Origin of the sequence: Acinetobacter tianfuensis (genome assembly GCF_003611465.1) — a bacterium.
Lineage (GTDB): Bacteria > Pseudomonadota > Gammaproteobacteria > Pseudomonadales > Moraxellaceae > Acinetobacter > Acinetobacter tianfuensis.
This window is the reverse complement of the sequence record NZ_RAXV01000031.1, coordinates 1-47,616: the sequence shown is the minus strand read 5'-3', so window position 1 is coordinate 47,616 and position 47,616 is coordinate 1. Positions and strand designations below refer to the sequence as shown.

Genomic DNA, 47,616 nt, shown 5'->3' with positions numbered 1-47,616 from the left:
ACAGCTCAAAAAAACCTAAATGTTCAGGGCGTTTTAAATGTATGACCAATCAAGCCTGAGCCAGACAGCAGATATGACTTTAAGACCGCTCACTCAAATGACTCAATCAATAAGGCGCAATTTTCGCAGTCTTGCACGAATGCCGCCAATTTTACGGTTATGACGCAGCGCAATGTCTTTAATTGGAAGCTTTTCATCCATAAAAGCATCGATTAGTTTTACTTCTTCGTCTTCAGTCCATTTCTGCCCAATCATGGAATCGGCCTCTGTCTCTACTGGCGAGGCATCTTCTTCAGCTTTTTCTATACTCACCTCAACAGAGCTTTCTTCTTGGCGGATCACATGCTGGGTTTGTTCAAATATCTCTTTAATATCCGCAAGAAAACCTTTGTTTTCACAGCCCAATATAAAGAGCTTATTTTGCGCGCGCGTCATGCCCACATAAGCCAATTTCCGCTCCGAGTCTAAGTCACGGTTTTCACCTGCGCGCGGCATATAATCAAGGCCTACAAAAAATACATGCGGAAATTCCAGCCCTTTAGAAGATTCCACATTCATGATCTTAATCGTATTTTTATTTAGATCCAGCGCTTTTTTCTCTGCGCTGCTAAAAACAAACTCGGCGATTTCATCTGCCGTATAATGTTCCAATTTTGCTTTTAATTCTGAAATAAAAATATCGTATTCAACGGACTTGGCCTGTAATACTGCGATATCCTTAGGCGCTGTACCAGATTTCAATAATTGACGAATTTTACGTGCAATTAAATCTGCCAAATGACGAACATCATTTTCATGATAAATACTTGGGTATTCGCCCGTATTGCATTCACCTGTATCTGGATCTAAAACACGATCATATTCATCATTATTTTGTAAACTTTCCCAAAGTTTAGGATTTAAAAATGTTTTAGCAATATCCAAAATTTCCTTAGTATTGCGGTAGCATTTATACAGCTCAACAGGCTTTTTACCCTGCACCTGCAGGCCCACCGAACGCCAGCTTGGCTTCTTGCGGTTAAAAATATTTTGAGCAGGGTCATAGCAGAACAAAATATTATTGGTTTCTGGCTTTACCAGTTTAGACAAACCAATAATCCACTCTTGAGCAAAGTCCTGTCCTTCATCAATTAAAATCGCATCATATTGTTCAGTTGCAGCTAAGTTAGCTTGTTCCAAATAATCTAATAAAATTTGCCCGACACGGCTGTTATAGTCCGTCTGTTTTTCATTGTTCAGCATCGACAAATTTGCACGCGTGATTTGCTTTACTAAACCATGAAAGTTCTGCACCTCAATCTTGCCGTTAAATTCATCACTAAACATTTGCCGTAAATGATTGCAAAGCGAGTTGTTATAACACACCACTAAAATTTTATAGTCAGGATGAATTTTCTTTAAATATTTAGCACGGCAAGCCAATACAAGTGTTTTGCCGCTTCCCGCTACACCTTTCAAAATACGGTGTCCATCACCAATATTCTTGGCAATAGACTCTTGCGATAGATCCAACGCCTTTATTTCTTGAGGTTCAGCCTTAAACAATTCATCTTGAGTGAATGTATTAACGCGAATTTCAGGAAAAATCATGTAGCGTAAAAATTTTTCTTCGACATAACTTAATGGAGAAAATGGAAAGGCAACATCAGAAAATGCATTGATTAGCTTTTGTTTAAACGTTTTATTTTCAGCGACTAAACGTAAATCATCTTTAAAAATAGTTTTATGCGCGGTCGTAATTGCTGGAAACGTCAGGCCTATAGCATGCGCTTCTTCTTGTTTTAACTCTGTATAAATCACACAGCTGCTGATTGGAAATTTAACATTACCCTGATAAGGCCCGCTTTGCTGCAAAAAGACTGCTGTCTTTTTAAACTGATTTAAAATATTCAGCATGCATTTTCGAACTTGAAGTTCAGGGTTTACAGCAGAAACCAATTTCGATCTATTGTTATTATAAAAATGCCCTGTAAAAACTTCAGGGTTTAATGTTTCAAATCGGTCTTTAGACCAATCCTTCACTTCTATGACCAATAAACCATGATTAGGCAGCCACACAATAAAATCGGTATAACGATTTAGCGCTTTTGGTTCATGCCAAATAATGACATTTTCATCTTGAAATACATGTTCTAATAATTGATAAACTTTACGCTCCCCGCTGCTGGCAGATTTTAATTGTTGTATCGTCGGGGGAATTAGCTCTGCCACTTTAGTTTCTTCTCTAAATCATAATAAGTTGATAATTCAGACAAATTATAATCCAGAATGTCAATTAGTCCACTTTTTCACATTATATTTCAATTCATTATTCTAATGTCTATGCTGCTGACCTTCACATAACATATTATTTCCCGCACAAAATAAAGCATGGAACAGCTTTATTTTGTTTATTTGACTTCACTTAACTAAAGCTCAATATGCGCGGTCAAACCCTAAAATCATATTTCAGCATACAATGCTCAATCTGACTGTTCCTGCAGCTCCTCAGACAAATAAACCATCATTTCCAAAGCAAAATACCCAACTGCTGCATCACAGTTATTTCCTTTATCTTTTGTCATTCCTGCCCTGCAGCCCCCTATACACTTAAGCGCTCAACAAACAGCACACCATTCAAATGATCCACCTCATGCTGCACAATACGGGCTGGAAAACCTGAAAACTCATGCTCCAATACAGTACCGTCAATGCTTTGGAAGCGTACACGAATTTTTTCAGCACGGAGAACCTGACCGCGCTCATCCGGTACACTGAGGCAGCCTTCCTCACCTAAAATTTGAGTTTCTGAATATGCTAAAATTTCTGGATTGACCATCACCACAGCATCCATTTCCGGCGCATCGGGATAACGCAAATTCGGCCGTGATGCCGCAATAATCACCCGCTTAGAAATATAGACTTGAGGCGCTGCAATTCCCACACCATTTCTTTCCAGCATGGTCGCATGCAGCGCATCCGCTAAAGCATGCAGCCAGATACTGCCGAACTCCTGCTCTGCCACTGGCGCTGCAATCAATGTCAGTACGGCTTCACCGCGCTGCGCAACAGGTAAAATGGTACTCATTCGCTCTTCCTTAACGTTAATCAATCAGATGCACGGCATTAAATTTATCTTCTGTTTTGAAACAGAAAAATACCCCGTTTCAGTATTTCCAGCATGTCCGTTTATAAATACATCATTTAAGCCTTCGTTTAAACCCGCAGATGATCCACTGTTTAGACTCCGCACCATAGGTTTAGGCTATTTGAGACCTCATTGTTTACTGAGCGCTGCGCTGAGGAACGATGGCTGCAGGCTATACTTGCAGCATCAAATATTACGCCTATGTTTCGGTATTTATGGACATAAAGCACAGCATTCCAGCATCAGTGTTCTCTTTACACTATTCAAAACAGCATAAAGTGATCTGTCTATTTAGATATTTTTTATATCGTTTAAAATATTTAATAATTAAAAGTTATAAGACATGGAATAAAGTTTGATTATTCATCAAATTTTGAGTTATTTACAATCTAAAACAAAGATTTAGCTATTTGTGAATATCCCCCATGGACGCACAGCGCAGTTTAAGCCGCGAAGATAAACGGACACTAGGCCTGTCCTCTCTTGGCGGCGCACTCGAATTTTATGATTTCGTCATTTATGTATTTTACGCAAAAATCATTTCTGAACTATTTTTCCCAAGCACACTCAGCCCATTTTGGGCCATGCTGAATACATATGGCATTTTCGCCGCAGGCTATTTCTTCCGCCCGCTGGGCGGCGTAGTGATGGCTCATTTTGGCGACTTAGTCGGACGCAAACGCTTATTTAGCCTATCTATTTTACTTATGGCGCTGCCAACCCTCATGATCGGCATCATGCCGACCTTTGAAAGCATTGGCTATGCTGCGCCATTGCTGCTGCTGCTCATGCGTGTAGTGCAAGGGATTGCCATTGGCGGTGAAATTCCTGCAGCATGGACATTTGTATCTGAACATGTGCCAGAAAAGAAAATCGGGATTGCAAATGGCCTGCTGACTGCTGGCCTGTCGCTTGGTATTTTGCTTGGCGCGCTGATGTCGCTGTTCATTTCACTGCAATTCAGCGAAACTGAAATTCATGATTGGGCTTGGCGTATTCCATTCATCCTTGGCGGGATCTTCGGTTTTGTAGCGCTGTATTTGCGCAGCTATTTAAAAGAAACCCCTGTGTTTAAAGCGATGCAAGAGAAAAAAGCTCTTGCTAAAGAACTGCCGGTAAAACAGGTGCTGGCAAAACATAAAACAGCTGTAGTGATTGGCATGCTGTTTACATGGTTCTTAACAGGCTGTGTTGTGGTGCTTATTTTAGCAATGCCGAACCTGCTCACTGGCGCATTTGGCTTTGAACGCGCAGATGCCTTTAAAATGCAAAGCGCTGCCATTGTAATGCAAATGATTGGCTGTATTTTTGCAGGCTTGCTGGCGGACCGGTTTGGTGCAGGCAAAGTCATGCTGTTCGGCTCTTTTGCTGTAGCTGCGCTGGCTGCTGTTTTCTATAACAGTCTTGGCCATGTTGAAGCTTCTGCTGTATTTATGCTGTATATGCTGCTGGGCTTAAGCTCAGGCACAGTCGGCATGGTGTCATACAGCATGGTAAAAATGTTCCCTGCGCAAATCCGTTTTTCCGGTATTTCGTTTTCATATAACTTGGCTTATGCCATTGCAGGCGGGATTACCCTGCCGCTGGTGCAGTGGCTCAGCGCTTACAGTAAAATTGGCGCGCTATACTATATTTGGGCAGTGTGCGTTGTGGCTTTCTTCACGGCAGCGGTATACCGCTCACGCTTTGAAAAACGTGCAGCCGATGCAAATAATCCGAGCTAAACGCGAAAAATCTGCAGCAATAAAAAGAGCGGTATACCCGCTCTTTTTTATGATGAAGCCGTTTTGCCTATTACACTAAGTTTTTACGCAGCTCATCTTCAATAATTTCAATTTCCAGCTGGCTGAAACGGCGGATTTCTCCTTCAGCATGGCGCTCCAGCATGCCGCCAATCAACGGTACTTTCACACTGACATTCCAATTCAAATGAAAACGCACATGCTCATCATCACCAGTGACACGGCGCTGACAGCTGGCTTTTAGCGGCAGATTCGGACTGAGTTTGACTTCAGACGTCATCGCCTGCAAATCACTGATATCTGTACGCTGCAAACGAAAAGCATCTTTGAGGAATTTCTTAGCCGCATCGGGCAATTTCACATCTAAATTATATGCACGCTTCAGCGTGTAAATATCGCCCGCTTTTTCAGATTCAATAATTTCCAAGTTATCCCCTGGAATACGTTTGCAAACAGCCTCATGCAAGTCGGTACGGGCCGCCAAACGTTTAAAATCCTGCAATGAAATACCTTGAATTGAAGCTTCTACAGTAAATTGATGCGCCATATTTTGTCCTATTTTTCATCTCATTTTTTATTGTATTTTTTACACGTCTATGACGGTAAAATTTATCCGTATTGAATCGTTTAGCGCAGCTTCTGTCATTGACTGGATTGACTTTTTTTCAAGGCAATCCAGTCTATGGATTGCCTGAGCATCAAAAATGACGCTTTTTCCCAAAGCGGTCGAGCCAGACGGCGTGTGTGCTTTCTGCATAATCAATCTGCATATACTGCGCATCAAACTGTACACGTATGCAAAACTGCTCTGCGCCGTCGTCCAGCCCAGAGACACTCAGCTGCGCTGCTTTTGGAAAATTTGCCAGCCACGGCGCAGCATAAACATCTGCAATGCTGTCAAAACACAAATACCGTTCCGCCGAGCTCAATACAGCCTGCGCTGCGCGGTCAAACTGCTTTTGCTGTTCCGTTAAAAAATCAATCAGCATGATATCCTCTAAAACAGATGGAAGCGAAAACTGCAATTGCTCTCATATTTAAATCATGCTGTGCTGCTGTTTTTGCACCTGCGCCCAGCGGTACCAGCCATAGCTGGCTAAGACCACAAAGGCCGCGTACAGTCCTGCCGTAAGCAGCAAATCTTTATAAATAAACATCCCGACATAAACAATATCGACCACGACCCACAGCACCCAAGTCGCAATATGTTTACGGCTGGTCCAATACGTTGCCAGCATGCTGAATGCTGCCAATTGCGCATCCAGCCAAGGCACAGCAGCATCGGTTAAAAACCTCAGTCCTGCGCCAAAAATAGCGCCTGCAATTGCAGTTAAAAACAGCTGCTGCGCCATAGTCTTCAGCGCCAGCTGCTCTATCCGAATCTCATGATCCTGCGCTTGACCTTGTTTCCATTGCCAAAAACCGTAAACCGCCAGCCCCATAAAAAACATTTGCAGAATGGTTTCACCGTATAGTTTATAGTCAAAGAAAATAAAGGCATATAACACACAAGCCAGCAAGTTGAATGGCCAGCACAGCATATGGCGGCGAACAGTCAAAGTCACAGCGATAACACTGATCAAAACCGCAATGATTTCCAGATTCGACATCTACTCTGCCTGCATAATTTTAAAACACTATTATGGAAAATTCTGCACCGACTGCAATTGCCGCTGCGGCCTTATTTATATGTTTTTTCCGATGCTCAGGCCAATAGCTGCTCGAAGCTGCTGAACGCAGCAGTATATAAGCCATATTTGACAACAATTTAGCCGCATTCCAAAATAGAACTCAATAATACTTCAAAGCAAATCAAAGAATTGGAAATGCCATGCAGCAAGCAGCTCAAGGATTCAAAACAGACATCGTCCATTTTACTGCCGAAGACGGCTATAGCTTATCAGGCACGCTTTATCGGCCTGAAAATCCGAAAGCCAGTATTATCATGTCCAGCGCAACAGGCGTACCGCAAGGTTTTTACCGCCGCTTTGCCGAATATGCTGCAGTTCGGGGCTTCCAAGTTCTGACTTTTGACTATCGAGGCATCAGCGCTTCTGCGCCTAAAAAACTCAAAGGTTTCCGTATGTCATATCTGGACTGGGGACACTATGATTTAAGCGCAGCCATTGATTATTTGACTGGTTTTACTCTGCCAATTTATATGACTGGCCACTCTTATGGCGGTCAGACTTTGGGCTTGACCCGCAACCACCATGCTGTACGCATGATGTATTGCTTTGGCACTGGCGCAGGCTGGCATGGCTATATGCCTTTCAAAGAAAAAATCAAAGTACAGGTCATTTGGAATATTGTTTTTCCGCCTATGGCTGCGGTCAGCGGCTATTTGCCTTGGAGCAAACTCAATATGGGCGCGGACCTGCCTGTAGATGTATACCGTCAATGGCGCAGATGGTGTAAAAATCCAGCTTATTTCTTTGCTGACCCAGAACAGCAGCACCTGATTGAGTTATACGCGCAAGTTAAAACCCCAATCCATGCTGTGGCTGCTTTGGATGATGACTGGGCGCTGCCCCGCTCAAGACAGGCATTTATGCAGCATTACACCCATGCGCCAATGCAATTTATAGACTTGAAGCCGCGTGATTTAGGACTCAAAGCCATTGGCCATATGGGATATTTCCGTAAAGGCGCAGAGCAGATTTGGCACCAGATGCTGCAAAGCTTTGAGCAGGATTTGGCCGCCTAAGCTCATTCTTCCGTAAAATAGCCATATAAAGCATATAAGCAAGCGCTGCGGTTCCTCCGCGGCGTTTGAATACATATTTAAGAGGCTTGTGAATAACAGATTTCTTTTTTATGTTCAGCCCCGAAGCGGTCTACATGGGTATAAAACATGCCATATTTCCCCATGTAATACTCTAAGGACTGATCGTAAAAGCTCCAGTAAATAGAATGCTCATCTAAATCCAAATGACGGATTTGAGTTTTTGATGTAACAGGCATCTTCTGCAGTATCTTTTCCTGCAGTTCAACGGCAGCTTCTGCACTTTTGACAATATGATCCTGCTGAAAAAACAGCGCGGCAATATCATCGAACAGCTGCTGCTCATATTCATCTACGATACAGCTTTCCAGCTCAATTTCACGTTCTGGCTGCTGCTCACTGACACTCGGCTTTTTCAGCGGCGCTTTAGCCTGATGAAATTTGGCCGCATACCGCTGCGTAATGACTATTTTTCTGACAGTCATCCACAGGGCCAATATCACTATGGCAAAACACAGCAGCAATAAAAATTTCAGCATGCTTTCCTTCCTGACCACGTCATAAAAGTGCAACTCTACCAATATAGCTTATTTTTTCATCAAAAACTAAATTTGGGCTGCAGCTGTATTTATTTCAGAGAACATGGTGCATGCCGTAACAATCACAGACAGGTAAAACTGCTGACGCATTACGTATTTTTATCATTCAGGCCAGATTTACTGTGCCTGCAGGAACAATCCCCCCAAGCAAAAAGCAATGCGCATAATCAGTTCAGCAATTGTCAACAGAACTGAATACAGCCGATTTATGCCTTAAAATAATTCATAGGCAATTTTAAATAAGTCACGCCATTGGCTTCAGGCTCTGGAAATTGACCTGCTTTCATATTGATCTGAATTGCGGGCAAAATCAGTTTGGGCATACTCAAACCTGCATCCCGCTGATTACGCATCTGTACAAAATCAGCTTTTTGCGTCCCTTCATGAATATGAATATTTTGCGTTTTTTGGGTCTGAATATCTGTTTGACAGACATATTCTTCACGCGCTGCCGGCAAATAGTCATGGCATAAAAATACCCGTGTTTGCTCTGGCAGCTGATACAAAGCTTGCACTGAATCAAATAGCATCTCGGCGCTGCCGCGGGGAAAATCACAGCGGGCTGTGCCATAATCAGGCATAAATAGAGTATCCCCGACAAAGACAGCATCACCAATGACATAGCTTAGGCAAGCTGGGGTATGCCCAGGGGTTGGAATGTTATACGCCTTTAATTGGCCAATTTGAAAAAATTCATGGTCATCAAATAAATAATCAAAGGGCTGCTGGGCATTAAATTGTTTGATATCCAAATTATAAATTGCACTGAAGGTTTCTTGCACCAATGCAATGTTATGACTCATAGCTATTTTTCCGCCCAGCTCTGCTTTTAAATATTGCGCAGCAGTCAAATGATCAGCATGCACGTGGGTTTCTAAAATCCACTCTACGCTGAGATGATGCAGTTTTATATAGGCAATCATTTGGTCAGCGTGCGCAGTTGAAGTCACCGCAGATGCGGCATCATAATCTAAAACACTGTCAATAATGGCGCAATGCCCCGTAACGGGGTCACTCACCACATAACTGAAAGTATTGCTTGCTTCATCAAAAAAATCTTTAACTGCCGCACGCTGCATCATGCTTAAACTCCTGACCATTTACGATGAATAAATGCACCCGCAATCATCGCCAAGATAAAATACAGCCCTTGATAATAACCTAGGCCGATTAAAGTAAAACTTGGCCCAGGGCAAATGCCTGCAAGCCCCCAGCCTACACCGAACATCAATGCGCCTGTGATGAGTTTCGGGTCAATTTTATTGCCGCTTGGCAAATCAATGGATTCGCCATAAACCGTTTTTGGCGCACTGCTGCGTACCGCTTTTTGAAATGGAATAAATGCGACTGCAATAGCACCCATCATCACAAAAGCCAAACTTGCATCCCAATTACCGAACAAATCTAAAAAGCCGATAATTTTTTGCGGATTCGACATGCCTGAAATCATTAAGCCGACTGAAAAGAGCGAACCAAAGGCAAAAGCTAAAAAGTTCTTCATCTTAGATCACTCCCATCACATGACGCACTGCATATACAGTCACAAAGCCAGCAAACATAAAGCTTATTGTCGCAATCATAGAGCGTTTTGATAAACGGCTAATCCCGCAAATTCCATGCCCGCTGGTACAGCCCGAACCTAAACGTGTCCCGAAACCGACCAGCAGACCTGCAATAATCATCATCAGCGGACTGGCATTCAGCACAACCTCAGGCTGTACAAATAAGCCATAAATAAACGGCGTGATGACCAGTCCAGCTAAGAACCATAGTGCAGGTGTTTTGAAAATGGTTTTAGGATTTAACACCTGACCAATCATACCGCTGATGCCTGCAATACGGCCATGAACATACAGGTAGCCCACTGCAGCGATACCCAATAGCGCACCGCCGATAAACGCACTCAAAAAATCATGCATAGGAAAACACCGCAGAATAATATTTAAATTCATATTATATAAATTTAAATATTATTCAAGCAGTATTGTGTTATGATGCCTGAAATTCCCGATCTCTTGCCCTTAAGGAGTTAAGGACCTCGTCATGAACAATGCAATCAGCAACTTAAAAATTGAGTTCTCTCAAGTCGATCAGGTTTCAAATTGCTTAAAAGTTTTGTCTAATCCTGACCGTTTAAAAATCTTATGCGTCTTGGTCAATACAGAGCTGAATGTACAGCAAATTGAAGACTGCACCGATATCCACCAGCCCTCTCTGTCACAGCAGCTGACCGTGCTGCGCAATCATAAAATTGTGGTCACACGCCGTGAAGGCAAACAAATTTTTTATCAGCTGGCAGATGAAAAAGTGCTGGCCATTATGCAAACTTTGTATCAGCTGTATTGTCAGGGCTAAGGCCTCACTTAATATGCATGCATCTGCTTAATAAATCCAAAACGAGGTCATCAGCAGAAAGCCTGTCAGGATGGTAAATAAATTTAACAGCACCGGATGCTGGGTTTGATAACCATCAATAAACTCATTCGGTGTCAAAGAGCGTAATCCGCGCCGATACTGCAGGATTGAACCTGTATTGACCAGCATGCCAAATACAATCACCGCAATACCGAGCCAATATCCAAAAACAATTTGGGTATGATACTTTTCAGGATCGGCCAACTGCGCCAATAAATTAGATTTTTCAATCACAAAACCAAAGGCTATTAGCGCTAGGCCGCTGCGGTTCCATGCCAATGCTGTGCGTTCCAGTGCAAATAATACCCGCGGATCTTCCAAATTTGACATCACTCACGCTCCTGTTTGTATTGGCCGAATTTTGAACTGCAATCAACACATTAGCATTCATTCAATCGGGCTAATACAGTCAGTCTGTCACCAAACTGCATCGCTTATTTTTCAAAGACAGCCTTTAAATCACTCGGCATGCCTTGTGCAGACTGAAAAGTTCCTGTGCTGTCACGCCATGCCATAGACGGGGTAGAGAAAAAGCCATATTTTTCCATTAAGCTTTGGTTTAAATCTATTTTTTCAGCAATAGCAGCAGGAATGCCTGCTGCCGGCTTTAAAGATTTTTTAGCTTTATTTAAATTAATGTCATAAAACATTGCTTCTGGGTCTTTCGACAGCAATAAACTGGCAACTTGAGCGCGGCTTTCTTCACGAATAATGCCAACTTGAATATGGCGAAGCTGAACCTTGCCTGACTCTACCCAAGGGCGCGCACTTTGCCAAAATTTATGACAATACGGACAGTTAGGATCTGAAAATACATAAACAATGCGTGGAGCATCTTTTTTGCCGTCCTGAATCCAAGTCGAATTTTCAAGCGTTTTCCAAACATCATCTAAAATCGCTTTTTTCATATGGGTTTCAATATACTGATTCGACAGGCTCTCTCCTTGCGCATTGTACAATTCGCCCTTGATATAATATTTTTGGTCTTTAGAGATAAAAACCGTATTTGAATATTGGTCTTCATGCCCGACCCAGCCAATGAGCCCCTCAGGTGCAGGAACTTGTTTGACAAATTCAAACCCTTCTTTTTCCAGTTTTTTCTGAATTTCATTGGCGCTGATACTGCCAGCGCAGCTGCTGATTAAAACGCCTAAAAATAAAGGCTTCAACATATGATTCATCAAAATTTCCTTCTTCATTACGGATAGTGTTTATTCAAATATTGCTGCAGCATCGCAGGCGTCAGCTCGCCCATATGCCGTTCAAGCAGCCGGCCTTGTGCATCAAAAAATAAGGTGCTCGGCAAACCAAACATGTTCATTGCTGCGGGCACTTCACCATGCGTATCCAGCAAGACATGCTGAAAATCAAATTGATGCCGCTTTAGGTAAGCACTGACAGCAGCGCTATCTTCGCCTTGGTTCAGCATGACGAATTGCACGTTGGGATGCTGGCTCTGTGCGCGGGCAAGTACAGGCATTTCACGATGGCATGGCGGACACCAGCTCGCCCATAAGTTCACTACAGTTGGTTTACCTTCAAAACTGCTGAGCGCCGCCTGTTTTGCAGACACAGCACCATTTTTCTGCAAGACGCTAAAATGCAAATCTGGATAATGCGTCTCCTGCTGTAAAACAGTTTGCAATAATAACCCTGCTCCTGCCGCAGCAGTAAAACTCAGCATGAGCGCAACTTTAGCCTTCATCATCAGATTGCGGTTTTTCCAATAAAACCATGCGCCGCCTGCCACCACACCGCCCATCAGATGAAAGCCTTTATCTTGAATTTTTATCATATCGATGGGCGATGCCGCATAAGCTTCAATATTCAGCAAAATAAAAACCAGCCTTGCACTGATTAAGCCCACCCAGACACTGGTCCAGATAGAATCTTGCAATTCACTTTTAATATTGTCTGACCAATTCAAACGCTGACCGGCATATTTGCCCAAAAGCGCCATCACCGTTAAGGCGATAATTAAAATGATCAGTGTCCATGGCAGCATCAATGGCCCTAAATACAAGGCTTCGCTTGAAATCATGGCTGCGCTCCATGGCCCAAACGGCTGAGCAGCTGGGACGCGCTGAATGTGCCTGTCAAACGTAAGTCACGCTGCTCCTGATGCGCTGCATCCAAGAAAATCATCGTCGGCGGGCCAAGCACCTGCCACTCTTTGAGCAAAATATCCTGACTTGCATGATACGCTGTCAAATCAAGCTTAATCCGTGCAACATCAGCAAGCGCGGCTTGTACATCTGCACGGGGAATGACTTCTTTTTCAATTGGCTGACAAGCAACACACCAGTCAGCATACACATCGATCACCGCCCGCTGGCCTTTGACTTGTGCGAGAGCCTGCTTAAACTCATCTGCCGTGGTAACTTTCTGCCAAGATAAACGTTCAGCAGCTTGTGCTGTGCTCAGCTGTGTCCATGCCTGCAGCATATAATTGCCTGCAAAAAATGCCGCTCCTAAACTGAGCACAACCAGAAACAGCTGCACCATCCGTTTGGCTGCATGCGGGCGCATCTTCAGTAAAATATATAAACTGAGCAGCAGAAATAGCGCAGCCATTAATAATAAAAACAGCACACTTGGCAATAATGGACGCAAGAAATAGACTGCCAGCAGCAGCATGACAAAACCGAAACTGAACTTCAGGCGGTCCATCCATAGCCCCGGTTTGGGTAAATATTGAGCGCCAAAAACACAAGCAATAAATAACGGCAGCCCAACACCCAAACCAAGGACAAATAAATAGCTGGCTCCCATCCATGGATCAGACAATTGCGACACAAACAGCAATGCTCCCGCCAAAGGCGCACTCATACATGGACCGACAATCAGCGCAGCAATCATGCCCATAATAAAGGTGCCAATAAAGGTGCCGCCGTTTTGACGCTGCTGCCATTGGTCCAGACGCTGCAGCAAGCCTTGCGGTAAAGAAAGTTGAAATACGCCAAATAAATTTAAAGCAAACGCGACAAAGAGCAGCGCAAAAATCCCAATAAAAACTGGGTTTTGAAACCAGCGCTGAAAGTTATAACCCAGCCCTGCCACAGCCAATCCCATCAAGGCATAAACCAATGCCATGCCCAAAACAAACACGCCTGCAATGATGCCAGCTCGATAACCGCGATGACGCTGCACCAAAATGCTCGATAAAATTGGAATCAGCGGCAATGAGCAAGGTAAAAAAGCCAGCAGTACGCCTAGGCCCAAAAAGATCAGCAAATTCAGCGCAATATTTTGTGCAGACAGCAGATTAAAGAAAAACTGATCATTGTTCCATTTGGGCTCAGTTTGAATTGCTTCAGCAGGAATTGTACTTTTCGACTCAGAGCTGACTGCAGCAGAAGATGGACTTTGCACATCTGCTGCTGCTTCAAGCGGCTCTGAAGCGATGCTGCTTTCTGCTGTTTGCTGCACAGGCTCTGCTTGTATATTAGATTCTTCAGGCTGTTTTTTTTCTGCTTGGACAGAAGGCTTTTCTGCCAATGCCAGCCTATTCGGGTTCGATGAAGCAGCAATCGAATTTAATAATCTGGTCTGAGCATTGCCTTCGGCTGCAGGCAATAATCCATCGGCATCAGTTTGAAGGACAGTACGCTGAACGGGATAACATAAACCGCTGTCGGCACAGCCTTGCCACTCCACCTTATAATTTTGCTGCGCTGCAGTGGAAATGACTGTACTGACTTGCCCATAATGCACTTGCGTCATGCCAAAGTTTGGATCATCTTTGTCTTCTGCCGCAGGCAATTTGAGCGCAAGCGCTTGACTGCCCTGCATCACTTTAAACTGATCATGATACAGATAATAGCCATCTGCTATTTTCCATGTCAGCTTAGCCTGACCGTTCGAGATTGATACAGCCTGCAGCTGAAAAGCTTGGTCAGGATGCAGAAAATCGGCAGATGCTGTTTGCACCGCCAGTGCTGTCACCAGCCCGCACAGCCCAGATAACCATACACGCATATTTGGCCTAGGATTAATTTTAAAAAATGAATATAGCGCTATTATGAGAAATCGAAAATTAAGGCAGCATTAACAAGGTAAATCATTTATAAAATACAGCGATGATGCTAGGAACACCTTATGTTTGTCATTTTGGTCGAAGATGATCCCTATATTGCTGAAAGCATTTGCGCCGCCTTGGACTATTTAAATATTTCAGTGGAACATGTCAGCACTGCCCGTCATGCAGACTATTTCATGCGCAATAGCGCAGCCGATCTTTGCCTGCTGGATTTGGGCCTGCCTGATCAAGATGGGCTGTTTTTGCTCAGACAATGGCGTCAAGACCAAATTCACACCCCTGTTTTGGTTTTAACTGCTCGCCTGCAAACACAGCAGTGCGTTGAAGCCTTGAATTTGGGGGCCGATGATTACCTGACCAAACCTTTTGAGCTGGATGAATTAATTGCCCGAATTCATGCCTTAAGCCGCCGTCACCGCGGTTTTTCCTCTAATCTTATACAATTTGATCAGCTGATTCTGAATAAAGATACTCAGGAAGTCAGTTATCAGCATCAGCCTATTCAGCTGTCTCGCCGTGAATACAGCCTGCTTGAAACGCTCATGAGCCACCCAAATCAAGTGCTTAAAAATGAAGTTCTGCTCGATAAACTGTATGGCTTTCAGGACAGTATTGAAAGCAATGCGCTCAATGTGCATATTTACCATTTAAGACAGAAATTACACGCCGACTATATCCAGACCATTCGCGGTGTGGGATATATGTTTAAAGTCACTGAGTAGGCCCTATGCAAAAACGCAATAGCCTGAAATGGCGTTTGGTCAGCAGTCTTCTAGCCCTCATGATTTGTCTGTGGAGCATGGTCTTTGCTTGGCTCTACATTGATCTGCAAAAACGTTTACAAGACACTTTAGATCAGCGCCTTCAGGCATCTGCACAAATGGTTGCCCGGCTGATTCAGCAGCTGCCCATACAAAACTTGGATGATCAAGTTTTAGAAAAGCAGCATTCAGCCGATCAAGAGCAGCTAATTGCCTGTGAGGTGTCATTATTCAGCTCAGATATCCGTGTTGGGCATCAAATTATCGCAAAAACACGCGGTGCGCCGGCCGATTTAAGCCAGCAAACTGCAGGTTTTAGCACATGGCAGCAAGGAGAAACCGAATGGCGCAGCTATGTACTTCGCCGCGGGGACATTCAAGTGGTCGCTGCGGAACGCATGTTCTTGCGGGAATCATTGCTCAAGCAACTTTTACAATCGGTTCTGATTCCCTTAATTCTGTCGCTGCTGCTGTGTATCGCTTTAATTATTTTAATTATTCGCCGTGAATTTAAAACCTTAGATGATCTTGCTATTTTTTTAAGTCAGCCAAATTTATCTTTAACACATGCAAGCCAATATTTAGACACTTTAAATGCTGAAAACCTGCCCTCTGAAGTACAGCCTTTTGCCCAAAACTCAAAGCTTCTGGTGCATAAGCTCCATCAAAGTTTAGAAAATGAAAAAGTCTTTAGCGCTTATGCAGCCCATGAATTACGCAGTCCGCTGACCGCAATAAAAACCCGCGTACAGCTGGCTCAGCTTATAGCGCAGCAAGACGGCAGCGCAAGATTGCAAGACAGCCTTGATCAAGCCAATCAAAGCATTCGCCGCTATGCCGAATTATTAGAACAATTACTCATGCTGTCCAATACAGATCAGGCTCTTGAATATCAGTCTTCAAAGATCGACATTGAGCCTGTCATCAACAAAGTCGTTGCCGATTTAGAACATATTTACCCAGAGGCTAAACAACGTATTCACATAGAGCAGCAAAGTTTGACACAAATACCGTTACCTGAATTTGCGCTGTATACCGTGCTAAAAAATATTTTTGAAAATGCACTGCTGCATGCACCTGCCGCACAGATTAAAATCTATATGCAGGGACATCAGCTGATTATTGCAGATGACGGCAAGACCTTAAGCACGGAAGATATTCAATTTCTGGGACAGCGTTTTTGGCGCAAATCGGCGCAACAAAAGGGGCACGGTTTAGGACTGTCTTTGGTTAAGATCATGCTGAGCAAATACAGCTGTGCTTTAAGTTTCAAAGCCAATGCCCCTTCAGGCTTACAAGTCATTATTGCGCCCTTCTCGGATCTATAAAACTTGCAGCTAAACAGCGCTATCCATGCTGCGGTTTAGCGGCATAAGCAGATTGAAAATGCTGATGCGTTAAACGCTCTGGCGTATTTGCTGTCAGCGGCTGAACTTCTGTCATGCTAGTTAGACAGCGGGCGGTTAATTCTACATATTGCTGTGTGCCAAGCGACTTCCATGCTTTTTCATTTTCACTCAATTCACGCAGAACACGTGCAGGACTGCCTAAAGCCAGTACATTTGCAGGAATATTCGCCTTAGCCTTCACCGTACTATTGGCGCCAATCATACTATTTTCACCAATATCTGCCTCATCCAAAATGACGCTATTCATGCCAATTAATGCATTTCTGCGGATACGGCATCCATGTAAAATTGCACCATGGCCGATATGGCCATATTCCTCTATCACAGTCACATGATTTGGAAAACCATGAATAATGCAAGAGTCCTGCACATTGGCATTTTGATGGACATGTATGCCGCCAAAATCCGCTCTTAAAGCCGCAAATGGCCCAATATATGCGCCCGCCTCTACAACAACATCACCAATTAGTACCGCTGAGGGATGTACATAAGCGAATGGACTGACGACAGGAATAACCCCATCAATGGCGTAACATGGCATTGTTTCTTCCTTAAAACATGTCCTTCGATTAATTTAAAACCAATTTTTTGGTTGCCAATTCATTAAGCTTCTTTTCATAAGCCGATTTTAATCAATATGTAATGCACAAAAATATGCTCTTTCCTTTTCAAGGATGAGTGTTATTACGTGCAAGAAAGAGAGGACTTATATGAAAAATTTCCCCCATCCCAGCCTTCTCCCAAAGAGAGAAGGAACTTTCAGTATTAATCCTACTGCGAATTAATGATCATTTTTTGAATTATAAAAAATATCTATTAACCTAATTCTTCCTGCTTTAAACCGCCAAAACGCTTATAAAAATGCGGATGGGCAGGCGGCATTGAACCCTCTGACGTGCGGGCAATATCCATAAAGAACTCTTCGCCTGCATGCACTAATTTTTGGTAAAGATTGCTGCTTAAATTACGTGCATTTAATGACAGCCAATTCGACGGCAGCAGCTCAAAGGGTAGATTCGGATCTTTAAGCAAAATACGGCGGTATTGATGAATCAGTAAAATACGAATTTGAAAAGCCTGTATTGGATCTAATTCATCTTCATTTTCAACTAAATATAAAAACTCTCTAAAATCGCTAATGAATTTTTCATAACGCTGATGCAGCTCCTGTATTGGCCAATTGGTTTCAACCATGCGCTTTACAGTCGGATAAGACTCCTGCCATAGCTGCAGCGCTTCAGCTTTAAAAACCACAACCTGTTCTGTCATTTTTAAGTTTAAAAGCAAATTCTGCAGTTTCTGATGATCACAGCCCGGATAGCCCATGACATTGGTTGCGATATTGGCGAAACCCAGCCATTCCAGTTCTTTTTTCAGCAGCATTTTATTTTCAAGCTCAACGGAACTGAGTAAAACCAAATCCCATTTTTGGTCCCATTCACGATGGCTAAAACTATAAATTTTTTGATCCGCCATAATAAAGCGCTGACGGCTGCTTTCAGTCACACGGTAGTAGCTGGTTCTGCCAATTTTTTCTGAAATCAGCCAGCCATTTTGCACTAGCCGAAAAACTGCTGTACGGACTGAACGCTCATTAAATCCAAAGATATCAATCAGCTGAATCAAGCTGGCCAAACTGATAATGCCGCCGCGATGAAAAATACAATCACCAAAAACGGTCATAATTAATGATGTGCCACTCAGTGCTTCCGTATGAATAAAATCATCAATTACTTGTTTTAATTTCGGATTCATTTCGTTTAACTATTACCTTGTTTAATTTGGGGAATAACTCATTCGGCCTATTCCCCCATTTAAGCTTATGCGGATTTACGAATATCAAATACTCGCTGCGCTTTACCTTCTGAGCGGGGCAGGCTGCCCTCAGGTAAAATTTCGACACAGACTGAAATACCGACCATGGTTTTAATCTGACTTTTCAGCTGCTTTTCCAACTGATGAACCAAAGTTTGACTAATATCTTTACGCATTTCAGCACGAATATGCAATGTATCCAGGTGCCCTTCTTTACATATTTGAATCTGATAATTCGGTACAAGCTGCGGAATATGTAAAATTTGCTCTTCAATTTGTGATGGAAACACATTCACACCGCGAATGATCATCATATCATCACTGCGCCCAACAATTTTATCCATACGGCGCATTGGACGCGCAGTTCCTGGCAATAAGCGCGTCAAATCACGGGTGCGGTAACGAATAACCGGCATGCCTTCTTTGGTAATTGTGGTAAACACCAACTCACCTAACTCACCATCCGGCAGCACTTCACCTGTTTCAGGATGAATAATTTCAGGATAAAAATGATCTTCCCAAATAGTTGGGCCATCTTTGCTTTCAAGACATTCCATCGCGACACCTGGCCCCATCACCTCTGACAGGCCATAAATATCCAGCGCATCAATGCCTAAGCGCTCCTCAATTTCTTTGCGCATTTCATTGGTCCACGGTTCTGCGCCAAAAACACCTGTTTTAATAGAACAGTTTTTGGCTGTACCAAATTTTTGCTCTAAAGCCTCAATAATGTTCAAGCAATATGAAGGTGTTACCATAATAGCGGTCGGTTTAAAATCATGGATCAGCTGAGCTTGACGTTCAGTTTGCCCGCCAGACATTGGAATTACGGTTGCACCCAAACGCTCTACACCATAATGTGCGCCCAAACCGCCCGTAAATAAGCCATAGCCATAAGAAACCTGAATTGTATCTTTATTGCTTAAACCTGCAGCGCGCAATGAGCGGGCTACAACATCTGACCATACATTAATGTCATTTTGCGTATAACCCACGACTGTCGGCTGACCGGTCGTGCCTGAAGAAGCATGCACACGTACAATTTGCTCTTGCGGTACGGCAAACATTCCAAAAGGATAGTTATCACGCAAATCTTTTTTAGTCGTGAAGGGAAACTTTGCTAAGTCGTCCAAAGATTTAAAATCATCAGGATGCACACCTGCTTCATCAAATTTCTTTTTATACACAGCACTGTTCTGATAAGCATGCTGCAGTGTTTTTTTCATGCGTTCCAATTGCACACTGCGAAGTTCATCTAATGATGCTGTTTCAATTTTTTCCATTACATTGTTATTCATATTCTTTCTCCATGTGCAGTCATCCTGACTGCGTTTTTATCTATATGCTTAAAATAAATCCTTAGTCTGCATTCTCTAAAATCAATGCCACACCTTGCCCTACACCAACACACATGGTGCAAAGCGCATATTTCCCTTTACGGCGCTTTAGTTCTTTCATTGCCGTAATGACTAGACGAGTTCCGCTCATGCCTAAAGGATGTCCCAGAGCAATTGCGCCGCCATTTGGATTGACACGCTCATCATCATCGGACAGTCCTAATTCGCGCATCACAGCCAATGACTGCGCTGCAAAAGCTTCATTCAGCTCAATCACATCCATTTGACCTAAACTCAGCCCTATTTGCTGCAATACTTTTTGCACTGCTGGAACAGGACCTATACCCATATATTTTGCTTCTACACCTGAACTGGCCATTGCGACCACTTTAGCTAAAGGCTTTAAACGGTGTTCTGCAGCAAAGTGCTGATTGCCCATCAAAATACAGGCAGCGCCATCATTGACACCTGATGCATTGCCTGCTGTAACTGAACCGCCTTCCTTACGAAAAGGCGCTTTTAACAACGATAATGCTTCTAGGCTGGTTTCAGCTCGAGGGTGTTCATCACAATCAATGGTAATGCTCTTTTTTTTACGGTCTTGGAGCACAATAGGCAGTATTTCTTCTGCAAAAATACCGTTTTGCTGTGCTTCAGCTGTTTTTTGCTGGCTTCGGTAAGCAAATAAGTCTTGATCTTCTCTGCTGATTCCATACTTTTCAGCCACATTTTCAGCAGTTTCCGGCATGCTATCGACCCCAAAATTTGCTTTAAACTTAGGGTTAATAAAACGCCAGCCTATCGTGGTATCAAAGATTTCAGGCGCCCGGCTAAATGCAGCTGTTGGTTTTGACTGCACAAAAGGTGCGCGGCTCATCGACTCTACACCGCCTGCTAAAATAAACTGCGCCTCACCAGATTTAATTGCACGGGCAGCTAGACCCACAGCATCTAAGCCAGATGCACATAAACGGTTTACAGTGAGTGCAGGCACGCGATCTGGCAATCCCGCCAGCAATGCAGCCATTCGGGCCACATTGCGGTTATCTTCACCTGCTTGATTGGCGCATCCTAAAATGACTTCATCTAAAGTTGACCAAGGCAATTCAGGATGCTTGTTTTTTAAATATTCAATTGGCAATGCCGCCAAGTCATCAGCCCGAACGCTGCTTAAACCGCCTGCGTATCGTCCAATAGGCGTACGGATTGCATCAAAAATATAAACTGTTTCCATGTTGTTTTCCTTTTAGCCAGCAGCACATAAATTCGAAATAAGCTGACTTTTCTGCATCTGTCCTAACGCAGCTTTCTTCTTCAAATATATACTAGGTCTATAGCGTTCCTCACCATAAATACGATACATATTTTCAAGATTTTGTAGAATTATGCTGTATCCAATTTTATCCGCCCACTCAAATGGACCCTGCGGATAATTCACGCCATATTTCATTGCTGAATCAATATCTTGTTCAGATGTAATATTATGCAGCACAGCTTCACACGCTTCATTGACCAGCATTGAGATGGTTCGAAGAACATAAAGACCTGCATGATCTTCTGTCCAAATAGGTATCATATTTAAAGCAACAAAAAACTGTTCAACACAGCGTAAGTCTTGTTCCGCACATGCAGGTGAAGCCGTTATAGCAACCGCCTTCGCATTCTTCCAATTGGCATGCCAATCCATCAATACGACTTTCTCATGAGCATGCTCAATGACAGCAGACTGACCAGCTGTTAAGCGTAATGAAACATCTCCTATCAAAATTTCATCATGACCGCCCTCAAAACTCAGCTCGACTTGCCCCGATTGTTTTAATTGTTCAATCAGCGCGGCAGAATGCAGCCATGTACCGCGTACAAGCAGTTTTAATTTATGCAATGATTTAGCGTAGCAAACTGGCAACTCATATTTAGGCTGCACCTCTGTCTGGCTATAATCATAAAAGCCTTGCAGAGACTTGCGGCCAAGACATCCTGCATCCACCAGTTCTTTTTGAATCAATGACGGACGATAGCGCGGTTCATCAAAAAATGCGCGGTAAACACTTTGCGTCACTGAAAAGTTTACATCCTGCCCAATCAGATCGGTTAACTCACACGGTCCCATCGCAAATCCACCGCATTCGCGCATGATAAAATCAAGCTGTTCTGGCGTGGTGACATTTTCCTGCAGTGCACGAAAAGCTTCAGCATAGTATGGACGCGCAACACGGTTCACAATAAAACCAGGGGTTGATTTTGCAGTCACTGGAACTTTCTTCCACCCTGCCATGAGAACCATAAGCGCATCTGCAACCGCAGCGCTGGTTTTCAGTCCTCGGATAATTTCGACCAGCTTCATCACTGGTGCAGGATTAAAAAAATGCAATCCAACAACACGCTCAGGATGCGGCACTTCTGAAGCAATAGCAGTAATTGAAATTGAAGAGGTATTGGAAGCTAAAATCGTCTGAGCGCTGCAAATCTCTGCCAGCTGCCGAAATAACTGCTGCTTGACGTCTTGTTTTTCAACAATCGCTTCAATCACCAAATCCGCTTCTGACAATTGCTGTATATCTTCAATCACAATTAAATTTTGCAATATCATCTCAAATAGAGACTGCGGCATTTTGCCTGCATGAACCCGTTTAGTCAGTTGAGCCGAAAGTGCTGTTAATGACTGACGTGTTCTAGAAGCATCGACATCAAACACATAGGTTATATGTCCATGCATAGCCGCTAATTGAGCAATCCCCATTCCCATGGTTCCTGCACCAATAACAGCAATTTTTGCTTGCTGCAAATTGATCTGCTGCATGTTTTAGCATCCTTTATATTCTGGAGTGCGCTTTTGCATAAAGGCCTGCACACCTTCACGATAATCACTTGAACGCCCTGCCAGCCGCTGTAAATCACGCTCCAAAATCAATTGATCATCCAGATTATTGCCAGCAGCGGCATGAATTGCTTTTTTAATTAGAGATAAACCATAGGTCGGCTGTTTGGCTAAATGCTCGGCCATTTTTTCAGCTTCAATTTTAAGTGCATTATCTGCAGCGACCTGCCAAATCATGCCGAGCTGTGCAGCCCGTTCTGCAGAAATTTTATCGCCCAGCATTGCCAGCCCCATCGCTTGCGCACGTCCAACTAAGCGCGGTAAAAACCATGTGCCGCCAGAATCTGGCACCAAACCCAAACGGCAAAATGCTTGAATAAATGATGCAGATTGGGCAGCAATCACAATGTCGCATGCCAAAGCAATATTAGCCCCTGCTCCTGCCGCCACACCATTGACTGCGCAAATCACAGGTTTAGGCATTTCCGTAATTACTTTAATTAACGGGTTATAATATTTTTCAATAGATAGACCTAAATCAGGAGCATCTGCATTGGGGTCTACAACACGGTCATTTAAATCTTGGCCTGCACAAAAACCGCGGCCTTCTGCAGAAATCACCACTGCACGAATGGCTTTGTCTTTAGCCCATGCTTTAAGTACAGCGGACACTTCTTTGTGCATAACTTCATTAAAACTGTTGAGCTGTTTAGGACGGTTAAATGTTAAATAACCCACTGCATTTTTTTCTTCGACAATAACCGTTTGGTAATCCATTACACACCTCTAAATTCTGGTTTTCTTTTTTCTAAAAAGGCATTGATGCCTTCTTGACGATCTTGAGTTGCAGCCAGCCATACAAAATGCTGACGTTCCAGCTTCAACCCCTGACTTAATGTCACTTCATGAATTGATTTCAGTGACTGTTTAATCACACGAATTGCAAGCGGCGCTTGTTTTGAAATTTTTTCAGCCAGCTCAACTGCATATTGCACTGTTAAAGCGGCAGGACAGATTTGACTGCTGAGCCCATATTGAACAGCTGCCGGCGCATCCAGCATTTCACCGGTCATCGCCCAACGCATTGTTAACTGCTGTCCAGCCAAACGGGCTAAACGCTGTGTTCCTCCTGCCCCCGGCAGCATGCCTAAACCAATTTCAGGTAAAGCAAACTGCGCATTGTCTCCTGTAAGGACAATATCGCCATGCAAGGCAAGTTCAAAACCAGCGCCAAGCGCATAACCATTTACAGCCATAATCAAAGGCTTAGAAAATTCATCTATGCTTTTCCACAACTGCGGCCGCCGATCTTGCTGAATACGGATGACATCTAACTGCGCCAGTTCATTTAAGTCCGCACCAGCTGCAAAACATTGTTCATTACCCGTAATCACAACTGCTTTAATTGCAGGGTCTGCATCCAGCTGCTGCAGACATGCTGCTAAAGCTTGCAAAGTCGCATTATTTAAAGCATTTCGTTTTTCAGGTCGATTCAGCTCAATCAGCACTACACCGTTTTTTGGAGAGGTGCTTTTTATATATTCCATGTCTGACTTCCTCTTTATGTCATTGACTGAGTTTTTAAAAGGACAGCGCTATATTTAAAAATTACTCATCAAAACTTAAGCGGACATTGTCAGTAGTCGGACGCGCTTGACAGCTCAACACATAGCCTTTTTCAATTTCTTCTGGTTCCAGGCTATAGTTAATTGCCATTTCAACCTGCCCTTCGAGCACCTTGCATTTACAGGTTGCGCAAACACCCCCTTTACATGCATAAGGCAAATCCGCACCCGCCCGCAAAGCTGCATCTAAAATACTGTCATCTTGTTTTGAAACTTCAACAATCAGCTCACGGCCATCTAAAACAATACTGACTTTCTCTTCGCTGCGGCGCTCAATTTGCTGCGCAGTCGCTTTAGGCGCTGTTCCTGTATTAAAGCGCTCTGTATGAATTTTGCTCCGCTCAATTCCTAAAGCTGGCAATACTGTCTCTACAGCATTCATCATTTCTTCTGGGCCGCAGGCAAAACAATGATCTGTCTGAACATCTATTAAATGGCTTTGAAAAAGCTGCTGCAGTTTTTCTGCATCAATACGGCCATTAAAAATTTCACTGTCATTAAATTCACGAGAGAAAATATTAATCAGCTGTAAACGCTCTTTAAAACGGTCTTTTAAATCCATAATTTGCTCAGCAAACATGGTTTGTTTCCACGAACGGTTGCCATAGACCAACGTAAACCGTGACTCTGGCTGACGATTCAGCACTGACTTAACAATGGATAAAATTGGTGTAATGCCGCTGCCTGCAGCAAAACCTAAATAATTTTTCCCGCCTAATTTGGACGCTTTTTGAAAAAATATGCCTTGCGGCGGCATCACATCCAGCACATCACCAGCTTTCAAATGATCATTGGCCCATGTTGAAAATTGGCCTTGATCAATTTTTTTGATCGCAATACTCATATCCTCTTGGATATCACTGCAAATTGAATAGCAGCGGCGCAGCTCTTCACCCTCACTCAAATGACGAATGGTCAAATGCTGTCCCGGCTGGTACTGAAAAACATCAACGTGTTCTGGCGCCAAATCAAATGAAATACAGATTGCCTGGTCAGTTTGAGGCTGAATAGTTTTAATTGTTAACGGTACAAATTGGCTCATTTGAAAATCCTTCTTTCTTTTTTTGACGATGTCTGCTTGACCTTAGTACTCAAAAGGACTAAGGCATTAAATACATTTGAAATAGTCAAAAGGTTCTAAACAGTCTTGGCATTTGTATAAGGCTTTACATGCTGTAGAACTAAATTCGCTTAATAATTTGGTCTGTGCACTGCGGCAATGCGGGCATTCAATACCATCTGTCAGAGCGACATGCGTACCGCAGCTGTGTGATTCGCCTTTGGGCGGCGCAATGCCATATTGCTGCAGCTTTTGTTTTCCAGATTCACTCATCCAGTCCGTGGTCCATACTTCAGATAAATCCACCATGACTTGGACAGGCACTAAACCTTTATGCTGAAAGGCTTGTGTAATTTCCGCTGTCAATACATCCGTGGCGGGGCAGCCGCTATATGTCGGTGTGAGGCGTACAACAATTTCGTCTTGCGCATTCAGCTCTACACCGCGAATCATGCCCAAATCAAGTACAGACAAAACAGGAATTTCTGGATCAGAAATCCGCGCTAAAACGTCCCAGCACTCATCGGTTACTTGCCGAATTAAATTCATACAACTCACTCCCTGTGATGCAGCTGAATTACCACGTCATATTTGGATAAGCGCGCTGCATGTATTGCAGCTCAGCCAAAATAAAACCGAGATGTTCGGTATGCAGTCCTTGTTTCGCACCGCTGCGATAAGCGCCATCTTCAGGCAGGTTCAATTGCATTCGGCTTAATTCAGCTTCAACGGTATCCAGCCATTTAGCTTTTAAAATATCGAGCTGCGGAATCAAACCAGCTTCTACCAGCAGCTGTTCGTCTGCAGTAAGCACATAGAGTTCTTCAGTAAAGCGCCAAAGCTGGTTCAATCCTGCTTGAGTTTTTGCATGCGCTTCTGCTGTTCCTAAACTTAAACGCTCCATCCACGCAGTTGAAAAACGCAAATGGTATTTCACCTCTTTTAAACTTTTGATTGCAAATGCAGATAATGGTGCATAACTGCTATTACTGAGCGCTGCAAAAAGTAAGGCGTGATAATGATCCATCAGCCACTGACGCACGATCGTTTGAGCAAAGTCACCATTCGGCTGTTCACACAGCAATAAATTGCGATATTCACGCTCTGTACGGAAATACGCCAATTTATCTTCATTGCGCCCCAAACCCTCAATTTCACCAGCAAGACTTAATGCTGTACGCGCCTGTCCCAATAAATCCAAACCAATATTAGCCAAAGCAATATCCAGTTCGAGTTCTGGCGCATGTCCGCACCACTCAGCCAAACGATGCGACAAAATCAGCTGGCTATCCGCCACATGTAATAGGAATTGTGTAAATGCTGTATTGCTCATAATATTCCGCTCCTTGCCTTACATGTGCTCAATGCCATTTGGAATATGATAAAAAGTCGGATGGCGGTAAACCTTATCTAAAGACGGATCAAAAAACTCCGTTTTTTCATTAGGCTGAGAAGAGGTGATTAACTCAGACTTTACTACCCAAATACTGATTCCTTCATTGCGGCGGGTATAGACATCACGTGCATTTTGCAAAGCAATTTCATCATCCGGAGCGCGCAAACTGCCCACATGACGGTGGCTTAGACCTTGTTTACTGCGTATAAATACTTCATACAATGACCAGTTATTCTTGTGATTCATGACCATATTTCCCTTATGCTCTAATGTTTTATGCTACTTTTTGAGCAGCTTGCTGTGATTGTTTCTGCGCATAAACCGCCGCCGAATCACGCACCCATTTCCCGCCTTCCCAAGCTTTACGGCGCGCTTCAATTCGCTCATGATTACAAGGCCCTTTCCCTGCAATCACAGCAAAAAACTCTTCCCAATTCACTTCACCAAAATCATAGCGGCCCGTTTCTTCATTAAACTGTAAATGTTCATCTGGAACAGTCAGTCCAAGCTGATGAACTTGAGCAACAGTGTTATCGACAAATTTTTGACGTAAAGCATCATTACTGAATAATTTAATTTTCCATGCCATGCTTTGCGCGCTATTTGGTGAATGATCATCACTAGGACCAAACATCATCAATGCTGGCCACCAAAAACGATTGACGGCATCCTGCGCTAATTGCTTTTGCTCTGGCGTGCCATTCGCCAATGCCATCATGGCTTCAAAACCTTGACGCTGATGGAAGCTTTCTTCTTTGCAAATACGGACCATAGCGCGTGCATATGGACCATATGATGTACGGCACAATGCAACCTGATTGACAATTGCAGCGCCATCCACCAGCCAGCCAATAGCAGCGACATCTGCCCAGCTCAACGTTGGATAATTAAAAATAGATGAATATTTCATGCGCCCTGCAATCAGCTTATCCATCATGTCATCGCGGTCAGCGCCTAATGTTTCTGCGGCACTATATAAATACAGCGCATGCCCTGCTTCATCCTGCACTTTAGCCAAAAGCACTGCTTTACGCTTTAAAGATGGCGCACGTGTAATCCAATTGCCTTCTGGCAGCATGCCTACAACTTCAGAATGCGCATGCTGTCCAATCTGACGAATTAAAGTTTTACGGTAAGCGTCTGGCATCCAATCCTTCGGCTCGATTGAAATATCCGTTTCAATTTTTTGTTCAAATACTTGCTGCTGATCCATGATTCCCTCACTTATCCCAAGTGTTGATTCACTTAAACTAAAACGATACAAATAAAAAATCAATATTTATTTTTAAGTATCATTAAAATCAAAACATCAAATTAGAACAACTAATTGTTTATTATCATTTTATATTTTTATTACTTTTCTTAAGATTATTTTTAAAGCTAATTATGATTGACTTTTTACTTTTTTAGATACAAGTTATGAAACATCAAAATAAATAAACATTTTAATTCGTATCATAAAAGGAGTTTTACGATGCTCGAGCTAGAAAATAGCGACTCAGCTGCACAACATGCTGCAGATTCAACAACTTCTGCTGCTGCACTCAAAACCTTAAGCTCGCTGGTATATGGTGAGCACTTTGTTGCTCAGCAACATTTACGCACGGTCTATCATGCAATCTCAGGCGATGCAATTTATCAAGTCGGCAGCTATGGCATTGATACACAAGCCGTTGTTAAATATGCCAAGCAAAAAGGCGCATTGATCGCGGCATGGACATTCCACCAGCGCGCCAATGCCCTTAAACAAGCAGCGCAGTACCTGATGGCGCGTAAAGAAGAATTTTATGCCTTGGCGCAAGCAACAGGATGCACACGTAAAGATGCTTGGATTGATATTGAAGGCGGTATTGGCACTTTATATGCCTATTCAAGTTTAGTTCGCCGTGAGCTCTGTGATGAAATAGCTTGGGTTGAAGACACATGGATTCCGCTGTCTAAACAAGGCAACTTTGGCGCAAAGCATATTTTGACCCCTAAAGCGGGTGTTGCAGTACATATCAACGCATTTAACTTTCCAATTTGGGGCATGCTGGAAAAAATTGCACCGACACTTTTGGCTGGCGTGCCATGTATTGTGAAACCAGCAACTGAAGGTGCAGAACTCACGCACGCCGTTGTAAAGGCAATTCATGAAAGCGGCTTTCTGCCTGAAGGCTCATTACAGTTAATCTGCGGCCAAACTTATGATTTATTTGATCATTTAAATGCTCAAGATACGGTAACGTTTACAGGCTCAGCAGCAACAGGCCAGCAGCTTCGTGCCCATCCTCACCTTAATGCACACTCTATTCCTTTTAGCATGGAAGCCGACTCGGTCAACAGCGCAATTTTGACTGAGCAAGCAAATGATGAAACCATTGATCTCTTTGTTCGTGAAATTTTCCGTGAAATGACCACCAAAGCAGGACAAAAATGTACAGCAATCCGCCGCGCTTTTGTCCCTTCGGCACTTTTAGACAGCGTACAAGATCGTTTAATCGCTAAATTACAAAAAGTAGCGGTTGGCTCACCCGAACAAGACAATGTCACGATGGGCGCTCTGGCAAGTGTGAAACAAAAGCGCGATGTGGCAGCTAAAGTTGAGCTGTTAAGTCAAGACGCTGAAATTATTTATGGAAGCCACCTGCGTAAAGATGTTGAAATTCAAGCCTTAAATTTAGAAAAATCTGCGTTTTATCCGCCAACAGTTTTACGCTGCAACACCCCCTTAAATGCTGCAAATATTCATTCTGTAGAAGCCTTTGGTCCTGTCGTGACTCTAATGCCATATACAAATTTAGCTGAACTTGCAGATTTAGTGGCCCGCGGCGAAGGCAGCTTGGTTGCATCCATTGTTCGCAATTTAGATGAAAACATTGAAGGCTTACTGACTAAGATTACACCTTGGCATGGCCGTGTCCATATTTTAGACAGCGAAAGCGCCAAAGAAAGTACAGGTCACGGTTCACCGCTCCCTTATCTGGTACATGGCGGGCCTGGCCGTGCAGGCGGAGGCGAAGAGCTTGGCGGATTACGTGCTGTAAAGCATTATATGCAGCGCACCGCAGTTCAAGGCTCACCCAATGTGATGACTCAAGTCAGTCACAGCTGGACCGCAGGCGCCCAAGTATATGAAGACCGTGTGCATCCATTCAAAAAATCATTTGATGAACTTCGTATCGGTGAACGCCTGCTGACCGCAAGACGCACTGTTACAGAAGCAGATATTGTGAACTTTGGCTGTCTAAGCGGTGACCATTTTTATGCGCATATGGACAAAATTTCAGCCGCTGAATCTTTATTCGGTGAACGCGTTGCGCATGGTTATTTCATTGTTTCTGCTGCTGCCGGCTTATTCGTAGATGCCGCTGCTGGCCCCGTCATTGCAAATTATGGCATGGACAACCTCCGTTTTGTTGAGCCTGTAAAAATTGGCGACACCATTCAAGTTGAGCTGACCTGCAAACAAAAAACACCTAAATTACAGCGTGATCCTGAACAAAAGCCGCATGGTGTGGTGGTCTGGGATATTAAAGTGAAAAATCAGCGCAATGAGCTGGTTGCAACTTACGATATTTTGACGCTTGTTGAACGCGAACTATAATTTAAAGGCATGAAATAAAAAAAGGAATCAAATGATTCCTTTTTTTATTTTTTAAAATTTAATTGTATCTTTTTTAATTTTCTCATTGACGAAAGCATGATTAGGTCATAGATTAAACAAAGATGATACAAAAATAAAAATAATAAATAATTAAAAGTATCAAATTATTTAACACGATCAGCACAGGAAGCTGCATGATGAATGATAAGTCGCTCGACATAGAAACGGCTGAAGGGAATGCTCAGCCACCTCACTTAAACTTTGAATCAAGTTTCCCAAGTGAAAATACTCAGGTTCAAACAAACACCTCCGAGCAAAGGAGCGCCTATCAATGGTATGTCGTGATTATCTGTATGGTCGCGTATATTTTGTCATTTGTAGACCGGCAAATTTTATCGCTCATGATTGAGCCGATTAAACAGGATTTAATGCTCAGCGATACTCAGTTCAGCCTACTGCAAGGTTTAGCATTTTCATTGTTTTATGCTTTTATGGGAGTGCCTATTGCAGCTTTGGCAGATAAAAAATCACGAATTAAAATTATTTCAGCGGGCATCGCCTTTTGGAGTCTTGCAACAGCAGCCTGCGGTCTAAGTAAAAACTTTATCCAAATGTTTTTGGCCCGCTTAGGTGTCGGCGCTGGTGAAGCGGCTTTATCACCAGCGTTTTATTCAATTGTTGCAGACCTATTTCCTAAAGATAAGTTAGGACGCGCATTAGGCGTTTATGCCATTGGCGCTTTTATTGGTTCTGGCCTTGCCTTCTTGATTGGCGGCTATGTGATTGGCTTACTCAAAGATGTCAATTTTGTTGTTCTGCCAGTGATTGGTGAAATCAAAACATGGCAGTTAACCTTTATGATTGTCGGTCTACCTGGGGTTTTATTGGCTTTACTCATGATTTTGACAGTACGTGAACCAGAACGTAAAGGATTAAAGGTCGGCGAAGATGGTCAAATCGTCAAAGCCTCATTTAAAAATTCAGTCGCTTTTATTAAAACCCATAAAAAGACCTTCTTTTGTCACTTTATTGGTTTTTCATTTTATACCATGATGCTGTATTCGTTATTAGGATGGGCACCAGCATTTTATATGCGAAACCACGGCTTAGATGCCAGTCAAACGGGCTATATTCTTGGCATTATCATTTTAGTTGCTAATACAGCTGGGGCATTGTTCTGCGGCTGGCTGATCGACTTTTTCTCAAAACGCGGCTATAGCGATGCAGCCATTCGCACTGGCATGATTGGCTGCGCAGCGCTTATTATTCCAAGCGTTCTTTTTACTCAAGTTGAAAATATGCAATTATCATTTGCCTTGATTTTTGTAGCAATGTTCTTCTCGACCTTTCCAATACCTGCGTCTGCTGCAGCAACACAAATGCTCACACCGAATCAATTGCGCGCTCAGGTTTCTGCAAAGTTTCTGTTAACTTCAAACTTAATTGCGTTAGGTATCGGTACAACAGCCGTTGCCCTGATCACCGACAAATATTTTGAAAATACCGTGATGGTTGGAAATTCAATTTCAATTGTAAATGCCATTGCAGGTGTACTTGGCGTATTTCTACTTTACAAAGGCTGTCAGTATTACCGTGACAGTATGAAAACTGAGAATTTAAGTAAAAGCTAATTTCTCTAAGGCTTAATGCAAATTCTATTTAAGCCAATGATTGCATCATATGAATCATTGGCTTGTTTTAATCACAATATGGATCAATAAACGTTTATTAATATTTCTTAGATTAGTATTTGAAGTGCAACACTATGTTGTACAAAAGAATATGTTTAACGCTTAGATAAAATCCCCACCCAGAACAAGTCTCTGCACAAATATCCTTAAAAGGAGAGATGCTGAATATATGCTGCAGGATTATCACGATTAAAAAATTACCGTGATAATCCCATATGGATTTATTGAATCCGATCAAATTTAGCCGTTCCGTTTTCACTGCCTAATTCAAGTTTATCCTTGTTAATGCTAAAAGGCAGATTACTTGCACCATCTTCATCGTGAATACCAGCACAGCCATTAGTATCAATACTTACGTTATGAATATTTAAAATCTGATTATTAATCGTATACTTCCCAAATTCGACCCCTGCACCACCGCATGGTGGTTCACCTGGCTGAGCATAAGTATCACCCGCAGGGTCGAGCATGATGTAGTAACCGCTCTCAAAGAAGCTAAAGACCTGATTTGCATCATCGGTATATATCCATGAGCCGACAATATTATCCGCTTTATTAGAGACTCTGGTTCCGATATAGGTTTCCTGAATATTAGGCTCTCCAATAATCAGATTGTTTCCATCAAAGCCAAGTGTATGATAGCCGATTGGGTGAGATAAACCCCATTCGCCATTGCTATCCTCTTCAATAGAAGGAGAGATTTTTGTATTTATTGCATCCCAGTTTAGCTTCCCTACTTCAATACCTGGCGCGCCAACATCATCTTCTGGTGTAAATTCCCCTAAATAATAGGTGCCATCTTCTGCAATATAAATTAATACTTCGGGTACTTGGGTATTTGAGTTATCAAAAAATTGCCATACACCTGCAATATCTTTATAAAAGGCTTTCTGGAAATTTTTTTTCGCCTGTTCTGGGCTAATAGGTGTTGTCGGTAACTTTGCATTAGTCAGTGATGTTATAAAAACAGGATCTATAATAAAGTTTGCCGGGCTTTGATTAAAGTTGATGGTTACCCCCTTCAATGCATCACTGGTATCTTTGTCAACCGAAATCCCATCATCATGCTGACGATTGCGATCCAGTGATTGTAAAAATACAAGGAGATTGGTGCGGCGATTATCCTCCTGAGCCAGGTCCAGTGGAGTCACACGGGCTTGAGCGGTAATTTCATCACCTAGCTGAACACTGCCGATAGTGAATTTTACTTTATCACCATCCTTATATTGAAACTCACCGTTGGCGCCAGTCATGCCAGTTAAACCGCTATTGGTTGAGTAACTTACCCCGCTAATTACACCATCGGTCAATATGCCTGTTTTTGTCACAGGCGGATTGGGGGTTGAGCTATTATCTGAGCTGTCATTGCCGCCACAGGCGGTGATTACTCCTGTAAGTGCTAAAATTGTAAATATTTTTTTCATGATTGCTCTCCTTAAAAATTGAGTCTAGAGGAAGCAGCCACATAGCACATATCCCCAAATGAGGATGTTTTGCCGAAAAAAGAGCGATTTTTTTAAATCAGTTTGTAGTTGTATTTTGCACTGTTGATAAAGCTCCTGAAACATGTATCCTTAAGTGAAAATGCTGAATTTTAAATCAGCATGATAGGCTTTATTTTTATTGCCAATGTGTATGTTTAGGAGAGGTGAACTGAAATATATTCCATTAAGATCTACTGACGTTTCATAATGGCAACGAAGCAAATAGACAAAAAACAACTGATTTTTTGAGCCTGACAAATGTATTATCAGCCAAATTTCTGATTTTATATAAATACTGCTCTGAATAATTATTACTTGATCGTGTTCCAAATTTCTTTGAAATGTTTTCTGCAGTTTGCAGTGTTTCCCATTTTTGTCTCTGAGCAACTCAGAATCATACCCCTTAGAGGAATTACACAGAGCTAAACGTTTGGCTGAAACCCTACAATACGGATGAAAAGCAGATCTGGGCTGAGAAAAATTTCGCTTAAATTTAACCCAGCAGAGACACTCAAAATGGGGAACTTTCAGGTTGGGTTTGAGTCAGTATATATTCATCTTGATCTAAAAAAATGGATATTGTTTCAATATCCATTTTTGGTATGAGCTTTAACCGATCAAGGCTTTTCACCTTGCGCCAATCGCTGCTCAATATCATTCAGCACAGCAGGCAGGTCTGCAATACTGTCAATTACATAATGCGCGCCTGAAGCATTCATTTTTGCATAGGCTTTTTCTTTTAATACTGCTTGCTCTGCTTCAGATAAAGCACTCCACGCTTCATAGCTTAAGCCGACTTCATTGCCGCTCACAGCCAGACCCACTGTCCAGCAACCGCCATTTAAACCTTCATGAATACCGACCACAGTATCATCCACTTTCACCACAGTTTTAATGTCTAAAACATCCAGTTCAATTAAGTTCTTCCATAACATTTCCGGGTACGGACGGCCGTGCTTCACATCACTGGCAGTAATAATACAATCCGGCACATAACCTTGTTCAGCAGCATCTTTGACCAGCTGCCGAATCATCATGCTGGCATAACCGGTATTGCTGCCAATTTTTGCACCGCGCGCACGAATATCTGCAAATGCTTCCAATGCACCCGGAATCAATTTTGAACATTGCGGAATGGTTTTTAATTGATATGGAATAAAGTCCTGATATAAGCGATCAATATCTGCAATGGTCACTTCTGCGCCATAGGCTTGCTTCCACGCTGCCGCCACACGCGGCATCGCCAGTACAGCCGCAATATGGTCACGCTTTTCCAGCCCCATCGGAGCACGTGCTTCTTCAATGTTAATTTCAACTTTATTGTCTGCAAACAATGCCATAAATGCTAAAATCGGCGCGCGTGAACCAAAATCCACTGTCGTTCCCGCCCAGTCAAAAACAACCGCTTGCAATGTATTTGATGAAATTGTCATGTGTTTTTCCTTAAAAATAAAATTTAAATAGTCTAAATAAAGTGATTATGGCTGGCGGTATGCCGAAATTGCGCTGAGCAGGCGTTCAATATCTTCAGGATAAACTTCGCCAATATTGCCAATGCGGAAACAGTTCAAATCAGTGACTTTGCCCGGATAGATCACAAAACCAGCCTGTTTTAAATTGTCATACAGATTCTGGAAGCTAAATTCAGCTTCGTCTGGATACATAAAGGTGGTAATGATCGGTGATTGTGGAATACCAGCATCAAGCACCAATTCAAACCCAAGTTTTTGCATGCCTTGAGCGAGGCACTGTTGATTATTGAAATAACGCTGATAACGCGCCGCAACACCACCCTCTTGTTCAAGTTCAAGCAGGGCTTGATAAAATGCGCGCACCACATGTGTAGGCGAGGTAAAACGCCATTTGCCATTGTGCTGTTCCATGGTGTTCCATTGATCGTATAAATTCAGGCTCACTGAACGCGCCAGACCTTTACAGGCTTGCAGCTGTTCACGTTTCGCCAGAATAAAACCAAAACCGGGAACACCCTGAATGCATTTATTGGCGCTTGAAATTAAAAAGTCGATGTCAAGCTCTGCAATATCCATCGGCACGCCGCCAAATGAACTCATCGCATCGACAATCCAGACTTTGCCCGTTGCTTTCACGATGCGGCCAATGTCCTGAATCGGGTTAAGTAAACCTGTAGTAGTTTCACAATGCACGCAAGCCACATGAGTAATGCCTGCATCGGCTAATGCGGCTTCAATATCGGTTAAATCTGGAATCTGGGTTTCAGGATACGCCAGTTCAACCACATCAATATTTAAACAACGCGCCATCTGCACCATGCGCGCGCCATAAGCGCCGTTATTGATAATTAAAATTTTTCCATCTTTGGGAATAGCCGAGCCCAATACAGCTTCAACAGAAAAACTGCCGCTGCCCTGCATCAGCACCGCACTGTAAAGCTCTATCTGTGTTGTCGCCAAAGCCACCAAACGCTGGCGAATATCCTGCACAAGATTGTTATATTCTTTATCCCATGTACACCAATCACGCTGCATGACACGGCGCACCGCTGGAGAAGTCGACAATGGGCCAGGTGTCAGCAGTAAGTATTTATTTTCCAGTTCAATATGTGCGTTCATCACTCAATTCCTTAACAGGTTTTCAATTCAATTTAAGACAATATAAATCAATCTGGTTTAAACCAGATTACAAAATATAGTTTTCCAGCACTTTTTTCATAAAACCAGCGCCCGTGGTCATGCCCTTGCCTGCAATTGCACTGACTAGATAAATATTTGGCTCAGCTTCAGTCACACAAGCCAGTTCTTTCGGATGGGTTAGGTAATAACCATTCCAGCGGGATGCAATTTCTGGAAGTTTTAAGCCCATGTTTTCTTTGCAGTACTTAAGGATGAACTGATTAATTTCTTCGCGCTGGTTGAACTGAGGAGCATCCTGAATAGGATGATATTCATGGCTGTCGCCTAAAATAATTTGCCCAGATTCATTCTGCTTAATCAAAATATGAATGCCGTAGTCTTTGACCAAACCCTGCTGTGATTCTTCGGTCAGCGCCCGATGGCTTGGGCAAATTTCAAAAGCAGGATAACGGGAAATGGATAAGCCCGAATAAATAGATGCATTCAGTTGATGTGCTAAAGGCTGCGTCATTGCCATCTGCAAAGCACAGCGCTGCAAACCCAATTGCTGCAATAATTCTGGATATAAAATTTGTGTGGCTTCACCGTGGCAGATCAGAACTTTATCTGCACAATACTGCTGTCCTGAAGCCAGCTGAATTTCAGCCTGTCCATTGCAGTACTGGGTACGCACCACGCAGGCATTGTAATAAATTTCAATACCCAGCTGCTTTGCATACTCTAATAAGCGATTCCCCACCAGATGCGGTTCAACCGAATAATCTTCCTGAAAAACTATCGCCCCGCAGATTTTTGCATTTGGGTCTAAATAAGCATAACGCTCAAATAATTGCGGCCGATTTAGCAATTCCACTGGAATCTGATAGTCTGGTGCGGCTTGTGCAAACTCATTCAGCACTTGCCATTCCAAAGCAGTATTGGCCAGATACAAACCATCACGCTGCTGAAATGAAATATCATGCTGTGCCTGAATGCGCTGATAAAACTTGCGTGTTTCCAGCGCATATTCACGCCATTCCTCATCTGGCCGGCTGAGGGTTGAAGTCCCGACCATGCCAAAATTACGTCGGGTTGCACCCACAGGCTGCGCATCTTTTTCAAAGAGCTGGACTTTCAGTCCGTGTTCAGCCACCTGAATTGCCGCTGAGAGTCCTAAAATACCGGCGCCGACAATAATTAAATCTGATTTTGCTGTATTCATCTGAAGTTTCCATGCCTTTTCAATATTTTCAGGATGCAAAATCCCAAGCCTTCTTAAAAAAGCGTTCAAAAAAATGGGTTATGAGTTAAGGTTTAAGGCAAATTAAATAGGGTGAAAATTAAATTCTCTTTTCACTTAATGCTGATGCTCCCGCCAGCGCTGACTCGACTTCATCATTTTTCGGGTAAAAAACCAGTGCAGCAGTTTGACCGTACAAGAGGTCACTAAAATCAAAATACTCATGGCAACCGCAGCCACCGTATCCCCTGCATCATCCATGTTCAGGACTGCCACAGAAGCCAAATTGGTGTCCGGAGAGTAAAGGAAAATGGCGGCTGACACCGTGGTCATCGCATTGACAAAGATATAAACCGACACATCACACAGCGCAGGAAAAGTTAAAGGCAAATACACTTTGTGAAACATAGTCCAATTGGATGCGCCCAAACTTTGCCCGGCATGATCCAGCTGGGTCGGAATCTGCTTAATCGCATTGCTCAGCGTTAAATGCGGCACGGTGTAATAATGGATAATGGTCGAGATCACCAGTAAGGTCAGCGAACCATACAGCACTGACATCGGATTTTCAGGCTGATTAAAGAACAGGATATAGGCAATCCCGAGTACTAGCCCTGGTACAGCCAAAGGCAGAAGCACCAGCATCTGTACATAATTTTTAATTACAGGATGAGTCTTAAAACGCTCAGTAAATAAAGCGATGATAAAAATCAATACTGTGCCCGCAAGGGTGCTCCACAGCGCCAGTTGAATAGAATTGAAATAGCTTGACCAGCCGCCGCCATCCACATAATCAAAACGGTAATGATTTAATGTTAGTGAAAGATCATACGGCCAATAACGGATGAACGAAGCGAGGATAGCCGTGATCACGATGAGTAAAATACTGCCCGCAATCACACTGCAAAATACAGTCAGCAGTTTTTCCAGACGCGGATTGTTCCTGATGCGGTACGGCTGAATCTGGAAATTCTGAAAACGCGCCTGACGGCGGCTCTGATAGCGGTCAAAGATAAAAGCCATCACAGCAGGACAAAGCAGAAGAATAGAAATCACTGCGCCCATGTTCATGTTCTGCTGACCAATAATCTGCTTATACACATCCAGCGCCATCATATTGAACGAACCGCCAATCACTTTAGGAATACCAAAATCGGTAATCACGTAAGTAAATGCCACCAGGCAGACGCTGACCAGTCCATAGCGGATTGCCGGTAAAGTCACCGCCCGGTGTGTTTGCCAAGTGGTTTTCCCTAAAGAATGAGATGCTTCAATTAAGCGCTGATCAATATTGCGGAATGAAGCCATCATCAGCATTACCATGGCAGGAAACAGCCAGAAGCAATAACTGATTAAAATACCCAGAGGTCCATAAATTTCAACACTGCCAAGCAAACCTTTAAATACGCCCTGCTGTCCAAACAAATACACTAAAGCCAGTGAGGGTAAAAGCGACGGGGCTAAAATTGGCAAAAATGCCACGGTTTTAAAAAATGCTTTACCTCGAATATTCACATTGGTCACGGCAAATGCATAAATACTCGCTAGAATTACCGTCACCAGCATCGCAGTACATGCAATCCAGACTGAGTTGAAGATGGATGACAGCAACGCGGGATTGGAAAAATAGGCAACAAAATTTTGCAGTCCAACAAATTGCTGATTTTCATTTAAGAATGCGCTTTGCAATAACAGCAGCAGCGGTGCAATCAGGCTCAGTGTCAGTAAAACTGCAGCTGCAAACAGCACTGCACTGGAGCGCAGTGAATAGGATGACGGTCTGGATTTTTTACTGTTTAAAATGGCTCCTGCGGTCGATTGATTTAACATCTTGCCCTTCCTTGCAGATCAAAAACATGTAAAGCCTGAATCGGGATTTGCAGCCACATTTCATCCGCTAAATGCATGAGTTGCTGATTTTCAATATCAATTTGCAACTGGATTGGTTCTGTTTGAGGATGATCTTGCTTCAACTCACAAAACAGGCGGCGTTTCGCTCCAAGAAATTCCATATTTAAAATACGGACGGGTAAACTGAATTGCCCTTTGCACTGCAGGGGTTCCAAAACCAGTGCCGCATTTTCTGGTCTGAACGCAATCTCCAGCTGCTCACCGGCTTTAAAATTCATGCTCAGATGATCAAATTCATATTGCGCCGCAATCTTTAAACCATGCGCTGAAATTGCTGTCGCCTGCATAAAGTTCATCGTGCCAATAAATTGCGCGACAAAACGGGTTTGAGGTTGATAGTAAATATTGTGCGGTGTATCCAGCTGCTCAATCAGGCCTTTATTCATCACCGCAACCCGATCCGAAATACTCAATGCCTCTTCCTGATCATGCGTCACCATAATTGCCGGTAAATTAAGCTGTCGTTGAATGGCGCGGATTTTTTGACGCAGGTTTAGACGCACCAAAGCATCTAACGCAGACAAGGGTTCATCGAGCAATAAAATATCAGGTTTAGGCGCAATGGCGCGCGCCAGCGCAACACGCTGCTGCTGCCCGCCCGACAATTGATTCGGGTATTTATGGGCAATATCCGGCAGCTCAATGAGCTGCAACAGCTCCGTAATTCGTGTTTGAATATCTGCAGCTGTCCATAGTTTTTTATGCAGGCCAAAAGCGATGTTTTCCGCGACGGTTAAATTTGGAAACAGGGCATAATTTTGAAACACAATGCCGCACTTGCGTTTCGCGGTATTCAAATGGGTAATATCTGCATCCTGTTTAATAATTTTCCCATAATCAGGCTGTTCCAGACCTGCAATGATGCGCAGCAATGTGGTTTTGCCGCAGCCGGATGGCCCTAAAAAACTGACCAGCTCACCCGCTTTTAAATCTAAATTGATGTGTTCCAGTACTTTGGTTTGTGCAAAAGATTTTTGAATATCTATAGCTTCGAGCACGGCTTTAGCATTTGCTGTCTGATAGCTTTTTAAGGTTAACAGCAAATGTCCTGCTGACAGCTCGCTCCCTTTTTGGGGAAGTGAATTTTGTAAATGAATTGGAGTTTGCATACTGTGCCTGATTTTAATTTCATTTGTCTGAAGCGCATTTTTAATGTGGATGAAACTGATTGTGCGTTTTTCCATCACCGGCTAAAACTCAGATACTGGAAGCGCAGAAAAAACAGCCGCCACTAAAAAAATGCGGAATGACTTGCCTGATCTTTACTTTTCAAACTGTTCTGACCATTTTTTTAAAATTGTGTCCCGCTGCTCTGCTGCCCAGTAAAAATCATTTTTGACCAGTTTCTCGTGCAGATTTTTCGGGAAATCCGTATTGCTGCTTTGGACATGCTGATGAGCAACCATGGAAAAGTTTTGCGCATAGGCCTGATTTGCAGCTTGGCTGACGGTCCAGTCAATGAACTTCTGCGCGCTGCTCAACTTTCTGGTGCCTTTCACAATCGCAGAGGCTTCCATTTCCCAGCCCAGCCCTTCTTTGGGATAAATAATCTCTAAAGGCGCACCGCGGGATTTGAGTTTAAAACCTGGATAACCGAATGAAATGCCAATGACCGCTTCACCTTGCGCCGCCATTTTGCAAGGCTTGGAGCCCGAGTGAACATATTGGGAAATATTTTTGTCCAGCGCCTGCATATAAGACCACGCTTGCTTTTCACCAAAAATCTGCATCCATGCGGTGACATCCAGATAACCTGTACCGCTGGAAGCGGGATTTGGCATCACAATCATGTTTTTATAGATGGGTTTGCTCAGGTCTTGCCATGTCTGCGGAATGGGCAGATTTTTCTTTTTTAATTCCACGGTATTGACACAAACAGCAGACTCCCAAGCGGTCATGCCAGTCCATGTGGGAATATCTTTTTGACTATAAAATTCGGTTTTCAGCTGTTCGACATTTTTAGGGCTGTAAGGCTGCAGCATTTGCTTTTTTTCCATGACCAATAAACTGGTCAAGGCCAAGCCCATCACCACATCTGCCTGCGGATTTTTTTGTTCTGCCAAGAGTTTTGCAGTAATGACACCTGTGGAGTCATGCACCCATTTCACTTTTAATTCAGGATGTGCTTTGCGTAATTCCCATTGATAGCGTTTGAGCTGATCAGCTTCTACAGCGGTATAAACCGTAATCTGTTCAGCATCCTGTGAAACTGAACTGGTGGTGCATCCGGCCATAAGATAAGCCGTACCGAGGCTAAGGACATATAAACTTATCTTCTTCTTACACTGTTTTAAATACTGACTCATCTGACATTCCTAATGAATGCGGCTTCTTGTTAATCAGTATTTCAACAAAAGTTTATGACAGTTTAATTAATCTGGTTTAAACCAGATTTTTTATATTTCTTTATTCTGAAGCTTCAAAATGTAGATCAAGTACATCATGCAGCCAGTATTCCTGATCCACATCCGTAATTGTGCCATTTTGATCACGATTGGTTCTGCAAATATATAAGCCCATGCTTCCCATGTTCACATGCAGGGCTTTAGCCTGTTGTTCCGAAAAAGCGGTTGGATAAAGGTTTATATGCGCCCGAGTCAGTTGCCGCTGATATTTTTCAGCCATGAGCACAGTAATTGAACTTTCCAGATTCTGTTCTAGAAATTCAGGAAAAAATGCAGCATTTACACGTATGTGCTCTACAACCACAGGTCGGCCATTAATTCTACGGCGACGCCAGATGGAGTAAATCAGATCACCATTTCTTAGACTTAAATGCTTCACATCCCACGGTGTTGCAGGCAATAGCTCGGCTGAAATCAGTTCAGTTTCGGGAATACTGCCTTGTTCCTGCACATATTGATTAAAACTTTGGGTAGACTGAGGACGATAAATAATACGTGGAGCACGTACAAACCATCCTCTACGGTCCAGGCGATAAATCAGACCATCCATTTCCAGTGCCAATAGTGCTTCACGGACTGCAACACGTGTTGTGGAAAATTGCTCAGACAGCAAACGCTCAGAAGCTAATTTTGTATTGCTGCTGAGTTGGCCTGACTCAATTTCATGGGCAATCACATCTCTTATTGCCAAATATTTCGGTATGCGAGGGGAAGTTATAGCCAAATTGGACATACGTGTAAATTTTTGTGAATTTAAAAATCACTATACTAAATTTTAATTTCAAAGTAATGAAAATCAATGGTGCTGTGATCAATCGTTTTTTACTGCTCAAAAATTTAAAAGTTAAGATTGGTTATCATCCTGAAAATCGCAGGTTCTAAAAGCAACCTTCTTTTGAAATACGAATACAAGATTCAATGTGAAAACACTAGAAACTAACCCTCAGATCAGGTCCATTTTAAAGCAGGTAAACTTTTTGATCGTTGATCAAAATATAAATATGCTTTTTTCGCTCACACCGTGGGGAATTGTCAAAATGATGCCCATTTCAAACCACAGAATTCAATCAGACAATTAACAAAATCATTTTTTGGATAAAACCATATAAATAAATCATTGTTATTGATGATTTATTTATATTTGCAAAACAAGAAATACCAATCTACCTTAGACCTTTTACTTTATAAATCAGCCTATCTAAGTTCATGGGCTCGAAAAATCCATATTGCGGATCTGAGTCCCACATAAAACTTTTCAATAAACTGGCGCATCTTGCCTACCAATCCACTCAATACGCCATCACGCTCAAACAGCTTCACTTTATAGTTCGGCAAGTCTTTGATTTCTTCTTTACGCGGCAGACGTTTAGTAAATGCATAATTATCTAAAACCGATTTCACCGCTTTTGACTTTAGGTTTTCTTGCTCACATAGCTGTTGATACGCATGTTCTTTTTCCGCATCCCAAAACTGCGCAAAGGCTTTTTGAACACTTTGCCCATTCATCATTTTAGGCACAGTCTGCTCAAGAAACTTCTGAATCAAATCCTGTTTGTTATGCAAACTAACTTCACCGCCAATTAAGTCATGCACCTGTGCTTCATATTGCTTGCGCAGAGTATCATCTTTTGCATCCACCGCCATTTGCTGCAAATTGCTGCAAATTAATGATAGCCTACATTAATACGGTCACTATGCAGCAGCTCCAATTGGAAGTCGATATCATCAAGAACAGAAACCTTATCTTTCTTAGTTGTAGTTTTTATTGGCTTAGATAAATCAGCATATTTCGATGCAAAATTTACAAACTGCTGCTTATCTAAAGCTGTTTGGTCTTGGTCATATTCCACAAAGGTTTCAAGCTGTGCCCTATAGCGCATCACTTCGCGAAAAGCCTTAATAAACTCAAGCTGATCATCCTCAGTGAGCAAATCATCCACGGCATGCACTTCTGGTACGAGATGAAGTAAATGATCAACAGCCATGTCATATTGCGATTTTATTTCCGCAAAGCTTGGAATAAGTACAACTTGCTTAGCTTCTTTACTTAGCTTCTTTATTTGAAAAAAGCGCCAAAGCCTCATCTGTTGCCTGTTTTAAATTACGGAAACAAATGATATTCCCGAATGGCTTATCGGCATTCAGCACACAGTTAGTTCTTGAAAAGGCTTGAATAAAGACTAAGCATATATTCTTCACAAACGTTATCATAAGCTTGAGCTTCTTCAGACAAATAGCCTTGACCATTTTCTGAAATAGCTAAGTAGAATCAGTCACAGGCACTCAGATAATTCTTTCTTTTTGGCGCAAAGTTGTTTGGTATGAACCCAGATGCTAAATGCAATCGAACCTAGCAATAAAATCTGTTCTGTAGGCCCAGAGCTTTAATTGCTTACTGCAGATTTACATGATGCTGTTGTCACATATGCTTTATTTTTTGATAGAAAAAACTAAAAATGATCTGACATCCTTGTCAAGATCTTGGGAGAGAAAGCTTGCAAAAACTGCAAGCGCTTGAGGAAACGTTTTATACTTTCTTAGAAATGAAAAAGCTTCGCTGCATTTTGACCTAATATCAGTTCTTGCTCCTCTGCTTCTGGAACAATTTGCTGAAATGCTTCAACTGTTTTTTCATAGTCAACCAAGTTTTCATGTTGAGTATGCGGCCAGTCGCTGCCCCAAACCATTTTTCCTAAAAAGCCTTTGTTTTTCAAAAGCGCATAAGACTCTTTAGCAGTGGCAATATTCTCAGGATAAGCACCTAAACGATAAAAACCAGATACCTTAATCCAATGTTTACTCACATCGAGCAAATCTAAGAATTTTTCATAATCTGGATCTTTTACACCGAGATCGGGTACACAACGGCCAAAGTGATCGATCACAATATCAAGCTTAAAATTATTCAATACTGGTAATACTTGAACTAAATAAGCCGGCGGTGCATGCAATTCAATTTGAAAATTAACTTGCTCTAAATTGCTAAAAAATGCTGTCCATTCAGGCAGAGTAAAATCAGGTACCGGCAAACCAAATAGATTAATTCGAGCCCCGATTATCCCCTTCGTTTTAAGTTGACTTAACTCGTTAAAGCTAATCCCTCTATCGACAACAGCAATACCTTTTAAGCGCTCGGGATACTGTGAAATTGCATCCAGCATGACTTGATTGTCCGTGCCAAAAAAGCTTGGCTGAACCAGTACGCCATGAGTATGACCATGTTTGTCTAAATGTGTTAAAAATTGTTCTGCTGTGGCGTCATAATCTGGAATATAACGTGCTGTTTCAATACATTGATCATGTTTAGAAAAGACATGAGCATGCGTATCTATATGGATCATTTCAAACTCACAGGGTAATGTTAAGAGCAATAATTGCAATGATTGCAGCGAAGACGCCAACAGGAATTGCTCTAAACAGTAATTGATTGAACAATTTGTTTTTATCGATACCTTCAGGTGCAGAGCCCATAATCAAGCTGCCGCCGGAAGAAAATGGTGATATTGATGATGACTGCGCGCCTGCAACAATACAGATGAATAAAATCATTGGATTGAGGCCAGATGCTGCGGCAATTGCAGGAACAATAGGGAATAATGTTGGTGCGACTACGCCTAAAGTACTTGAGAAAATAGACATCACAGCACTAATTAAACACAGCAGAATTGGAATAAGCCAAACAGGTACATTTTGAGTCAGCCAATTGGTTAACATTTCAATAATGCCCACTTTTACACCCAATGAAATGAGCATGCCAACACCGCAAATCATAATAAGAGTGCCCCACGGCACAAGTGCTACGACTTTTTTCTCATCTGCCAGTTTCATTAATAAACTAATCAATGCAAAAAGAACGGCAATGAAAGCGATGTCAATTTTTGAGTTCAAGAAAGTAATCGTTTCTTGTTCAGGTAAAATTAAATGCAAAATTGGGAAAACAAGAACAACTGCCATCATCAAAACAATTAAGAACAATGACTTTTTCTGAGCAGAATTGAATGGTTCAGGTTGAATATCTTCAATTTGAATATTGCTGTTTTTACGGTTAAAGAAGGTATATAAGCCAAGAACAACTATAGGAATAATGATAGTCACGACAAAAATACTCGTGGCATATGCAAAGCTAGTCGAACTCTCTACACCTGAGCTTTCCATTAGACTTCTAAAGATAATACCGCTTTGCGAAGTCATGAAGTTTGCACCTGCAAGTGCACCATAGTTCACAGCCATACCGCCAATCACTAAATTCATTTTGGTTTTTTGGCAAAGCAGCAAAGTTATGGGCGCCATAAATGCGAGGACAGTATAAAAACCTGCACCCAGCGCAGCAATAATGGTCGATGCCCCAAAGATTGCAAGAGGCAAAAGATATGGGTATTTACGGCAACGATATAGCAAATGTCCTGCTAAACGCTCAAGTGCACCGTTTGCTAATGCAAAATTATAAAATAAGGTGACTGCAAAAATAATAAAGAAAATTTTAACTGGCCAAAGTTCTGTAACTTCAGAAGGTTTCATACCTAAACCGAAGCAGCCAATAAAATACGCGCCAATAATAGAAAAAAAACCGATATTGATCTTAGTGATATAGCCCAATGCTATGGATAGCACTAACACCGAAAGAACCAATACAACCATATCAATCACTCCAGATAGATGTATTTAGACATAACTTAAGGATAAGTGATGACCTCAGCAAAATCATATAAACATTTAGTCGTATACTCATATATATGAATTTTTCAGTATTATATGTTTATATGCTATGATTGCGCATCAAAATTTTAATATTGTGTTCACAAATGCTTGATGAAATTGCATTTAAAAATCTTAAACTCCCGCGGTACATACAAATTCGCTGGCAGCTGCAAACTTTATTAGTAAGTTCAAAGTGGCCAATCGATAAGCCAATTCCTAGTGAACAAGAGCTTATCCAGCAATATGGCGTATCGATTGGTACCATTCGTAAAGCAGTAGAATGCTTAGTTGAAGATGGTTTTTTAGTAAAAATCCAAGGGAAAGGAACGTTCTTAAAGTATCCTGATTTTAAATTTTCATTAACGCGTTTTTTTCATTTGAAAGGTGAGCAAGGAAGCAGTCCTCCTCTTATTGGAGAGGTGCAGCATATAGAAGTCATTTCTGCTGTGCCAGAAATTAATCAGCATCTCAATTTAAGTGAAGATACTGATCTTATTTATATAGAGCGCATTCGAAGACATGCAGATGTCGTTGTTTTAAGTGAAAAAATTTGGCTGTCTGCAAAGCTGTTCCACAAAATTAAAGATATTCCATTAAAGAAAGTCGGCAACTTGCTGTACCCTTTTTATTATGAGCACTGTGATCAATTTGTTATGTCTGCGACAGAACAATTGTCCTTTACTACCGCTTATATAGATAAATATCTTTGCGATCAGCCTGTACCATTAGTTAAAGTTTGCCGATGGGCAAAAAACATGGAAGGAAAGATTATTGAATATCGTGAGTCTTATGGTTTAGCAGAGAATTTCAATTATAAAGTTGAAATTCATTAAGCTCTTACTGTTCATCGCGTATTTCTCTTTTAAAGACTCAAAACTGTAATTCACTAGAAGTGAGCAAGCAGTGTCTACTGTGTTTAAGATCGTTCATTGAACTTAAAGTTCAGTTTTTCATTTTCAGTCCTTGATGAACTAAGCATCTAGGACTGTAATTATCAAGTGCAATCAAACATAGCCATATAGCGCCTAATACTTTGTATCTCTTCTTCAAAATTTACTCAGTATTACTTCCATACGCGCTACATTTTCAGATTAAAAAAGAAACATGCTATTCAAGGTATAATCCAAATACAGTTTTCATTC

General features: G+C 42.4%; 43 protein-coding genes and 1 pseudogene. 8 read left to right on the top strand and 36 right to left on the bottom strand.

Annotated features, from left to right (window positions below; genetic code table 11):
• Positions 1-102 precede the first annotated feature (102 nt).
• Together D7V32_RS13195 and def are read right to left on the bottom strand one after the other, a co-directional pair.
• Positions 103-2,211 carry a 3'-5' exonuclease gene (locus tag D7V32_RS13195; RefSeq protein WP_120403310.1) on the bottom strand — a complete coding sequence of 703 codons (2,109 nt, stop codon included), beginning with the start codon at positions 2,209-2,211 and terminating at the stop codon, positions 103-105.
• A gap of 370 nt (positions 2,212-2,581) precedes the next feature.
• On the bottom strand, positions 2,582-3,067 hold the full coding sequence (gene def, locus D7V32_RS13190; RefSeq protein ID WP_120403309.1) for a peptide deformylase: 486 nt from the start codon (positions 3,065-3,067) through the stop codon (positions 2,582-2,584).
• A gap of 485 nt (positions 3,068-3,552) precedes the next feature.
• Between def and D7V32_RS13185 the strand changes: the two genes are divergently transcribed.
• Entirely contained in the window at positions 3,553-4,851 is a 1,299-nt protein-coding gene (locus tag D7V32_RS13185) for an MFS transporter (protein WP_120403308.1), read from the top strand.
• Between the two features lie 70 nt (positions 4,852-4,921).
• On the opposite strand, the gene D7V32_RS13180 is transcribed toward D7V32_RS13185, so the two are convergent.
• The 3 genes from D7V32_RS13180 to pnuC all read right to left on the bottom strand — a co-directional run bounded on the left by D7V32_RS13180 (position 4,922) and on the right by pnuC (position 6,479).
• Positions 4,922-5,416: a DUF2505 family protein gene (locus D7V32_RS13180; RefSeq protein WP_120403307.1), complete on the bottom strand. Its 495-nt coding sequence runs from the start codon at positions 5,414-5,416 to the stop codon at positions 4,922-4,924.
• Between the two features lie 151 nt (positions 5,417-5,567).
• Entirely contained in the window at positions 5,568-5,858 is a 291-nt protein-coding gene (locus tag D7V32_RS13175; protein WP_120403306.1) for a hypothetical protein, read from the bottom strand.
• A 48-nt stretch (positions 5,859-5,906) separates the two neighbouring features.
• Positions 5,907-6,479, bottom strand: coding sequence for a nicotinamide riboside transporter PnuC (pnuC, locus tag D7V32_RS13170; RefSeq protein ID WP_120403305.1), 573 nt, complete (start codon positions 6,477-6,479; stop codon positions 5,907-5,909).
• Positions 6,480-6,700: 221 nt separating this feature from the next.
• Between pnuC and D7V32_RS13165 the strand changes: the two genes are divergently transcribed.
• A complete protein-coding gene (locus D7V32_RS13165; protein WP_120403304.1) occupies positions 6,701-7,576 on the top strand; it encodes an alpha/beta hydrolase family protein in 876 nt (291 codons plus the stop codon).
• Between the two features lie 77 nt (positions 7,577-7,653).
• Here the strand turns inward: D7V32_RS13165 and D7V32_RS13160 are convergent, their stop codons facing one another.
• The 4 genes from D7V32_RS13160 to D7V32_RS13145 form a co-directional block, all read right to left on the bottom strand.
• Positions 7,654-8,133, bottom strand: a complete 480-nt coding sequence (locus tag D7V32_RS13160; protein WP_120403303.1) for a hypothetical protein — start codon at positions 8,131-8,133, stop codon at positions 7,654-7,656.
• 266 nt (positions 8,134-8,399) lie between these two features.
• Entirely contained in the window at positions 8,400-9,275 is an 876-nt protein-coding gene (locus tag D7V32_RS13155; RefSeq protein WP_120403302.1) for an MBL fold metallo-hydrolase, read from the bottom strand.
• Positions 9,276-9,277: 2 nt separating this feature from the next.
• Complete coding sequence (locus tag D7V32_RS13150; RefSeq protein ID WP_120403301.1) at positions 9,278-9,694, bottom strand: DUF6691 family protein; 417 nt, start codon at positions 9,692-9,694, stop codon at positions 9,278-9,280.
• Position 9,695: 1 nt separating this feature from the next.
• Entirely contained in the window at positions 9,696-10,112 is a 417-nt protein-coding gene (locus D7V32_RS13145; protein ID WP_120403300.1) for a YeeE/YedE family protein, read from the bottom strand.
• Positions 10,113-10,236: 124 nt separating this feature from the next.
• On the opposite strand from D7V32_RS13145, the gene D7V32_RS13140 reads away from it, so the two are divergent.
• Positions 10,237-10,548, top strand: a complete 312-nt coding sequence (locus D7V32_RS13140) for an ArsR/SmtB family transcription factor (RefSeq protein WP_120403299.1) — start codon at positions 10,237-10,239, stop codon at positions 10,546-10,548.
• Between the two features lie 27 nt (positions 10,549-10,575).
• On the opposite strand, the gene D7V32_RS13135 is transcribed toward D7V32_RS13140, so the two are convergent.
• The 4 genes from D7V32_RS13135 to dsbD all read right to left on the bottom strand — a co-directional run bounded on the left by D7V32_RS13135 (position 10,576) and on the right by dsbD (position 14,586).
• Positions 10,576-10,938: a YidH family protein gene (locus D7V32_RS13135; RefSeq protein ID WP_120403298.1), complete on the bottom strand. Its 363-nt coding sequence runs from the start codon at positions 10,936-10,938 to the stop codon at positions 10,576-10,578.
• Positions 10,939-11,042: 104 nt separating this feature from the next.
• On the bottom strand, positions 11,043-11,789 hold the full coding sequence (dsbG, locus tag D7V32_RS13130; RefSeq protein ID WP_120403315.1) for a thiol:disulfide interchange protein DsbG: 747 nt from the start codon (positions 11,787-11,789) through the stop codon (positions 11,043-11,045).
• A 17-nt stretch (positions 11,790-11,806) separates the two neighbouring features.
• Positions 11,807-12,649 (bottom strand): TlpA disulfide reductase family protein, encoded by an 843-nt coding sequence (locus tag D7V32_RS13125; protein WP_120403297.1) that lies wholly within the window; start codon positions 12,647-12,649, stop codon positions 11,807-11,809.
• A complete protein-coding gene (gene dsbD / locus D7V32_RS13120; RefSeq protein WP_120403296.1) occupies positions 12,646-14,586 on the bottom strand; it encodes a protein-disulfide reductase DsbD in 1,941 nt (646 codons plus the stop codon). Before dsbD ends, D7V32_RS13125 begins: the two co-directional genes overlap by 4 nt.
• A 120-nt stretch (positions 14,587-14,706) precedes the next feature.
• Between dsbD and D7V32_RS13115 the strand changes: the two genes are divergently transcribed.
• Together D7V32_RS13115 and D7V32_RS13110 are read left to right on the top strand one after the other, a co-directional pair.
• Positions 14,707-15,369, top strand: coding sequence for a response regulator (locus D7V32_RS13115; protein ID WP_120403295.1), 663 nt, complete (start codon positions 14,707-14,709; stop codon positions 15,367-15,369).
• 5 nt (positions 15,370-15,374) lie between these two features.
• Positions 15,375-16,736: an ATP-binding protein gene (locus D7V32_RS13110; protein ID WP_120403294.1), complete on the top strand. Its 1,362-nt coding sequence runs from the start codon at positions 15,375-15,377 to the stop codon at positions 16,734-16,736.
• A gap of 19 nt (positions 16,737-16,755) precedes the next feature.
• Here D7V32_RS13110 and D7V32_RS13105 read toward each other — a convergent pair whose 3' ends face one another.
• The 12 genes from D7V32_RS13105 to paaA form a co-directional block, all read right to left on the bottom strand.
• Positions 16,756-17,358: a DapH/DapD/GlmU-related protein gene (locus tag D7V32_RS13105; RefSeq protein ID WP_120403293.1), complete on the bottom strand. Its 603-nt coding sequence runs from the start codon at positions 17,356-17,358 to the stop codon at positions 16,756-16,758.
• Positions 17,359-17,633: 275 nt separating this feature from the next.
• Positions 17,634-18,572 (bottom strand): phenylacetic acid degradation operon negative regulatory protein PaaX, encoded by a 939-nt coding sequence (paaX, locus tag D7V32_RS13100; RefSeq protein ID WP_120403292.1) that lies wholly within the window; start codon positions 18,570-18,572, stop codon positions 17,634-17,636.
• Positions 18,573-18,637: 65 nt separating this feature from the next.
• Positions 18,638-19,930 carry a phenylacetate--CoA ligase PaaK gene (gene paaK / locus D7V32_RS13095; RefSeq protein ID WP_120403291.1) on the bottom strand — a complete coding sequence of 431 codons (1,293 nt, stop codon included), beginning with the start codon at positions 19,928-19,930 and terminating at the stop codon, positions 18,638-18,640.
• Positions 19,931-19,991: 61 nt separating this feature from the next.
• On the bottom strand, positions 19,992-21,203 hold the full coding sequence (gene pcaF, locus D7V32_RS13090; RefSeq protein ID WP_120403290.1) for a 3-oxoadipyl-CoA thiolase: 1,212 nt from the start codon (positions 21,201-21,203) through the stop codon (positions 19,992-19,994).
• Between the two features lie 12 nt (positions 21,204-21,215).
• Entirely contained in the window at positions 21,216-22,769 is a 1,554-nt protein-coding gene (locus D7V32_RS13085) for a 3-hydroxyacyl-CoA dehydrogenase (RefSeq protein WP_120403289.1), read from the bottom strand.
• Between the two features lie 3 nt (positions 22,770-22,772).
• Entirely contained in the window at positions 22,773-23,564 is a 792-nt protein-coding gene (gene paaG, locus D7V32_RS13080) for a 2-(1,2-epoxy-1,2-dihydrophenyl)acetyl-CoA isomerase PaaG (protein ID WP_120403288.1), read from the bottom strand.
• Positions 23,564-24,334, bottom strand: coding sequence for an enoyl-CoA hydratase-related protein (locus tag D7V32_RS13075; protein ID WP_120403287.1), 771 nt, complete (start codon positions 24,332-24,334; stop codon positions 23,564-23,566). Before D7V32_RS13075 ends, paaG begins: the two co-directional genes overlap by 1 nt.
• A 61-nt stretch (positions 24,335-24,395) precedes the next feature.
• Positions 24,396-25,454, bottom strand: a complete 1,059-nt coding sequence (paaE, locus tag D7V32_RS13070) for a 1,2-phenylacetyl-CoA epoxidase subunit PaaE (RefSeq protein ID WP_120403286.1) — start codon at positions 25,452-25,454, stop codon at positions 24,396-24,398.
• Positions 25,455-25,520: 66 nt separating this feature from the next.
• Positions 25,521-26,021, bottom strand: a complete 501-nt coding sequence (gene paaD / locus D7V32_RS13065) for a 1,2-phenylacetyl-CoA epoxidase subunit PaaD (RefSeq protein WP_120403285.1) — start codon at positions 26,019-26,021, stop codon at positions 25,521-25,523.
• 28 nt (positions 26,022-26,049) lie between these two features.
• Complete coding sequence (gene paaC / locus D7V32_RS13060) at positions 26,050-26,805, bottom strand: 1,2-phenylacetyl-CoA epoxidase subunit PaaC (protein ID WP_120403284.1); 756 nt, start codon at positions 26,803-26,805, stop codon at positions 26,050-26,052.
• A gap of 18 nt (positions 26,806-26,823) precedes the next feature.
• Entirely contained in the window at positions 26,824-27,114 is a 291-nt protein-coding gene (gene paaB / locus D7V32_RS13055) for a 1,2-phenylacetyl-CoA epoxidase subunit PaaB (protein ID WP_120403314.1), read from the bottom strand.
• A gap of 28 nt (positions 27,115-27,142) precedes the next feature.
• Complete coding sequence (gene paaA / locus D7V32_RS13050; RefSeq protein ID WP_407641551.1) at positions 27,143-28,081, bottom strand: 1,2-phenylacetyl-CoA epoxidase subunit PaaA; 939 nt, start codon at positions 28,079-28,081, stop codon at positions 27,143-27,145.
• Positions 28,082-28,342: 261 nt separating this feature from the next.
• Between paaA and paaZ the strand changes: the two genes are divergently transcribed.
• Complete coding sequence (gene paaZ, locus D7V32_RS13045) at positions 28,343-30,454, top strand: phenylacetic acid degradation bifunctional protein PaaZ (protein WP_120403283.1); 2,112 nt, start codon at positions 28,343-28,345, stop codon at positions 30,452-30,454.
• 194 nt (positions 30,455-30,648) lie between these two features.
• Positions 30,649-32,085, top strand: a complete 1,437-nt coding sequence (locus D7V32_RS13040) for a spinster family MFS transporter (protein ID WP_120403282.1) — start codon at positions 30,649-30,651, stop codon at positions 32,083-32,085.
• 281 nt (positions 32,086-32,366) lie between these two features.
• Here D7V32_RS13040 and D7V32_RS13035 read toward each other — a convergent pair whose 3' ends face one another.
• The 11 genes and pseudogenes from D7V32_RS13035 to D7V32_RS12985 all read right to left on the bottom strand — a co-directional run bounded on the left by D7V32_RS13035 (position 32,367) and on the right by D7V32_RS12985 (position 46,414).
• A complete protein-coding gene (locus D7V32_RS13035; RefSeq protein WP_120403281.1) occupies positions 32,367-33,569 on the bottom strand; it encodes a hypothetical protein in 1,203 nt (400 codons plus the stop codon).
• Between the two features lie 677 nt (positions 33,570-34,246).
• Positions 34,247-35,062 (bottom strand): phosphonoacetaldehyde hydrolase, encoded by an 816-nt coding sequence (gene phnX, locus D7V32_RS13030; RefSeq protein ID WP_120403280.1) that lies wholly within the window; start codon positions 35,060-35,062, stop codon positions 34,247-34,249.
• 45 nt (positions 35,063-35,107) lie between these two features.
• A complete protein-coding gene (gene phnW, locus D7V32_RS13025) occupies positions 35,108-36,220 on the bottom strand; it encodes a 2-aminoethylphosphonate--pyruvate transaminase (protein WP_120403279.1) in 1,113 nt (370 codons plus the stop codon).
• A 67-nt stretch (positions 36,221-36,287) separates the two neighbouring features.
• Positions 36,288-37,442 (bottom strand): TIGR03364 family FAD-dependent oxidoreductase, encoded by a 1,155-nt coding sequence (locus D7V32_RS13020; RefSeq protein ID WP_120403312.1) that lies wholly within the window; start codon positions 37,440-37,442, stop codon positions 36,288-36,290.
• A gap of 135 nt (positions 37,443-37,577) precedes the next feature.
• Positions 37,578-39,290: a putative 2-aminoethylphosphonate ABC transporter permease subunit gene (locus tag D7V32_RS13015; RefSeq protein WP_120403278.1), complete on the bottom strand. Its 1,713-nt coding sequence runs from the start codon at positions 39,288-39,290 to the stop codon at positions 37,578-37,580.
• Entirely contained in the window at positions 39,284-40,480 is a 1,197-nt protein-coding gene (locus D7V32_RS13010; RefSeq protein ID WP_120403311.1) for an ABC transporter ATP-binding protein, read from the bottom strand. Before D7V32_RS13010 ends, D7V32_RS13015 begins: the two co-directional genes overlap by 7 nt.
• A gap of 153 nt (positions 40,481-40,633) precedes the next feature.
• Entirely contained in the window at positions 40,634-41,677 is a 1,044-nt protein-coding gene (locus tag D7V32_RS13005) for a putative 2-aminoethylphosphonate ABC transporter substrate-binding protein (protein ID WP_120403277.1), read from the bottom strand.
• Positions 41,678-41,777: 100 nt separating this feature from the next.
• Positions 41,778-42,509: a UTRA domain-containing protein gene (locus D7V32_RS13000; RefSeq protein ID WP_120403276.1), complete on the bottom strand. Its 732-nt coding sequence runs from the start codon at positions 42,507-42,509 to the stop codon at positions 41,778-41,780.
• A 461-nt stretch (positions 42,510-42,970) separates the two neighbouring features.
• Positions 42,971-43,951, bottom strand: a pseudogene (locus tag D7V32_RS12995) (type I restriction endonuclease subunit R, EcoR124 family); the annotation flags it as partial.
• Between the two features lie 362 nt (positions 43,952-44,313).
• Entirely contained in the window at positions 44,314-45,117 is an 804-nt protein-coding gene (locus D7V32_RS12990; RefSeq protein WP_120403275.1) for an amidohydrolase family protein, read from the bottom strand.
• A 7-nt stretch (positions 45,118-45,124) separates the two neighbouring features.
• A complete protein-coding gene (locus tag D7V32_RS12985) occupies positions 45,125-46,414 on the bottom strand; it encodes an SLC13 family permease (protein WP_120403274.1) in 1,290 nt (429 codons plus the stop codon).
• Between the two features lie 164 nt (positions 46,415-46,578).
• Between D7V32_RS12985 and D7V32_RS12980 the strand changes: the two genes are divergently transcribed.
• Positions 46,579-47,307 (top strand): GntR family transcriptional regulator, encoded by a 729-nt coding sequence (locus D7V32_RS12980; RefSeq protein ID WP_120403273.1) that lies wholly within the window; start codon positions 46,579-46,581, stop codon positions 47,305-47,307.
• The last annotated feature ends 309 nt before the right edge of the window (positions 47,308-47,616 follow it).

Coding starts and splice junctions, on each gene's coding strand:
- def (WP_120403309.1), bottom strand. CDS start 3,067: ATGAGTACCATTTTACCTGTTGCGCAGCGCGGTGAAGCCGTACTGACA.
- D7V32_RS13185 (WP_120403308.1), top strand. CDS start 3,553: ATGGACGCACAGCGCAGTTTAAGCCGCGAAGATAAACGGACACTAGGC.
- D7V32_RS13180 (WP_120403307.1), bottom strand. CDS start 5,416: ATGGCGCATCAATTTACTGTAGAAGCTTCAATTCAAGGTATTTCATTG.
- D7V32_RS13175 (WP_120403306.1), bottom strand. CDS start 5,858: ATGCTGATTGATTTTTTAACGGAACAGCAAAAGCAGTTTGACCGCGCA.
- pnuC (WP_120403305.1), bottom strand. CDS start 6,479: ATGTCGAATCTGGAAATCATTGCGGTTTTGATCAGTGTTATCGCTGTG.
- D7V32_RS13165 (WP_120403304.1), top strand. CDS start 6,701: ATGCAGCAAGCAGCTCAAGGATTCAAAACAGACATCGTCCATTTTACT.
- D7V32_RS13160 (WP_120403303.1), bottom strand. CDS start 8,133: ATGCTGAAATTTTTATTGCTGCTGTGTTTTGCCATAGTGATATTGGCC.
- D7V32_RS13155 (WP_120403302.1), bottom strand. CDS start 9,275: ATGATGCAGCGTGCGGCAGTTAAAGATTTTTTTGATGAAGCAAGCAAT.
- D7V32_RS13150 (WP_120403301.1), bottom strand. CDS start 9,694: ATGAAGAACTTTTTAGCTTTTGCCTTTGGTTCGCTCTTTTCAGTCGGC.
- D7V32_RS13145 (WP_120403300.1), bottom strand. CDS start 10,112: ATGCATGATTTTTTGAGTGCGTTTATCGGCGGTGCGCTATTGGGTATC.
- D7V32_RS13140 (WP_120403299.1), top strand. CDS start 10,237: ATGAACAATGCAATCAGCAACTTAAAAATTGAGTTCTCTCAAGTCGAT.
- D7V32_RS13135 (WP_120403298.1), bottom strand. CDS start 10,938: ATGTCAAATTTGGAAGATCCGCGGGTATTATTTGCACTGGAACGCACA.
- dsbG (WP_120403315.1), bottom strand. CDS start 11,789: ATGAATCATATGTTGAAGCCTTTATTTTTAGGCGTTTTAATCAGCAGC.
- D7V32_RS13125 (WP_120403297.1), bottom strand. CDS start 12,649: ATGATTTCAAGCGAAGCCTTGTATTTAGGGCCATTGATGCTGCCATGG.
- dsbD (WP_120403296.1), bottom strand. CDS start 14,586: ATGCGTGTATGGTTATCTGGGCTGTGCGGGCTGGTGACAGCACTGGCG.
- D7V32_RS13115 (WP_120403295.1), top strand. CDS start 14,707: ATGTTTGTCATTTTGGTCGAAGATGATCCCTATATTGCTGAAAGCATT.
- D7V32_RS13110 (WP_120403294.1), top strand. CDS start 15,375: ATGCAAAAACGCAATAGCCTGAAATGGCGTTTGGTCAGCAGTCTTCTA.
- D7V32_RS13105 (WP_120403293.1), bottom strand. CDS start 17,358: ATGCCATGTTACGCCATTGATGGGGTTATTCCTGTCGTCAGTCCATTC.
- paaX (WP_120403292.1), bottom strand. CDS start 18,572: ATGAATCCGAAATTAAAACAAGTAATTGATGATTTTATTCATACGGAA.
- paaK (WP_120403291.1), bottom strand. CDS start 19,930: ATGAATAACAATGTAATGGAAAAAATTGAAACAGCATCATTAGATGAA.
- pcaF (WP_120403290.1), bottom strand. CDS start 21,203: ATGGAAACAGTTTATATTTTTGATGCAATCCGTACGCCTATTGGACGA.
- D7V32_RS13085 (WP_120403289.1), bottom strand. CDS start 22,769: ATGCAGCAGATCAATTTGCAGCAAGCAAAAATTGCTGTTATTGGTGCA.
- paaG (WP_120403288.1), bottom strand. CDS start 23,564: ATGGATTACCAAACGGTTATTGTCGAAGAAAAAAATGCAGTGGGTTAT.
- D7V32_RS13075 (WP_120403287.1), bottom strand. CDS start 24,334: ATGGAATATATAAAAAGCACCTCTCCAAAAAACGGTGTAGTGCTGATT.
- paaE (WP_120403286.1), bottom strand. CDS start 25,454: ATGAGCCAATTTGTACCGTTAACAATTAAAACTATTCAGCCTCAAACT.
- paaD (WP_120403285.1), bottom strand. CDS start 26,021: ATGAATTTAATTCGGCAAGTAACCGATGAGTGCTGGGACGTTTTAGCG.
- paaC (WP_120403284.1), bottom strand. CDS start 26,805: ATGAGCAATACAGCATTTACACAATTCCTATTACATGTGGCGGATAGC.
- paaB (WP_120403314.1), bottom strand. CDS start 27,114: ATGAATCACAAGAATAACTGGTCATTGTATGAAGTATTTATACGCAGT.
- paaA (WP_407641551.1), bottom strand. CDS start 28,081: ATGGATCAGCAGCAAGTATTTGAACAAAAAATTGAAACGGATATTTCA.
- paaZ (WP_120403283.1), top strand. CDS start 28,343: ATGCTCGAGCTAGAAAATAGCGACTCAGCTGCACAACATGCTGCAGAT.
- D7V32_RS13040 (WP_120403282.1), top strand. CDS start 30,649: ATGATGAATGATAAGTCGCTCGACATAGAAACGGCTGAAGGGAATGCT.
- D7V32_RS13035 (WP_120403281.1), bottom strand. CDS start 33,569: ATGAAAAAAATATTTACAATTTTAGCACTTACAGGAGTAATCACCGCC.
- phnX (WP_120403280.1), bottom strand. CDS start 35,062: ATGACAATTTCATCAAATACATTGCAAGCGGTTGTTTTTGACTGGGCG.
- phnW (WP_120403279.1), bottom strand. CDS start 36,220: ATGAACGCACATATTGAACTGGAAAATAAATACTTACTGCTGACACCT.
- D7V32_RS13020 (WP_120403312.1), bottom strand. CDS start 37,442: ATGAATACAGCAAAATCAGATTTAATTATTGTCGGCGCCGGTATTTTA.
- D7V32_RS13015 (WP_120403278.1), bottom strand. CDS start 39,290: ATGTTAAATCAATCGACCGCAGGAGCCATTTTAAACAGTAAAAAATCC.
- D7V32_RS13010 (WP_120403311.1), bottom strand. CDS start 40,480: ATGCAAACTCCAATTCATTTACAAAATTCACTTCCCCAAAAAGGGAGC.
- D7V32_RS13005 (WP_120403277.1), bottom strand. CDS start 41,677: ATGAGTCAGTATTTAAAACAGTGTAAGAAGAAGATAAGTTTATATGTC.
- D7V32_RS13000 (WP_120403276.1), bottom strand. CDS start 42,509: ATGTCCAATTTGGCTATAACTTCCCCTCGCATACCGAAATATTTGGCA.
- D7V32_RS12990 (WP_120403275.1), bottom strand. CDS start 45,117: ATGATCCATATAGATACGCATGCTCATGTCTTTTCTAAACATGATCAA.
- D7V32_RS12985 (WP_120403274.1), bottom strand. CDS start 46,414: ATGGTTGTATTGGTTCTTTCGGTGTTAGTGCTATCCATAGCATTGGGC.
- D7V32_RS12980 (WP_120403273.1), top strand. CDS start 46,579: ATGCTTGATGAAATTGCATTTAAAAATCTTAAACTCCCGCGGTACATA.